This is a genomic window from Nostoc sp. (assembly GCF_036917555.1).
Classification (GTDB): domain Bacteria; phylum Cyanobacteriota; class Cyanobacteriia; order Cyanobacteriales; family Nostocaceae; genus Nostoc.
The window spans coordinates 57,672-115,342 of record NZ_JBALDD010000037.1 but is presented as its reverse complement, the minus strand read 5'-3'; the positions used below and the strand labels follow the sequence as shown (position 1 = coordinate 115,342).

Genomic DNA, 57,671 nt, shown 5'->3' with positions numbered 1-57,671 from the left:
ACCTAGATGGGTGATCACAAAACCGCCTAACGTTTGATAACTGCCGCGTTCCTCAGATTCCCACTCTTCCATCCCAAAAAGTTCCAAAAACTCCTCTACAGGCAACATCCCATCCAAAAGCCAGGAACCATCTTCGCGTTGTACAGCTTGTGGTTGATCCTGTCCATCCGTTGAAGGAACGTCACCCACGATTTCACTCATGATGTCGTTGAGAGTGACTAATCCTTGAATTACGCCGTATTCATCCACTACCAGCGCCATGTGAGTGATAGTTTGCTTGAACAATTCCAAAACTTTCAAGCCACGGGTGCTTTCTGGCACAAATACAGGCTGTCGCAATCCGATAGTCAAGTCTAGTGGTTCCCCTCGGAAACTCCTGGCTAATAAGTCAGTGACAGGGATAACACCCAGCACATTGTCAAGTCCCCCCTGACAAACTGGATACCGAGAATAGGCACTATCAACCATTTTTTGACGATTTTCTTCGGCAGAGTCGTCTAAGTCTAGCCAAACAATATCAGGACGGGGTGTCATTAAGTAACTGACAGGGCGATCGCCTAAACGAAAGACTCGCTCTACCATATCCTGTTCAGCTTCCTCAAAAGTTCCCGCCTCTGTGCCTTGCTCAATTAAGATTTTAATTTCTTCTTCGGTGACTTGCGGCTCGGTAGAAGCTGTAATTCCCAGTACTCGCAGGATCAAATCTGTAGAAGCACTTAAAAGATATACCATTGGCGAAGCGATCGCCGATAAGGCACGCATTGGAATAGCTACATTCGATGCAATTCTTTCTGGGTTGTTTAATGCCAGACGCTTTGGTACTAATTCGCCAACAATGAGTGACAAATACGTAATGATCAAAACCACTATTCCAAAAGATATCGGTTCACTATAAGGTGCTAACAAAGGTACAAGTCGCACATAGGCTGCCAGTCGGTTAGCAATTGTTGCTCCTCCAAAAGCACCAGTTAGGATACCGATTAGGGAAATACCCACCTGAACGGTTGACAGGAAATGATTTGGAGACTCCGCTAATTTCAATGCTGCCATCGCCTTGGCATCTCCTTGATTGGCAAGCTGCTGTAGCCTAACTTTCCGTGCCGAGACAATCGCCATCTCAGACATAGAAAACACGCCATTGGCAATAATTAGCACCAAAATGATTAAAATTTCAAAAGTGATGGAGGACATGTTTAAAATTGCCGCTTATCAGAGCGAACGTAGCTCAATCCCTAGTATCTAGTATTAAAGGTGCTTCGATAAATACTTTGACTATATACAAAGTAGTAGTTATAGTTCTTAAGTTTATTAGTAACTGTGCATTATTCTTCCACCGAAGGAATAAGAAAGCTGTTAACACTTTTAAAATAGTTGACATAAACTGCCTTAAGATTTGCTGACCCACAAAGACTCCCATCGCTAGTAGTACTTATGTCATTTTCTTCTATTGTGCGTGCCTTAGGCCGATCGCCACTCACCACTGAATTTATTTCTAAGCTGAATCGACAACAAGAATTGCGGTTAAATGGCATTCCCAGGCTGCCCAAGACTCTAGTGGCTTCGGCATTAGCGCAGTCTCAGGGCAAGGATTTGTTTGTGGTTTGCGCCACTCTGGAAGAAGCTGGACGCGTTTACGCACAACTGGAGGCAATGGGATGGCAAACAGTACATTTTTACCCCACCTCCGAGGCTTCTCCCTACGAACCTTTTGACCCGGAAACTGAAATGAGTTGGGGGCAAATGCAGGTATTGGCAGATTTGGGAATGGGGCATGGGGGAGCCACTGCGTTGGGCGGCTCTGCCGACTTGAAGCAAGTGGTGTCATTGGGCATGGGGCATGGGGAAGAAAACCAAATCCCAACTCCCTCGCAATTACCTAAGATGGCGATTGTGGCTACTCAAGGGGCGCTGCAACCTCATTTGCCTCCACCAGAAGCTTTTCAACAATTCTGTCTTACCCTGAAAAAAGGGATGGAATTAGACTTGAATACCTTCAGTGAGAAAATAACTATTTTGGGATACGAAAGAGTTCCTTTGGTGGAAATGGAAGGCCAATGGAGTCGGCGAGGCGATATTGTTGATGTGTTCCCGGTTTCTTCTGAGTTTCCAGTCAGGTTGGAATGGTTTGGCGATGAAATCGAGCAAATGCGGGAATTTGACCCAGCAACCCAACGTTCTGCCCTCGACAAAGTTGACCAGTTAATTCTTACCCCCACTAGCTTCACTCCCATCGTGATGGCTGCACTGAAGAATAATCCTGAGTTCCGAGTGCTGAGTGCTGAGTTAAATTCTGACTCAGAACTTAGCACTAATAACTCATCTCTGATGGAGGGCAGTCGTCGTTTTTTGGGGTTAGCGTTCGAGCAACCAGCATCTCTGCTAAACTACTTAGCAGGAAACACCCTGATTGCCATTGATGAGCCAGAACAGTGCCATGCTCATAGCGATCGCTGGGTAGAAAATGCTGAGGAACAGTGGGGAATGGGGCATGGGGAAGAGTCTAACCAATTGCTAATTGCCAATTCCCAATTACCGAAAATTCATCGGTCTTTTGATGAATGTTTGGTTGATGTTGCCAAGTTTAAAACATTATATTTATCAGAACTATCAGAGGAAAATAGTGGGATCAATCTTGCCAGCCGTCCTGTTCCAACCACACCACACCAGTTTGCTAAACTAGCTGAAACCATCCGCCAAGAACGCGATCGCAATTTCTCGATCTGGCTGCTTTCTGCTCAACCTTCGCGTTCCGTCTCACTGTTGCAAGAACATGACTGTCCGGCTCAGTTTATCCCCAATCCCCGCGACTACCAAGCGATTGATAAGCTGCAAATCAACCATATTCCCATTGCCCTAAAATATTCTGGTCTTGCGGAACTAGAAGGTTTTATCCTGCCTACTTACCGATTGGTAATTGTTACAGATCGGGAATTTTTTGGGCAGCATTCATTGGCGACTCCCGGATATATCCGCAAGCGCCACAAAGCTACTTCTAAACAAGTTGATCCCAATAAGCTGCGTCCAGGCGATTATGTGGTTCACAGAAATCATGGTGTTGGTAAATTTGTCAAGCTGGAAAGTTTGACGATTAATAACGAGACCCGTGATTATTTAGTGGTGCAGTATGCTGATGGGTTACTCAGAGTCGCAGCCGATCAAGTGGGTGCTTTATCGCGGTTCCGCGCCGCAGGTGATAAAGCACCGGAACTTAATAGGATGACTGGTAAAGCTTGGGAAAATACCAAGAATAAAGTCCGCAAAGCGATTAAAAAATTGGCGGTGGACTTGTTGAGACTTTATGCAGCGCGATCGCAACAACAAGGTTTTAGCTTCCCAGATGATATGCCTTGGCAGGAGGAATTAGAAGATTCTTTCCCGTACCAACCCACAACGGATCAGCTCAAAGCTGTACAAGATGTAAAACGCGACATGGAAAGCGATCGCCCAATGGATCGCTTAGTTTGTGGCGATGTCGGTTTCGGGAAAACGGAAGTGGCGATTCGTGCTATTTTCAAAGCAGTCATCGCCGGTAAACAAGTGGCACTCCTTGCGCCAACGACTATTTTAACACAGCAGCATTACCATACACTCAAAGAACGTTTTGCTCCCTACCCAGTAAATGTCGGCTTACTCAACCGCTTTCGTTCCGCTGAAGAACGCCGCGATATTCAAAAGCGATTGGCAACGGGTGAATTAGATGTAGTAATTGGTACGCAACAACTTTTAGGTAAAGGGGTGATATTCCGCGATTTAGGACTGTTGGTGGTGGATGAAGAACAGCGGTTTGGGGTGAATCAGAAAGAGAAAATTAAAAGCCTGAAAACTCAGGTGGACGTGCTTACCCTCTCAGCCACTCCCATTCCCCGGACTTTGTATATGTCCTTGTCAGGAATTCGGGAAATGAGTTTGATTACCACGCCACCCCCAACCAGACGACCAATTAAAACCCATCTATCACCGATTAATTCCGAAAGTATCCGCACAGCAATTCGTCAAGAATTAGACAGAGGCGGACAAGTTTTTTATGTAGTTCCACGAGTAGACGGAATTGAAGAGACAACAGCCAATTTACGAGAAGTGATACCAGGAGCTAGGTTTGCGATCGCTCACGGTCAAATGGATGAAAGCGAGTTAGAATCAACCATGCTCACTTTCAGTAATGGCGATGCAGATATCCTTGTTTGTACGACAATTATTGAATCTGGCTTAGATATTCCGCGAGTCAACACGATATTGATTGAAGATGCTCACCGCTTTGGATTGGCACAGCTTTACCAATTACGCGGTCGTGTAGGACGTGCAGGTATCCAAGCTCATGCTTGGTTATTTTATCCGAAGCAACGGGCATTATCTGATGCGGCACGGCAACGATTACGAGCAATTCAGGAATTTACTCAGCTAGGTTCTGGGTATCAACTAGCGATGCGCGACATGGAAATCAGAGGTGTGGGTAACTTGCTAGGTGCAGAACAATCCGGTCAAATGGATGCCATTGGTTTCGATTTATACATGGAAATGCTAGAGGAAGCAATTCGGGAAATCCGAGGACAAGAAATTCCGAAAGTGGAGGATACCCAAATTGACCTCAACCTGACGGCATTTATCCCAGCAGATTACATTACCGATTTGGATCAAAAGATGAGTGCTTATCGGGCGGTGGCCACAGCTAAATCTAAATCAGAATTAAAGCTAATTGCTGCCGAGTGGAGCGATCGCTATGGTACTTTACCAGTCCCTGCAAATCAACTTTTGCGAGTCATGGAACTCAAACAGCTAGCGAAAAAACTCGGATTTAGTCGGATTAAACCAGAAAACAAGCAGCACGTCGTTTTAGAAACGCCGATAGAAGAACCAGGTTGGAATTTGTTGGCGGCAAATTTACCAGAAAATCTCAAGACGCGCTTTGTCTATTCTCCTGGTAAAGTTACAGTGCGTGGGTTAGGAGTTTTTAAAGCAGATCAACAATTGCAGAATTTGATTGATGCTTTCGCGAGAATGCAGGGTGCAATTCCAGAGGCAGCTGTTGTTTGATGATTTGAATCAAACTAAAAGGCTAAAAGAATTATGGTAAACACATTTTAATCTAGAACCCCGGTTTCGGACTTATTTACCGGGGTTCTCCTGTCTCGAATTACCTTTAACATCAAACCTATTGATTTAAGAATGAAGTAACGTTTGCGATAAACGTTTATACGTTTGTTAGAAATGTTTAAACAAAACTTAGAAATGAAGTAACGTTTGCGATAAACACTTATACATTTATTACACACACTTAAAGAAAACTTATATATAGTGCAAAATTTGCGATAAACGTTTATACATTTGTGATAAATGCTTAAATAAAACTTATGTATGAGCCAATATTTGCAATAAAAGATTATAGATTTGTTATAAATGCTTGAACAAAACTTATGAATGATGCAATTAGGGCAGTTTAGAGAACCTGAAGCAACTAAAAGATCAGTACAAAGTAAATTGCTTGTTTTGGGAGTGACTATTTACAACAGCAATCACATGATCTCGTTGTTATCAACTTACGACGTGATATTACAGATTATCCGTGTTCAGCATCAAATTACTGCTCTGATTCATCTACTAACTTGCTTGGTTCACCTGGGTAGAAGTCATAGTCTACAATCTCTGGCAAACTGTAGGGACACTCTAGCGGAAAAGTAGGCTTGGGCAAATCTGTTTCTCCAACAGCTAATTCGACACCTTTAAGGTAGGCTTTGTGAAGTGCTTCTTCAAGGTAGGACTTTAGGCTAGGATTGTCTTCAAGCAGTTCAGCAATATCTAAGCGTTGAATACGAAGTGTTGCTAACCAGCTACGGCTACGGCGTCCTGACTGGTACTCCCATTTTAGTAAATGTCCAATCAACACACTCAGACAGTTTCGTAATTCCTGACGTTGCTGTTTACCCAAAGATTGAATCTCCTCAATCAGATTTTGCAGATCAATCTGACTCCACTGCTCATTGCGAAGTAAAGTTACTTGTTCCTGTGTCCAAGCGTAAAAATCAGTTTCGTAGAGGCTTGGTGAAGGCATTGGTATCTTTGGGTTTGTTTCAGGTATACGCATTAGGTTAGTTCAACCTCAACGTCTTTGCTTTTATTGTAGAACTGTCTCAAACTCTACTATTTCTATTATTTCAGCGATTGCTATGGTAATTTACCAGTGCCTGCAAATCAACTTTTGCGAGTCATGGAACTCAAACAGCTAGCGAAAAAACTTGGATTTAACCGAATTAAACCAGAAAATAAAGCAGCACGTCGTTTTAGAAACGCCGATGGAGGAACCCGCTTGGAATTTGTAGGCGGCGAATTTACCAGAGAATCTCAAAATGCGCTTTGTGTATTCTGCTGGTAAAGTTACAGTGCGCGGTTTAGGAGTTTTTATGATAAATATTGGTGTTTAGACTAAAACAGTGAGTTTTAGACTAAGACATGGTTAGAGAGTGATGGTAGGAGATGATGCCTACGGCGGTAAACTACGCGGCATGAATACGGCAATGAAAATTAAAGTCAAAAATCTTGGTGCTTTAAAGCAAGCCGAATTCACACTTGGCGACCTGACAATCATTTGTGGCTACAATAATATGGGCAAGACCTACGCTACTTATGCGTTGTTTGGCTTTTTGTCTACTTGGCGACGAATGTTTGCGATCCAAATCAACGCCAATAAGATCAAGCAGCTCCTTGCGGACGGCGTAATTCGTCTTGATATACAAGAATATATTAAACAGTCTGAGCAGATTGTTACTAAAGGTTGTCAAGCCTATACCCAGGAATTACCGAAGATTTTTGCAGCACGGGCAGAACGATTTAAAACAACAGACTTTCAGATAAGTCTGGATATCCAAAATATTAGTTTAGCTTTTGATTTTACTCGGGAAATTACCTCTGGCGAGACATCACTTTTCTCTATTACCAAAAGTGAAAAAAGCACAGAATTAGTTGTAACTCTGCTTGTTGAGAAAAAGAAGGTAAAAATCTCCACCGACATCCTTAAGCGCACCATTGCCAACGCACTAAAAGATATCATTTTTGAGCAGTTTCTTCCTAACCCTTTCATCGCTAGTGCAGAACGAACCGGTGCTGCCATTTTTCGCAAAGAGTTGAATTTCACCCGCAATCGCTTGCTCAAAGAAATGGTTCAGGCTGATAAAAACATCAATCCAAGAGAGCTTCTATCTAACGTATACCAGGGTTATGCGCTCCCAATAGAAAAAAATGTGGATTTTGCTCAGGAACTGGAGACAATATTTCAACAAAGCAGTTTCATTACTGAGAAGTATCCTCATGTGTTGGCTGATTTCGCCGACATAATTGGTGGTAAATACACAGTCACCCGTAATGATCAACTTTATTATGAGCCAAAGGGTAAACGGATCAAGCTTTCTATGGATGAAAGTTCTAGCGCCGTGCGTTCTCTACTAGATATCGGCTTTTATTTGAGACACGAAGCCCAGCTTGGTGATTTACTGATGGTGGATGAACCTGAGATGAACCTACACCCTGAAAACCAGCGCCGCATCGCACGGCTTTTCGCCCAACTGGTGAACCTTGGTATTAAGGTTTTCATCACCACCCAAAGTGATTACATTATCAAAGAACTGAATACGCTGATCATGCTCAACCACGATAAACCCCATCTGAAGCGAATTGCCCAAGTTGAAAATTATCGACAAGAGGAACTGATCTCTTCTGAAAAAATCAAAGTCTATATCGCAGAAAAAGCATCGATAATACTAGACGGCGAAACAAAAAAAACTAAATGCCAGACCCTGACACCAGCCAACATCAGCCCAGAACTGGGTATTGAAGCCCGCAGCTTTGATACAACCATCGAAACGATGAACCGGATTCAGGAAGCGATCATCTGGAGTGAGGAGTAATGTCTGATGGATTAACTGATATTGCTATTCTCAAAGAGATGATCAATAAAACCGCTACAGTTTCATTGGAAGATGATGGCCACGGCAAAAATAAGGTCATACTCAGAGAGCCTCCACCCGCCAATTACGATGTAACTATTTATGGGATGCCCGATGATGATGAGGTCATCATCATCAATGCAGATAAATTTAAGTCACCGGATACAGTTTTTCAAGGAAACCGTGGTGAATGCAAACGTGCGGATTTTGTCATCGTTGCTGATACTGGCAAGAAAAAGGTCATCCTCTGCATTGAGATGAAAGCAAAGGCTAGCACAAGCACAGAAAGGGAAATCATTCAGCAACTTAAGGGCGCTCAGTGTTTTGTCGCCTATTGCCAAAAAATTGGCAAAGAGTTTTGGGGACAAAAGAATTTCCTTGATCCTTATGTCTATCGCTTTGTCACCATCAGAAATATCAACATTCATAAAAAACCAACACGGCAGAAAATAACTGATGATCATGACAGTCCAGAGCGGATGCTAAAAATCAGTTCTCCACATTATCTTCAATTCAATGGTTTGATCTGAGGGAAATAAATAATGGCACTGCATAAAAACTTCCCCAACTTGCCCCACCTATCCTCGATCCAACAAATCGCTGGTTTTCGGCAGTGCGATCGCGCTTTACTCCCACCCCAAGCGATCGCACCCTAACAACCCCAACAAAGTGTAAGCAGAGATAATTTATAGTATGATTTTCGTATAACAGCTATGACTGAGCTACTTGAACAAGCGAGCGCCAAACTAAAAAACTTGCCTGCCAATGAACAAGATGCGATTGCGGCAATGATTTTGGAAGAACTAGAAGATGAACACTCTTGGGATGAAGCTTTCGCCCGTTCTCCTGACGTACTCGCTTTCCTTGCAACCGAGGCAATGGCTGAATACCGTGCAGGAAAAACCCAAGAGTTAGATTCAGATGTATTGTAAAGCCACTTATAAGTTGCTCTCTTAGTTGTAGCGAGACAGTGCGATCGCATACCCAATTTTGATCAAAATATGAGTGCTTACTGTGCGGGAACGGTGGCGAAATATGAACCAGAATTAACTTAGATTGGAGTTGATTGGTGCGATGCCTTTTTTATACAACAAGCGATCGCTTTTTTATCTCTCAAAATTTTGATACTATATATAGTATCATCTCTGAATGAGCAAATTAAGAAAATTAGTAGATCAGTTCCTAAAGCGACCTCCAGAAGTGCGGTTTCAGGAAGTTTACTATCTATTGGAAGCTTTTGGCTTTGAGGAGAAAAAGTCTAAGGGTAGCCATTAATAGCTTCCGAGACTCCCAAGGTAAAACCATCACTCTACCCAAAACAGGAGGACAAAAAGTTAAAGGAGTCTATGTACAGCAAATAGTTGAACTTTTAAATCTAGAAGAGTGGATTGATGAAGACACTGAACCAGAAGAACCAGCAGATTGAGAAGCCGTCCTTAGAATATTATTTAAATCTTCAGTATCCTGTAACACTTTACCCCGACCTAGAGGGTGGATATGTAGCCCAAATTAAAGATTTACCTGGATGTATTACCCAAGGCGAAACCTTTGAAGAGACAATGGCAAATCTCAATGAGGCGCGGGAATTGTGGATTGAGACAGCTTATGAAGCCGACGATAATATTCCTTTACCAAGTAGTAGTGATAGCTATAGCGGGAAACTACTACTACGGATGCCAAAATCTTTACATCGACGTTTAGCTGAGACTTCTGAACGGGAAGGCGTTAGTCTCAACCAGTATATTGTGTCTTTGCTGAGTGCGGTAACATAATTAACAGCAAAGTAATCTTAGCAAACTTCCATATTCTTTATAAATATTCAAAAAAGACTTCAGGCACTAATCGGAATTCCCCAGATTTCAAGCGAGAGATATCTATCCATAACGCTCTATGTTTATGATGTGGCGATTCGGAAAAAACTAAACTTTCCAGTTGATAAAATTTTGAATCAGCAAAGTCACATTGATAAAGCTGAATAATTTCATGACCTTGCCTACCATTAAATATAAACAGGTTCTCTATACAACCGAGATATTTAATATTCGTTAAGTCTGCTTGAATTTCCTCTTGAAACTCCCGTTCTAAGGCGGCGCGGCTGGTTTCGCCAAATTCGACACCACCGCCTAAAGCACGATAAAATGCTTCTTGTTTTACGGGGTCGTAGCCTTCAGAAAGAAATATGCGATCGCCATTCCGAAGTAGCCCCAAGGCTATTACCCGAATTTCGCCAGCTTTATTCATTTTTGTAACTAATTATCATAAATAGACTGAGGACGACTTTCGCTATCCTCAATAGGCCAATCTGGATTTTCACCACCGATGTACAATTCTTCAATGGTGACATATTCCTGACTTAGCTGTGTAAGAGCGTTGATTAAAATATCCAGAGCGATCGCATCACTGGTTCCTAAGTCAAACCAACAACGTCCCCACTGTCCCTCATATTCAAACTCACCGATGTTGTGCATCAGTGCTAGTAGACTTTTGTCATAGCCTTGTTCATCATAATTCATGTAGCTGATATCGAGTCCAGTGTCCTGCACTTGGAGATTCTCTGCATTAAATGCACCCAATTTACCTAAATAAAACCAGGAATTGAAAACTTCTTCTACATACTGCTTTTCACGCGCAGAAGGATTTGTGCTGAATTTCAGCCAAATCCACATATCAAAAGGATTAATTTCGCGGAACTGAATCTCCATTTTGGTCTAATATCTCAATTACTCTTCTGCAAATAAGCATATCAAAGTAGGGAGTGGGGAATGGGGGTTAAGGATTCTTCAAGCTAACAGCACTTTTGCGTTCACGCTCAATTTGTTTAACTAAATCGCTTGGGAGTTGGGATTTTTTAGTCAATGCTTTATCAAAATTAGCGATCGCTTCCTGGATTATCTGCTGGCTTTTTTCTTTTTGCCCCAGTTGTTTCAGGATTTGGGCTTTGAGATAATAAATTTCTGGATTATCGGATGTGGTTTTGATCGCCCGGTTGACATAATCTAGTGCCTGTGGATACCTTTTTAAATCTCGGTAAGCAAGAGCAATGCCGCGATCAATTAAATAGCCAGGAGCAGCATTTTGTTCTAAACGTCGAATTGCCTGATCTGGGCTAGCAAAAGGCAAATTAACCGCCAATAATAAATCCATATAACCCTTAATTAAGTTCAGTTCTGGATCGTTGGCAGAAATTGCTTCAGCTTTGTCTAAATATTCATAAACTTGTCGCAGCCGACTCAAGGCTTGGGGTACACCGTTGACTGTACCTTCACGGGTGATAACTACTGCACCTTCTAAAAAATGACCAACAGCAGTGTATAAATTACCACGCAATGGATCGCTAGGAATCAGTTTTTGTCCTGTTTCTAGAGTTTTCTGACTGTATGTGTCGAGTTTAGCCCAATCCTTATTTCCGTATGCTAAAGATGCTTTCATAGCATAAGCTAGAGGTTCATTTGGCTCTTTGGATAGTGCTTGTTGCAGATAACGATCTGCTGCTGGATAGTTGCCTTGTTGGAAAATTGCTTTAAAAGCTGCTTCTGTTTGATCGCCAATTTGATGAGGTTCGCGATTGCGAAACGGATCGCCAGCCAAGGAGGGATTTACCCACAAATTAAGTGTGATTGCCCAAGGGGCAACGCCAAAGGCGAACGCACCTGCAAAAGCAGTCTGAGCAAAGGTAGTGAGTTTAGCAGATACTACTAATCGAGGCGAAGAAAACCTTTTAGTCATTTTAACCCTCAGAATAATTGCGGTTGAAATAGTTGTATGTGTTACTTAGAATGCAAAAATAGTTAATTTTAACTTGCCTCTGCTTCAACCAAAATTTTCTTATATATTGGTAATCTTTCTATGTTTCTAGGCTTGCTCTAGCCATTATTTAAGGCTTAGTCTGCCACAATGGAGAAAAAGTGGATAATTCTTGCTGCTAAATTAAGGTGTTAATTCAGGTAATGCGCTATAAATTTTTTTCCAGAATTTTCCAGACAGCCTCAGTGTGACTAATCAGTAATTTGCTGACTTTTTGGTAATCTTAACAAATGCTTTATCTCCGAAATGTAAATTATCATCCTACAGCGTGCCCAACAGCGATTCTCAAATCGATCAATTTAGAATTAGCACCCCAGCAGCTAGGTCTGATTATTGGCCCGAGTGGTTCCGGTAAAAGTACCTTACTAGAAATTTTGTCGGGACTAGCCGAACCTACTACTGGCGCTCTTTTCTGGCGGGAACAAGAACTTTTAGCCGAACAGCTACAACAATTAGCCGGGTTAGTATTTCAGTTTCCAGAGCGGCACTTTTGCGGTGGTTCGATTTTAGAAGAATTGCGTTTAGGACATCCTGAGTTAGGGTCAGAACGAGTCAGACAGGCACTGAGTGAGGTGGGATTAGAGCATTTATCGCTTTCCGCTGCTCCCCATGCTTTGAGTGGTGGTCAACAACGACGTTTAGCTTTAGCAGTGCAATTAATTCGCCAGCCAAATTTACTGTTATTGGATGAACCCACAGCTGGTTTAGATTGGTCAATGCGTCGGCAACTGGTAAATTTATTAGCAAAACTGAAACAAGATTGGACATTGTTAATAGTGACACACGACGCTGGGGATCTGTTAGCGATCGCAGACCGTTGCTGGACACTCAACCACGGTGAACTAGAATCAGTAGACCCAAAGACACTAGAATCCAAAGTTAAAGAACCTCTACCAACAGTGTGAGAAAACAGCAGGGGGACAAGGGGAGAAAGAGAAGAACTATACCCCATGCCTTATGACAAATGCCTTATGACAAATGCCTTATGACAAACTTATTACCCAAGATGGCAGAAATCTGGCAGCAAACTCTCAATTGGCAACCAACTGATCAACAGCAAGCGCAATTCCAAAAGCTTTATGAGTTAATCCTAGAAGGTAATCGCCAACTAAATTTAACTCGGATCACTGATCCTGAAGAGTTTTGGGAAAAACATCTCTGGGATTCTCTGCGAGGAATTGCACCTCTGTTATCAGCAAATTTCTCTCCTGCTCCCCTGCACAAGCGCTCCCCTGCTTCCCCTGCTCTCATTGATATTGGTACAGGTGCAGGTTTTCCAGGTATTCCAGTAACAATTACTGTACCTAATTGTACAATTACTCTTCTCGATTCCACTCGCAAAAAAATTACTTTTCTCGACAATATATTAACTGAACTTGCCTTTAACAATGCCAAAACTCTTGTTGGTAGGGCTGAAGAAATCGGTCAGCACCCCCAGCATCGATTAGCTTACGATATTGCATTGATCCGTGCTGTAGGGGCAGCCTCTGTCTGTGCAGAATATACGCTACCACTGCTCAAACAGGGAGGTTTAGCTATAATTTATCGCGGTAATTGGACAGAGGATGAAACAACTACTTTGCAGAATGCTGTGAAGCAGTTGGGTGGCGTTATTGAATCAATCGAACAATTTACAACACCTTTGAGTAATAGCATCCGTCATTGCCTTTATTTACGTAAGGTAGCAAACACACCAGCTAATTTTCCCCGCGCTGTTGGTATACCTACTCAAAAGTCGCTATAATCCGTAATTCGTAATTCGTAATTCGTAATTAAGAACAGAGATTAGTCATTAAGCTAAAGGAATCTCAATGACAAATTCTGTGCCCTTACCCAGAACGGAGTTGCAGATCAAATTACCATTGTGCGTTTCTTCAACAATTTGACGAGCGATGCCTGCGGCAAGACGCTTTGCGTCTACGCTAATCCTAATCCCGTTCTCAACAAGTGGTCAAAGATATGTGCTTTAATATGCTCTGGCATTCCTGAACCGTTATTTTTGATCTGAATTAATACTGTATTTTAGTTGCTGAATACCTCAGTGCGAATTATAATTTGCTGAGATATTAGCTCAAATTCTGGGTATCTAACAATTTTAAATCAATAACATCTCCGTTAATTTCAGCTAACTGACGACCTGTATTTAGATAACTATCTAGATGCTGGTCGATGCGATCGCTAACTTCACGTTGCAATCGACTGGCTAAATCATTCACTGCTTGCTGTCCGTTGCAAAGAGATAAATAGCCTGTCAGTGCTACTGCGGCAAAAATTTGCAAAACGAAGGGAAGCACAAGTACTAAGCGTAGTGGTAAATAACCTTTGGCATGAGAATTTTTATTATTTGATAGCATCACCTCAGATTGGCTCTCCTCACATCCTGATGATTATCATTGGCTATGTATAGGATTCCCAAATAAACCTTGGTGATTAATCTTCTAATCCAATATTATTTCTGTTGCTTGATAGTAAAAATATGTTAAGTCAACCTAAGACCTGGCGAATAGAATTTGCAGCTACACAAACGTTCACGTAGCGTCTGTCTGCGACACGCTGCGCGAACGCAGAGAAGCCCACCTCCGTGGGCTAATGGAAAATCAAACTTTTTTAACCCGCGTAGGCGGGTTTTGTTTGTGTAGATGCGGTTTCTAACCGCCGATTTAACTTAAGTTGATACAGGTGAGCAATGCTGTGCCCCTACTGCGTGGTCTATCTACCTGAAAATAGCTGTAAATCACCGCACAATCTAGTTTTTTATACTCACTTATCCATAACTCTCTATCTGCTTTTAGGCAACACGACTTGCATCAAAAAACTGGCAGCAGAATCTTGTTTCTGTTGCCAGTTTATAAGTGCCTATAACTCTAAATTATCGTCTCATCTCAGGCAAATTTGCTTGCTGCTGCAAACCGCTTGTTAATCTCATCCCAATTAACCACGTTCCACCAAGCATCTAAGTAATCAGCGCGGCGATTCTGGTAATTGAGATAATATGCATGTTCCCATACGTCATTACCCAGGATAGGGTATTTACCTGCACTCAAGGGACTATCTTGGTTACCTGTAGTTGTCACTTCCAACTTGCCATCTTTGTTACGCACTAGCCAAACCCAACCACTACCAAAACGACCAGCACCAGCTTCGTTAAACTGTTTTTTGAAAGCTGCAAAAGAGCCAAAATTTTGATTAATCCCGGAGGCTATATTTCCTGTTGGTTCTCCCCCACCTTTCGGCTTCATAATTTCCCAGAACATTGAGTGGTTGACATGACCACCGCCATTATTACGTACTGTTTTGCGAATATCTTGTGGTACATTGTCAAGTTTTTGCAACAGTTCTTCAACAGTTTTGCCTTTGAGTTCTGGGTGTTTGGCTAACGCTGCATTCAGGTTTTTTACATAAGTTGCGTGGTGTTTATCATGGTGAAATTGCATCGTTTTGGCATCGATGTGTGGTTCCAGTGCTTCGTAGGCATAAGGTAAAGGTGGTAGTTGGATAGCCCCTGTTGTATTTGGCGTTGTATTTGCTATTGTATTTGGTGTTGTATTTGCTGTTATATTTGGTGTTGTCTCGGAAGTTGCAGTGTTTCCCTGAGGAGATTTCTCTGCCGATGCACAAGCATCTAATGCAAAAGCACCAGCACCTGATGTAAGTAAAAACAAGAAATGGCGTCGATTAATAGTCATATAAGTTTTTGCAACTAATCCATTAAGTCTCTATTGCAGTTTTTATTTTCTTAGATTCTGGCTACAAAAAATTGGAAATTAGCGATTATTTCTGGCAGTTTAAGAAACTCTTTATAAGATTCTGTCTCCAGTTTTGGGATCAAATACAAATAACTGATTTAAATCGAGTTGTAGAGAAAGGCGATCGCCTGGACGCAGACGCACATCACCGCCTACCTGAATATTCAACATCACCGCCGAACCAGGTAAACCAGCACGAATCAAAGTTTCTCTTCCCAAAGGTTCTACAACTTTAACTTCAACTGATAATAGTCCTGAGTTTTGAGTACTGTGAGCGGATAGCTGTTGTTCAGCCTGTTCTGAGTCAGTGTTTATTTTTATATGCTCTGGACGAATCCCCAAATCAAAACTGTATCCTTGACGCAACTGTAATTTTTCTTTCACAACTGCTGGAATTACTAATAATTGTCCACTCACATCAAAACCATTATTCTGATAGATTGCAGGCAAGATATTCATTGGCGGACTGCCTAAAAAACTTGCCACCATCTGATTAGCAGGATTTGCATAAATAGTTTGGGGATCGCCAATTTGTTGAATCCGCCCGCGATTTAGGACGACAATTTTATCAGCCAAAGTCATGGCTTCAACTTGATCGTGAGTGACGTAAATAGTTGTAATGCCTAATTCTTGATGTAACTGTTTCAATTCTGCCCTGGTATCATCGCGCAATTGGGCATCTAAATTAGATAAAGGTTCATCAAGTAAAAATACTTGTGGTTCACGAGCGATCGCTCTCCCTAATGCTACTCGTTGTTGCTGTCCCCCAGAGAGTTGTTTGGGTTTACGATCTAGCAGGTGATCCAGAGAAAGTGATCGCGCCACATTCATCACCCGTTCTTGAATGATTTTTCGGTCAACCTTCCGCATCTGCAAGCCAAAGCCGATGTTTTGCGCCACACTCATGTGAGGATAGAGAGCGTAGTTTTGGAACACCATCGCCACATCCCTTTGTCTGGCTGGGATATTATTCACTAAGCGATCGCCAATAAAAAGTTTGCCAGATGTAGCAGTTTCTAAACCAGCGATCGTTCGCAAAATTGTAGACTTACCACAACCCGATGGTCCAACTAAAACCCAAAACTCGCCATCAGGAATTTCAAAGGTAATGTCCTCAATAGCGGTAACGTTATTGAATCTACGTTTAATATCTTCTAGACGAACGTTTGCCATTAATTTGATTAAAGTTAATAGTTAGGAGTTAGGAGTTAGGAATTTTAAGTTTTGAGTTTTGAGTTTTAAATTAAAAACCTCTTCAACTCATAACTAATAACTTCTAACTCATAACTGTGTCCAAGCTGGGTGAGAGAGCAAAGAAGCAAAGACTCGTACCCCTCGAAGTTGATTAGAGAGGGGTAAGTGACCTCTTGGTGCACTCAGATTCCAGGTAAACTCGTTAGGGTATCGCGTCCAGGTATTACCTGCTTTCCAGCCAATTTTCGGCCAGAAATTCTCCCAGTTTTTACCCAAACTTAACCAGATTTCTCGCTGCACTGAAAAACCAAATTTACCTTCAGAGTGGGCTAACCAGAGGTTGTTAATGGTTTGCAAGTCAACAGCCGAGGTATTTTCTACCTCAGTAAAATACAACCATTTTCGTTGTACAGCCGTTGGCCCTGATAGTTCACACATTTTTTCGATGGTGACGCGATCGGCTGCTTGGAAGTCTTGAACAGCAAGTAGCTGTTGCAAAGAATTGTAGTTAATCGCGCACTCTGATTTTAGAGGTACAATTCCCTCAGGGAAAGAGGAGCGCAAAAATTCTTTGGCTTGAGGTGCATCGGACTTATAGAGGACTTGGTAAGCTTTGCCATCAACCCAAGTAGCTGGGTTCTCACGTCGTTTCAGTAAAAATTCCATCAACACGTCTAATCCCTCATTACCCAACTCAGCTAACTGTGGGATTATCTGTTGTTGGACTTTTTCAGACCCAGCGATTAACGGTTGTCGGAAGGAGTCGATGTCATTTGCAGGGCCTGATAAAATCATTGGGTCTGTCATGCCATTCTCGTTTTAGCGGTCAGTGAAAGAGCGGTAAGCTATTGGGCTTCTCCAAGGTGAAGCACTGATAGCGAAAAGTAGTTTACTATTTTTGATCGTACAAAATTGCGATCGCTTCACTGAATCCCACACTTAATCCCCAAATAATGTACAAGGGGAATAGGGGGAAAATCTGTGCCTTATGGCTTGGTGAACAAAAGACACAGCAAAATATACAAGCCTGCCACATAAGGTTTTTTGAATAGCAGCGTATTGATTAGGAGTGTGTGAACGATGTACGAAAAGATTACCCCCCCCGGAACCGGAGCAAAAATCACCTTCAAAAATGGTGAACCAATCGTACCAGACAATCCAATTATCCCTTTTATTCGGGGCGATGGTACAGGTATAGACATCTGGCCTGCTACCCAAAAAGTTCTTGATGCTGCTGTAGCCAAAGCATACAAGGGTCAGCGTCAAATTAGCTGGTTCAAGGTTTACGCTGGCGATGAAGCTTGTGATTTATACGGTACTTATCAGTATTTACCTCAAGACACTCTCACGGCAATTGAAGAATATGGTGTAGCTATTAAAGGGCCTTTGACTACTCCCGTTGGCGGAGGAATTCGTTCTTTAAATGTAGCACTACGACAAATTTTTGACTTGTATGCGTGCGTGCGTCCTTGCCGTTACTATGCAGGTACGCCCTCACCCCACAAAAATCCCGAAAAGCTGGATGTAATTGTTTATCGGGAAAATACGGAAGATATTTATTTAGGCATAGAGTGGCGACAAGGTAGCGAAATCGGCGATCGCTTAATTAAAATTCTCAATGAAGAACTGATCCCCGCCACCCCAGAACATGGGAAAAAACGCATTCCTCTTGATTCTGGTATTGGCATCAAACCGATCAGCAAAACTGGTTCCCAGCGCCTAGTTAGACGTGCGATCAAACACGCTTTGCTATTGCCCAAATACAAGCAACAGGTGACTTTGGTGCATAAGGGCAACATTATGAAGTACACCGAAGGCGCTTTCCGCGACTGGGGTTATGAATTAGCAACCAGCGAATTTCGGCAAGAAACTGTTACTGAACGGGAATCTTGGATTTTAAGTAACAAGGAAAAAAATCCGAATATTTCCTTGGAAGAAAATGCCCGCCAGATTGATCCTGGGTTTGATGCTCTTACAGAAGAGAAAAAAGCACAAATTGTCAAGGAAGTTGAAACCGTTCTTAACTCAATTTGGGCAACCCACGGCGAGGGCAAATGGAAAGATAAAATTTTGGTGAATGATCGGATTGCTGACAGTATTTTTCAACAAATCCAAACTAGACCGGATGAGTATTCGATTTTGGCGACGATGAACTTGAACGGCGATTACTTGTCTGATGCCGCCGCCGCTATTGTTGGTGGTTTGGGAATGGGACCAGGGGCAAATATTGGTGATTCTAGTGCCATATTTGAAGCTACCCACGGCACTGCACCCAAACACGCTGGCTTAGATCGGATTAATCCTGGTTCAGTGATTTTGTCTGGTGTGATGATGCTGGAATTTCTGGGTTGGCAAGAAGCCGCAGACCTTGTTAAGAAAGGTTTAAGCGATGCGATCGCAAGTAGTCAAGTCACCTACGATTTAGCCCGGTTGTTAGAACCGCCAGTTGAACCTTTAAAATGTTCTGAATTTGCCGAGGCAATTATTCAGCATTTTGGTTAAATGCACTGGTATCAACTTAAGTTTTAGCGAATAGAATTGGCACGCTAGCTTCAAAGCCTCTTAACCTGACGTGAATCGACAGCTAATAAATGCGAAAGATTAACGTCTAAGGGATTAAGAGGCTTTGTAGGACATTCTAGAGCGTGTAGAGCGTTGGCAAGTGGTCAGTAAGTTAATTTAATCAGCGTTGACGCGCTGCCCTGTGAAAGTGGCTCTGAACGACTTCACCGACGAATCATTATTTCTATTTAGCGGGTTGGCGTTTAAAGGGAAGGAACGAAATATGAGTGTCCCTTGCACTACCTGAGTTGTGGAATCGAACGTTATATGATAATCATCTCGAACAACGCTAGCGGATAATGTCCCAGTTGGAAAACCGAAGTTGACTGCCGTAATGGTTATTTCCCTGTTCCCGGTACACTTCCAACGTCCCTGTAGATTACCAAAGGGTTGCCCCACCACGCCAGGCGTACCCGAAATACCGGCTTGGCTGGAGTCAGAGGCGAAAAAGTTGCCATCTTGGGTCAACGTTAGCAGTTCGCGGGCTGAGGATGCACCAGATAATGTTATGAGATATGTGCCAACTGCAAAGCGGTCACAATCCTTTTTGGGGTAGTAGGCATTCGCCTGGCGCAGATTCATAGCAGCAAATGGAATGGTGAATGCTGACAGGGCACAGATAGTTACTATCGCCAAAGATTTACTCGTTTTCATTACATAATTCCTATTAAAGAAGTCGAGATCAATACTGTTCAATTGAGCGGAATAATTTCAAATTCAAGTATTTTAGCTGGATTTGGCACTACTTTTTTACAAAGTCCGCTCAATGTTATATGCATCTTCATATAGGATTGATGTTAAGTAGTCGGACAGAATTAATCACACAATGTCATTGCGAGTGTAACGAAGTGAAATGTTCGCGCAGCGTCTCGTAGAGAAGCAATCACAGGGGTTTGGGATTGGTTAACAACTTCGCAATGACTATAAATATTTTTGTCCAGCTACTTAAGCTACTTGCTTTATCTGAAATTTCACCAATTTACTTGGTGCGATCGCTCCATTCTCTGTAATGATGGCTGTAATCAACTCAGCCGGAGTCACATCAAAAGCTGGGTTGTAAAAATCTACACCTTTAGGTGTGAGAATGGTATCACCAACTTGATAGATTTCTGTTGAATCGCGTTTTTCAATGGGAATTTTGCTGCCATCTGCTAATTCAAAATCAACAGTAGAAAGGGGTGCAGCCACAAAGAAGGGTATATCATGTGCTTTAGCTGCGATCGCAACACCATAAGTACCAATTTTATTGGCAGTGTCGCCATTGGCAGCAATGCGATCGGCACCCACAACTACAGCATGAATCAAACCCTGTTTCATGCAATGGGCTGCCATATTATCAGTAATTAATGTAACTGGAATACCTTCTTGCACACATTCCCAAGTGGTGAGTTTTGCACCTTGTAAGCGGGGACGGGTTTCGTCAGCAAATAAACGTTCTAAACGTCCTTCCCTCCACGCAGAACGCACCACACCTAAAGCTGTGCCATAACCAGCAGTAGCTAATGCCCCAGCGTTACAGTGAGTAAGCAACGTTAGTTTTTTTGGGGTATTGGGTAAGACTGCTAAACCATTGTCGCCGATCGCTTGACAGGTTTGTAAATCTTCAGTATTAATTGCTTGGGCTGTTTGGAAAAGGGTTTGCTTGATGTGTTCTACTGTTCCCAGCGTTTCGTAGGCAGCTTTGATCATCCGGCTAATTGCCCAAAATAAATTTACCGCTGTCGGACGGGTAGAACGCAACAACTGGGCAACTTTATCTAAGTGTTGCAAAAATTCGGTGCGATCGCTAGTCTTAATTTCCCTGGCGCCAAGATACATTCCATACGCCGCAGCCACACCAATTGCTGGCGCACCTCGCACAATCATAGTTTTAATTGCCCGCGCCATATCTTCACTGCGGTGAATTTCCACAAATGTATATTCGTTGGGTAAGCGAGTTTGGTCAATTAGTGACACCGAGTCGTTGTGCCAAATAACTGGATAAACCTGGTTTGGAGAATTTGTCATCAAAATTATTACTAATTTAAATTTAAAGTAAGTTTGCGTTAAAAAAATCAAGCTATGTGGCAAGATTTAAAATCAGCGAACAGCTTATAAATAAGTGTTCTTAGAGTTTTTACAAAACTAAACATACATGAGTTTTATCGTGCTGGCTCCTTGTATTTACCCCTAATAATATAGCATTTTTTACTCGCATTCAGGAGACAAAACCCTTATTTAGTAAGAGCTTTAGTCTGTAGTAGGATATTTTACCAAAAGAGTAAACCCTGCAATTCTTTGCCATTATTTATTTCAAAAAATTGCTCTGAATTATTGAAATTCTTAAAACAGCTAAGATAGTTAAATCAATGGGAAACATATATGAAATTTTAGTAAATTTTGGTTAATTTTACTGATAAATATCCTGTAAGCTTAGATTAAATATACGTTGGGCGAGTAATATAACTAACTTCATAATCCTTGTGTTAAAAAATGCAGGACACTCAAGCGAAACCATCTCCTTACTAGCTTTACAGTTCAAGTATGAATCACGATCAGCGAGTTATTCACTTAACAGAGTTATCTGTTAGTGATTTTCCAGTTTCCAAAGACTACAAGTATAAATGCCGTGTGCAGGTGATTTCTAATGAGGGGCAACCTTTATTGCACAAGGATCTTTTTGCCAGGATGCAGCCCAGCTGGTTAGTAGATTTGAAAAACCAGGGAGACTGCACGATCGCCATTACTTTATGCTATCGGCAAGGCGATATCAGCCATCTTTGGCAGGATGCCGGAACGGTAAGTTTTGCTACTCAGGATTGTCTGAATGGACAGAGCAGCGCCGAGATAGAATTGCCCATCTCAACCTGGAATGTGGCACCCCAGCTGAAGTTGAAAACTCGCCTGACACAAAGTGCAAGTGAAACTAGTAGTAGCACACTGACGCTATTTGGTAATCAAAACAGTAATCGTCGCTTTCATGGCCAACAAGCTCAAGTAACAGAGATAAAGGTTGAGATTCCAGAAGCCGTACCTTTGACACCGCCAGAAGAAGTAATTGTCAAGGACGTGTGGAATAAACTGCGATCGTGGAAAGAATTGCAAATGGAAAAATTCTTGAAGCGTTTATTGCTAGAGGAGCCGGAATTAGAGTATGTTTTTGGGGAAGCGCTCGACAGCATCAACGATTACTTCTATGAGTTGCTCGACTTTTGTATCCATCAACTTCAGCCATACACCCAGAATGTAATCGCAGAAGCTTTAACAGGTGTGCCACCAGAAAAAGGAGATGGCTTAGACACAGTTGAGGATTATGGGGCGCTGTTTGCCGATATCGGGATGCGTCCCCATCACTGGTTGAAAGCGCGGCAAGTGTGGATGTGGATGCTGCCATCAATTCCTTATTTAGAAGAGTATGATCGCCAGGATTTGGCAAAAGGAACCAACTCCGCTCTCTACCGCTTCTTCGACACCCACATAATTATACCGATGGTGTCAGCCATCCGTCGCTACGAGTCAGCTTTGCCACCAGAAATGCTGCAAGAGATGGTGAATTCTTGGGAGGTGTTCAGCCAGAATAAGCAGCAGATGGGCATGGAGTTTTATCAGATTTTGTTTGAAAAATATCCTTTTGTGCTACCGATTTTTGGACGGGCAGATATGGATTATCTGTCTCTCCACTTGTTCCAAGCATTAGAATTTCTGATTCGTTGCTTGAAAAGTGGCAGCAGCGATCAGTTGCTCCAAGAACTGCGTGTCTTGGGTCAGTTTCACGGTAGTATCGGGGTGCCATCATGTGCTTATCCTGCCATTGCAGACAGTATGTTTACGCTGTTTGAAAAGTATTTGCCAAATTTCACTATTGAGGTGCGGCACGCATGGCAGACGTTGTTCAATCGCGTCACCAATGTGATGAAACAGCCGATGGTGAATGAGGAGCGATTGCTCAAAAAAGCAAAGCAGTTCCTAGACACAATAGCCAGTGAACAAGTATGGGAACCGGAGGATAAGTCCCGGCGTTGGTTAGAAATTCAGCAAGAAGTAAAAGCAACAGGCATTTACACCCACAGCTATGAAGAACTCGCTTATGGGGCGCAGTTGGCTTGGCGCAATGCCTCTAAGTGTATCGCTCGGATTCAGTGGAATAATATGGTAGTGCGCGATCGCCGCCACATCACTGACCCCGATGAAATGTTTCGGGAGCTAGAAGAACACCTGCGGTTTGCTACCAACGGCGGCAATATCCAAATCACCATGACTGTTTTCCGTCCCAAGCAGCCTAAAGAACGTTGGGGGCCGCGCATTTGGAATCCGCAGCTAATTCGGTATGCGGCATACGAACAGGAAAATGGCAGTGTAATCGGTGATCGCGCTAATCTCGAACTGACCAAAGCGATTATCAAACTGGGCTGGCAACCGCCCAAACCTTGTACACCCTATGATATCTTGCCCCTGGTCATTGAAGCCGCCGGGATGGAGCCAAAGTTCTACGAGTTTAATCACGATGAAGTGTTGTCAGTCGAGATTGAGCATCCCACAATTCCAGAATTCAAATCGCTGGGTCTGCGTTGGTATGGCGTCCCTGCCATCAGCAATTTTCGCATGGATATTGGTGGCATTACCTACTGCTGCCTCCCCTTCAATGGCTGGTATATGGGTACGGAAATTGCTAGGGATTTCTTGGAAGACTGGCGTTACGACAAAATGGAGGAAATCGCCAAAGTACTCAACCTGGATATTAGTTCAGAACAAACCTTGTGGCGCGATCGCGTCGCTTTGGAACTGAATGTCGCCATCCTATACTCCTTCCAGAAAGCCAAGGTGACAATGGTCGATCACCAGTCTGCCTCTCGTCAGTACCTCGCTCATGACCTCCGCGAAAAGAGAGCAGGGCGGGAGTGTCCGGCTGATTGGAGTTGGGTTGTGCCGCCAGCCGGAGGTAGTGCTTGTCCAGTTTGGCATCATTCAACCCGCGATTTTTATTTAGAACCAGCCTATCACCATGCTGCTGATCGCTGGGCAGTTGAAGACGGCATCGACTTAGCAAAATTCGTGAGCGTTGCTAACGAAGACGACCACAAACAAGACCGGATCTTAATTCTCTATGCCTCAGAGACAGGTACGGCTGAAGGCTTGGCACGGAAAGCGGCTCGTCAACTGCAACGCTACCGTCCTAAAGTCATGGCACTCGATGAATACAGCGTCGATACGTTGAGATCGGAAAAGCTGTTGCTCGTTGTGACATCCACCTTTGGCAATGGCGAAATGCCTGGAAACGGTAAGCGGTTCCTCAAGTGGTTGAAGCAACAACCTGTAGGTTCCCTCAATACCTTAAACTATTCTATTCTGGGGATTGGCAGCACGGTTTACGAACATTTTTGTGCTGCTGGGATTGCTGTAGATAAGACCTTAGCTAAGGTAGGAGCAAACTGCATCGTCCCGCTCCACAAAGGAGATGAAATTAAAGGACAGGCGGATACTTTCAAAGAATGGCTGGGACTAATCTCGCGTGTATTGGGTGAAGATGTTACCTCTGGCGATGCGACAACAAAAGCCGCTTCTCAACTAAATATCACCTTCTTAAATCAAGCAGAAGCAGCAAATTTAATCCCAGTGGAAGTGAGTAGCGATGCCTACGGCGGTAAACTACGCGGCATTGCAGTTCCCATTGTTGCGAATCAGGAATTGCTTCAAGAAGTGATTTCTGGCAGTCGTTCTACTCGCTTGATCGCTTTTGATCTCTCCAAAAGTAACCTGCATTATGAAACCGGCGATCACGTTGCAGTCTATCCCTGGAATCCACCTGAACTTGTTAACCGTCTATGCGATCGCCTTTCGCTAAACCCAGACACCTACTTCACAGCTTGTTATCGTACACCAGATGGCACTGAAGTAGAAGATAAACCTCCTATTTCTGGGGTGATGACCGTCGGTCAAGTTTTCTTTGAAGAACTCGATCTGACTTTGCGAGAACCCTTCAATGAGCTTTTAGTCTACTTGCAATCTGTAGCAGAAAATCCCCAAGAGAAACATCGCTTAGAAACATGGCTGGAAATTCTTCAGCAGGGGAACGACTACCCTGACAAGATTATGCTCAACAAAACCATCACGGACAACTTGATGAGCGTTGCCGATCTGTTCGATGAGTTTCCCTCAGCACAAATCACATTAGCAGCCTTACTAGAGTTACTGCCTAAACAAAAGCCCCGCCTCTACTCCATTTCTTCCTCTTCCCTGCTCCATCCCCAGCAAATTCAAATCACTGTTGGGGTGCTGCAAGTTAGCACCGATACAGGCAAAATTCGTCAGGGACTCTGCTCCAACTACTTAGCTGGACTCGAACCTGGAGCAATGGTTCGCATCGATGTTCGCACTTCCACTTTCCGTCCTCCCACCGATCCCGATGCAATCATGCTGATGGTAGGCCCTGGAACTGGTGTTTCCCCCCTAATTGCTTTTCTCCAACACCGACAAGCTCTGTTGCAACAAGGACAACCATTAAGTGATGCCTGTCTGTATTTTGGCTGCCGCAACCACAATGATTTCCTCTATCAGCAGCAATTGCAAACGTGGCTGAATCAAGGTGTGCTTTCTGGGTTAGAGGTAGCATTTTCGCGCCAAGGTGAGCAAAAGATGTATGTCCAAACCCTGATGCAGCAAAAGCCCCAGGACATCTGGAAACTGCTCAGTCATCCTCAGTGTCACTATTACGTGTGTGGTGATGCCAAGATGGCGGATGATGTGTTTGAAGTGTTGCTAGCGATCGCCAAAACTGAAGGTAATTTATCAAATTTTGAAGCTGTTCAGTTCTTTGAGCAAATGAAGCAACAAAAGCGTTTCTCCAACGATGTTTGGGGCGTAACACTGAACTACAAACAAGCGATCAAACAGGTACAAAAAGATAACTACTCCAAAGCCGAACGCTGGCTGAATCGGGTACAACATCCAGATAGTCAGGTATCCTTGCCGGAAGTGCAACCATTAAGTGTCTAAATCTAGGTATTTATAGTCATAGCAGAAATGTTGACAGTCCCACAGTTATGAAACTGAGACAATGCCTTAGTTTCATAGCCGTGGGATTTTTGCTTTACAAGGATTCCAATGAATTTACTCTCAGCAACTATCGTCAGTTTTTCTCAAATCAGTGATTAGAAATAGCGATCGCTTGTTGCAATTTCTCTTGCACCAAGATACATTCCACATCCGGCAGCCACACCAATTGCAGGCGCACCTCACACAATCATGGTTTTAATCGCCTGCGCCATATCTTCACTGCGGTGAATTTCTACGAATGTATATTCATTGGGTAAGCGGGTTTGGTCAATTAGTGACACCGAGTCGTTGTGCCAAATAACGGGATAAACCTGGTTTATGGAAGGTGTCATAAACAATTCTAAATTCAAAATAAAAAAATCCAATCATAGCAACTATTCTAGATATCAACTATTGAACTGGTACAACAGATTTGCCTGAAATCTGATAGTCTTAATCCTTAGGTAATAAGACTAGTAATTACATTTGGATACAGCAAGCTCATTGCAGAATTTAACAAGGCAGTGAGTACTCCAAACTTTGGATATATGAAGGCACTTTAAAGAATTGCTAAATTAAGTACTTACAAAAATTCATCTATCCAAAGCAGTGTCTAACACTTGGATTTTGATTAATTTTCAAAATTGAAAATTATTAACCTCTCAAGTATGAAATTATTTAGTTTATTCCAAAAGAAAAAAAAGGAACCAAGTATGAGTAAACAAGCAAGTTCTATACCTGCTGTTGACTTAGTGATAGTCATCGATACTAGTCCTTCGATGAAAGATGAAGCCCAGAGTTTGAGTGATGCTGCTGCGAGTGCGATCGCTAAAGCTAAATCTAGTTGTCCATCAGATTTAAAAGTAGTTTGGTTAAGGATAGAAGGTATTTGGAAAGGGACAAACTTTGACCAAACTATCAGAAATTATCTAACTCAAAAGGCTAAGGTGTCTGAATCCAAACTCCGAGGTAGAAAAAGAGGAGAATTAAAGTCAGCAGGAGCGCAAGAAGATGCAGCGCGTGCCATTGAAGATATCTCAGAATACTTTAATTGGCGTGAAGGTGCAGCACGAGCTATCTTTTATCTCGGCGATGAAGCACTTGAAGGTGGTGGAGATAAAACAGAGCAAAAGGATATTGCAGCGGCTAATTTAGCTATCCAAAAAGCCCAAACAGCAGGAGTTACTGTTCACACCTATTTTGGAACTTCTAAGAGCAAGTATCAAGCAGGTATCAAAACTGAATACGCCAGAATTGCAACCTCAACAGGTGGACAATCTTTTACAGATAAAGATACTATCAGTGGTTTTAATGCAGTTTTAGAAAAATTTATTTGTGGTAGTCGTACAGCTAAAACAATTAAGCTCAAACTAGGAGCAGTTTATATCCAAGATTGTGTCTCCAATGAATTAAGCAAACTTTATACTTTAGATTTAGTCACAGGTAAAGCTACTTTTATTGGCGAGATAGTTACAGAGGTTTCTGACATTGCTTTTGTCGGTTCCCAACTATATGGACTAGATCGAGAGGGCGATAAGACCAGACTAGTTAAAATTGACCTCAATTCAGGTGATGCTACTGTAATTGGTGATATTGGCTTTGCTACATCTGGTTTAGCATATAATCGCCAGCGTCATACCCTCTACGCCACAACTACTAAACAACTGATTGCTATTAATGTGGAAACAGGAAAAGGTACACCAGTAGTAACGGTAGCTGATAAAAACTACAACTGTGGCGAAGTTGCCTTTGATGCTGATGGTAAAGCTTATATTACCTTGATTGGTTACGACAAAAAGAAATTATTAGCAAGCTCCAACCTCGATACAGGTGAAGTCAAAACTATCGGCGATATTGGCTTTGCTGATATTGCCAGTATGGAGTTTGTTGGTGATGTTCTTTATGGCGTGACTGGCAACTTCTTTAAGTTAGGTAAAGACGGACAATTAATCCGTATTGATACTACCACGGGTATTGGAACTTTAGTTACCATAACCGATCCTATAGGTCGTTGGGCAGGTATCACTATTTATGAACCAGCTACAGCAGTAACAACAGAAATCCCTCCAGAAGCAAACTCCAAAGAAAAATCGGAAGAGACAAAATCTGAAGAAATTCAAGTTATCAAGGAAGATAGTATGAATATTTTAACCATCGATACCAAAAATAATTGTTACGTTATTGACCGCGATCAAATGAACAACCTGCAACAAAATGTTGCAACTTCCTTTACTTTCGAGAAAGGTACTTTTGATATCAAAATTACTGATGGTCGCTACAGCTATGCCCAGAGCAAAACAGAAGGAGAACCATTTGTTTTACTATGGATATATGGGGCTGATGGTAGTACATTTATCAATAAAAGCACAGGTTTTGAAGTAGGTGCAACCTGGACAACCTTAAATAGATATAATGATACTCTGAAGTTAGAAGTCAAAAAGAAAGCAGTTCTCAACGCCTTGTTTTTTGATGTCAATAATGCTGATAACAGTGGAGCAATTAATCTTTCTATTACCAGTAACAAACCATTTTTCAGCACTCCGACTTTAACAGTAGACAGCAAACACAATTGTTATCTGCTGGATGAAACAAATCTGTCTAGTTTAAAACAATCAGGTTCCAACTTTGTTGAATTAACACCTGGAAATTATAAGATGAAAATTCGTGAAGGTAATGCCACATATTGGTCTGAGAGTAAGAAGTTTGATTTAGAACCTTGGGCTTTAATTTTGGTTCAAGGTGGAAAATTTATTACAAAACTGACTGGTATAGAAGTTGAAGAAAGTTGGTTTTCATTAAATGGTCTGAAAGACGAAGTAATTTTAGAAGTCAAAGAAAAAACTACCTTATTAGGTTTATTTATTGATACCTACAAAGATGATAACGAAGGTCAAATTATTCTGGCAATAGAGCCAGTAAATGCAACTGAACTGACTGAGAAGTATAAAAAACAGGAGAATAATAAGGCAACTGTTACAACAGGGTCTGTTACAAATAGTACAACCGAAACTGCTACAACGGGATCTGTTACAAATAGTACAACTGAAACTGCTACAAAGGGGTCTGTTACAAATAGTGCAACCGAGACTGTTACAAATATTCAAGGCTCAGGCAGATCTAGGAGTTGTGAAGCAGTAGGTGCGAACAGCTCGGTAGAGTTTACCTTCCGCTTTAACGAAGGAAGACGAGTTTAAGAAGAAGTGGGAGGAGCAGTTACAGCAGATTAATGCATCTATCAACGTCATAGATGCAGCTGATGTCACCCTGGAGGCTAAGTATTGGGATCAGTTGGAAAATTGGCTGCTGAAGAACTACGAGAAGCACTTTAAGAATTTATCAGTCGGGTTACAGAGCAAGTCGATGAAGTTATCAATATAATAGGTGGCAGAGAGGCATTCATCAGATTAATTACTCAGAACACCGTCAATAATTCTGAGATTAGTCAGTACGTCAGCCAGGAAATCGACAGCACCTTCGAGCAAAAGATACAAAATCACATCCAAGGGATTACTCAAAACATCATCAATGATAATGATGTATTAAACCAGTACGTTGACCGACGCTTACAGCAAACTGTAAACAACAACACTGAAGTTAACAACAGTATTGTCAACCTTGTAACCAATAGCACTGAAATTAACAGCAAGATTGAGAATGTCCGCAACGAGTGGAATGAGACATTTATCAGTTTGATTACACAGCAAGTTGATGAACTGATAAACATAATAGGTGGCAGATAAACATTTGTCAGATTAATTACTCAAAACATCGTTAATAACAATACTGATATTAATCAGTATGTTAGCAAGCAAATCGATGACACCTATGAGCAAAAGCTACAAAATTACGTCAAGTTAATTACTCAGAATATTGTCAATGAGAATAACGTATTAAACCAGTACGTTGCTCGGCGCTTACAGCACAATGTAACCAACAACATTGTCATTAACCAAATTTTTGATAACGCTCAATTAACCCAGAAGATTGAGAATATCTTGAACGATAATTCTCAAATACATCAGAAGATTGAGAGTGTTGTTATTAATAGTACTGAAATTAACAACAGGATTCTGAACTTCGTTGTCAACGGCACTGAAATTAACAACAAGATTAATAACGTCTACAGAGATATTGACACCAAGATTGAGAACGTCCGCAACGAGTGGAATCAGACATTCATAACTCTGGTTACACAGTATGTCGATGAAGTGATCAACATAATAGGCGATAGAGAGTCATTCAACATCCAGGTAGCGAATGTGATCAACATCAAAGTGGACGAGCTTCTCAATCAAATTTTGAGAATCAGAAACGAACTGACGGTGATCATTAACAACGCAGACAGACATCTTTATGAGTGGACTCTGGGAGAACTTATGGCAATCAAAGGCTGCTTAACCGATCGCCAGGCTCTTGTTGAGCAGCTAGTTACTTTCAGCGCTGAACTCAGAACCAAGCTGGATAATACTACCTGTGTAGATATCAACACATTCAAGCCATTCAAACCTATCTCAATTAATCCTGCACAACCACGGCAGTTACCAGCAAACAAATAACTAGACTTGAGCCGCTAAAAGCTAAGTTGACTGAAATTCGATGAGGTAGAGGTTGCGTTATTGCATTGCTTTAACGCACTCTACTCCCATAAAACATCTAAAGGTGAAAAAAATGACACAACAAATTATTTACGGAACAGTTGGTGAAGACGGAACAAAACAAACTGGACAAGGGTTTGAAGTTAAATCACCGGATACAGGAACCTATGTCATTACTTTTTTACAACCTTTTGCTGAACCTCCCAGCGTGGTAGCTACTTTGAAAGATTGGGGTGCTGATAATCAAATTATTGTTAAAGATATAACTCCAAACAAGGCGGAAGTTGCTATCTGGGATTTAGGAATTAAGCAACAATCTGGTACAGGCTCTCCAGATATCGCAGTGACGAAAGAAAAATCAGCTTTTAATTTTATTGCCATTGGTGAAAGCAGTTAAGTGGGAAGATTTCCCTAAAATTGATGCAGCGATCGCGCGTTTATTTTTTTTATCAATCGCCGTCATTTCTCTTCAGTTGACGCTGCGATCGCTCTTTTAAAATATTTTTTTACTTAGGAAGAAGTGGTCTAACAAACCAACAACATCATTAACCTAATTACTCAAAGACTTTGAAATAGAACTATGAAACGTCTTGTTATTTGCTGTGATGGAACCTGGCAACAATTAATAAGTCCTTACCCAAGCAATGTGGTTAAGTTAGCTCAATCCGTGAAACCGATCGCCAGTGACGGGGTTACACAAATCATATTTTATGACGAGGGCATTGGAACCGAGAGTCAAAAGATTTTAGGAGGAGCTACCGGACTAGGAATCGATAGAAATATAGAAGATTGCTACCGATTTCTTAGTCTCAATTATGTTACTGGTGATGAAATCTATCTGTTTTGCTTCAGTCGCGGTGCTTACACAGTTAGAAGTCTAGCGGGAATGATCTATTGCTCTGGTCTTCTAGACCGCCCCCATGTTACTAAAGCACATGAAGCTTACGAGCTTTACCGTAACCGAGATATTAAACCCAGAGATAAGGAAGCAATCGAATACCGTAAAGACTACGGAGAGCGAGTCCCTATCACCTTAATCGGTTGTTTTGACACCGTTGGTGCCCTTGGGATTCCTGAAATGCCCGCATTCAGCAAGTTGAATGAGCAGCTGAATAAGCGCTATAGATTCCATGACACTACTTTAAATAGATGTGTTGAGAATGCATTGCACGCTATTGCGATCGACGAAATCCGTGAAGTATTTGATGTAACTCCCATGAAAAAGCATCCTGAGGCTGAAAAGCAGCGAGTGATTCAAAAGTGGTTTCCTGGTGAGCACGGCTGCGTTGGTGGTGGAACAGAAGAACATAGTGGGTTATCAGATGCTGCTTTAAAGTGGATGATTGATTCCGTCGGTGTCTTGGGATTGGGGCTTGACTTAGATCCAAGTGTGATTCCGACAGGCATTAACCCCAATTATGAATGTGACTTTAAGAACGATGTTGGATTCTTTAAATTGGCTGGAGTCAAGTTTCGTGAGGTTGGCGATGTCATTGAAGATATTCATGAAAGCACGATCAACCGTTTGAAAAGTCGCAAAGACTATCGACCCAAGAATCTACAAAAGATTATCGACAAACTGAATTAATCTTTTAATAATCTTGTTTCAAGGAGTGCCTGCTGCCTTAGCCCTACTACTGATGTTTTTGTCTTGCCAAAACCATCAGCAGTAATTAGCGTTCTTTTCAAACAGAAGCAAGCGATTAAGTTAACAAGCAATTCTAAAGGAGAAATTATGACCGCAAAAAGAGACACATCAAAAGATGGGTTTAGAAACAAACTTGAGACGGCTGTTTTAACCGGCTTTAAACCAGTTTGGAACTTTATTCAAAGCAACCCAGGTCTTGCTAGAAAAGTCAACAAAACTCTCACTAACAATGCCATATTAAAAATTCCGACTCGTCCATATCCGTTTAGTACAATGTCTCCCTATACATCCTGGGATTCGTTGATTGATCGAACATATTCAGGACTCCAACTACCACCTCTAGATTGGAAACCCTTAACTAATGAAAACTATATCGGCATTAATTTAACGCCTGCTGAAAAGTTTGAAAAAAATCTGCCGCCGATTCAAGATTTGGAGATTCTGTATCGCAAAACTGGGGAAACGAAATACTCCCCTAAATCCTCTCTAATTTTCCCCTATTTTGTTCAATGGTTTACAGATAGCTTTCTGAGAACCGACCGCCACGATCCACGCAGGAATAGTTCTAACCACCACATCGATATGTGCAATGTCTATGGGTTAAATCCCAAGATTACGCACCTGCTGCGATCGTATGAAGGCGGTAAGCTAAAAAGCCAAATTATTAATGGGGAAGAATATCCTCCCTTTTATTATGACGAAGATGGAAAACCCAAAGAAGAATTTAGAGGGTTGCCGCATCTTTACACCGACGAGTCTATCCCAAAAGCAGAAACGTTCCCTCCAGAAAAGAAACAGAAGTTGTTTGCGATGGGGTTGGAAGTAGAACGAGCAAACGTGCAAATCGGCTATGTCATGCTGAATGTTCTTTCTTTAAGGGAACATAATCGCGTGTGCGATCTCTTGACAAAAAATTATCCAACTTGGGACGATGAACGCCTTTTCCAAACGGCAAGAAATATTGTCATGGCTGAATTTCTCAAGATTGTTTTAGAAGATTACATCAACCATATAACTCCCTATCACTTTCAATTTTTCACCGATCCCCTCGCGTTCACTGATGAAAAGTGGTATCGCCATAATTGGATGTCAGTGGAATTTAGTTTAGTCTATCGTTGGCATAGTATGCTACCCGATACTTTAATGTATAACGGGCAAAAGCTTCCCATGCCTGCCTCCATGTGGAACAACGACATGATTATCAACAAGGGATTAGGAGCCATCTTTGAAGAAAGCTGTTCCCAACCCGCAGCGCAACTGAGTTTATTCAACACACCTGAATTTCTCATTCCCACTGAAATAGCTAGTATTCGTATGGGTCGTGAAGCAAAATTAAGAAGCTATAACGACTACCGTGACTTATGCAGCTATCCCCGCGTGACCGACTTCGATCAGATTAGTAGCAATGAAAAAGTCCAAAAAGAACTGCAACGATTGTACGGTCATGTAGATAACATTGAGCTGTACGTGGGACTCTATGCAGAAGATTTGCGTTCAAATTCAGCCTTACCACCTTTAGTCGGACGACTGATAGGAATTGATGCTTTTTCTCAAGCGTTTACCAATCCTCTACTAGCGGAAAATGTCTTCAATCCAGAAACTTTTTCACCAGTAGGTTGGGAGGAAATTCAGAATACAAAGACTCTCTCCCAAGTGGTGCATCGCAATATTCCTCAAGGTAAAAACTATAGAGTTTCTTTTTATCGCCAAGATTGGCAGCCAGTTTGATTACCTAATGGATTTGGGTGTGTTACGAATGATAAAACACACCCTACTTGTTAAAGACACATAAAGTATTTTCTAATTAATCCTACCTTTTAAAAAATGAAACTCTTTACCGAATATCCAGAAAAAGACGAAGCAAAATATTGCGATCGCATGAGTGAGCTAGTCAAAAAGAATATGGATAATCTTTACGGAGGTGATAAGAAAAAAACTCCAAAGAGAGATACCCACTCTAAAACCAACGCTGCTGTACAAGGAACTCTAGAAATCTTTGACTTTGATGAAGCAGCAATTAAGCAAGAATTGAGCAAACGCACCTCATTAAGTGAAGCTCAACTTCAAGCCATTTCCCTAAAACAAGGTTTATTTGCCAAACCGAAACAATATCCGGTTTGGCTACGATTTGCAAATGGTGCGTTTTCTGTAAAGAATGATTATGAAGGAGATACACGCTCGATGTCCGTAAAAGTGGTAGGGTAGAAGGAGAACGACTACCGCAAAGTCACGAGTTAAAAACCCAAGATATTATTACCCACAATACCGAATTCTTTTTTGTTAGAACCATCAAAGACTTCCACAGCTTTTTCTTGACGGTTTATCGAGCAGGGCTGTTTCCGCTTTTTAGGCTGTTGGTGGTTTTATGGCTAAAGTCGCATCTCTACGAAGCTACACTTCTAAAAAACAGTTTCAAACGCTTTCCCAAAAGTTTGCTTACAGAACGCTATTGGAGTGCTTCAGCGTATTCTTTGGGACTCAAATCTGATTTTGATCCATCTCAACCAGGGCAAATTCCTGTGGAATATCCGGTTGTGATTAAATATAGATTTACTCCAGTTTCTAGTCAACCACCTCATCAACAACTTCCTTTAGAGTCCAGACCAGAAAGTGAGCTTCAGCGTGCCAGAGCTTCAGGTTTAGAGGACAATTACTACCGAGAGGATATCATTCAAGCTTTAGCAAAACCTGATGCTGAATATTGTTGGGACTTTCAAATCCAATTTCAAACCAGCCCAGAAATGTCCATTGATGATACCACCATTGTTTGGAATGAAGAGGAATCACCCTTCTTTACAGTTGGTCGGCTGAGAGTTAAGCATCAGCAGGTTAATTCTGCCAAAGAAAATGACTTTGGGGAAAATCTCAGTTTTTCTCCTGGGAATGGTCTAGCAGTGCATCGTCCTGTCGGTGCAATCAATCGGTTACGCAGCATTGTTTATCCTATCGTTGCTAATGACCGTCATCAAAAACGAGGAGTCAAATACCAGGAACCAACTGTCTGACTTTCAGTAGACCAAAATGACAGGTTTGCAAATCTTCAGCATTGATTGCTTGGGCTGTTTGGAACAGGTTTTGCTTGATGTCTTCTACTAGTAGTCTGTCAAGGTAGTAATGAAAAGTTTGTAGTAAGCACAAAGCGTACTTAGAAAACAAAGATATAACCCAAAGCAAAGCTCAACTTAATATCTAGGATTTGGGAATTAAGCAACAATCAGGTGTAAGTTCTCCATAACTGGCAGTTACGAAAGAAAAGTCCGCTTTTAATTTTATTGCGATCGCTGGACGAATAACCATCAAAATAAGTCTTAATTAAAGCATTGTTTTCACCATCATTACTAATCAGCTTTTGCAGGGTAGTCCAATCACTAATATTTAGGTTTCTGACATCAACTTTGTCTTGTCCTTGGACAAAATCAATCGTGATAGAATTGTAGCTCCGTAGGCGATAGCATAACTTGAATATATTGATATTAGACTTGCCATTTTCATAAGCGATCGCCCACACTTGTGACTCAGGTGTGGGCGATTCATTCTATAAAGAATTAGCTAAACAACAGTAGATAATTGCCGTTTAAAGAAAGCTTGCAACACTCTTTCTGCTATTTGATGACTAGTTAAACCTAATTCTGTTTTAGATTCATTAGGTTCAGCATGATCTACTAACACATCTGGCACACCGAATCGCTTCACAGGAACGAGAATATCTGCATCTAGTAAAGCTTCTGCGATCGCAGAACCAAAGCCACCCATGATACAACCTTCTTCTAAGGTGACAACACGGCCGATTTTCTTCGCTAAAGGCAAAATCAACTCGGTATCCAAAGGCTTAACGAAACGTGCATTAATTACAGTTGCTTCAATGCCATGTTCACTGAGAATTTCCGCAGCTTGCATTCCTGGATAAACCATCGTGCCATAAGCAACGATTAACACGTCATCGCCTGTACGCAGAATCTCGCCTTTGCCGATTTCCAAAGGTTCCCAACCTTCCTCCATCAAGGGAACGCCGTAGCCATTGCCACGAGGGTAGCGCATTGCGATCGGCCCACTGGTATGATTAACGCCAGTTACTACCATGCTTTGCAGTTCTGCCTCGTCTTTGGGGGCCATGATTACCATGTTGGGAATGCAACGCAGATAGGCAATATCATACATACCTTGGTGGGTGGGGCCATCAGATCCGACGATTCCTGCCCGATCTAAGCAGAAGAATACTGGCAGGTTTTGGATGCAGACATCATGAATTATCTGGTCATAGGCGCGTTGCAAGAAGGTGGAATAAATAGCTGCAACGGGGCGCATCCCTTCGCTTGCAAGTCCTGCTGCTAGGGTAATTGCGTGTTGTTCCGCAATGCCGACATCAACATATTGATTGGGCAGTTTTGCTTGAAGTTTATCTAAACCTGTCCCCGTTGCCATAGCCGCAGTAATCCCGACGATTTTCGGGTTTTGTTCGGCAAGTTTTACCAAGGTGTGAGAAAAGACTTTGGCATAAGCCGGGGGTTTGGGTTTATTAGAAGGAATGGCTTTGCCAGTTGCGACGTTGAAGGGGCTTTGGGCGTGGTAGCCAACTTGATCTAGTTCGGCAATTTCATAACCTTTGCCTTTGACTGTTGCCACATGAACTAAAACTGGGCCTGGTATCTGATGTGCTTGTTGGAAGGTGGCAATTAGTTCTTCAAGATTATGTCCATCCACTGGCCCAATGTAGGTAAAGCCGAGTTCTTCAAAAACTGCACCTACCTTCGGAACAGCCAAACGCTTCATACCTTCTTTGATGCGTCCGAGTTCGGGTGAGAGGGATTCACCAACGAAAGGAATTTGCTTCAACTGTTCCTCAAGATTATCTTTAATAAATTGCACCGGTTGGCTGAGGCGCATTTTGTTGAGATAGCGGGGGATCGCACCGACGTTGCGAGATATGGACATATCGTTGTCGTTGAGAACAACCAATACGTTAGTTTTTGGTAGGTGTCCGGCGTGGTTGATGGCTTCTAAAGCCATGCCGCCAGTTAGTGCCCCATCCCCAATCACAGCAACGGCTTTAAATTTTTCTCCTTTCAAGTCTCGCGCTAAAGCCATGCCCAATGCTGCTGAAATACTTGTAGAAGCGTGTCCAGCCCCAAAGTGGTCAAACTTGTTTTCACCCCGTTTGAGATAACCAGCAATTCCATCTTTTTGTCTAAGGGTGTGGAAGCGATCGTAACGCCCTGTAAGCAGTTTGTGGGGATAAGCTTGGTGTCCTACATCCCAAATCACTTTATCTCGATCTAAGTCCAGTGTTTGGTAAAGTCCTAGTGTTAATTCGACAACACCCAACCCTGGCCCCAAGTGTCCACCATTAACTGCTACTGTTTGAAGATGCTTATCTCGAATCTGACGGGCAATCTGTTGCAGTTGGCGAACAGATAAACCGTGCAACTGATTAGGATGGGTGATTTCGCTCAGATGCATATTATAAGGTTTTCCTCTCTAACTTCGAGTCTCGGTATTTTGATTTTCCCACGGTCGGGTTGTCCACAGAATCAAACTCTTACATTGTTACTAAGTTGTAGTGGAAAGTATAACTTCTTAATTGATAATGGTGAAAAATCTGTTAACCATTAACAATTCGTCAAATAAGGTCGCAATCAGTTAAAGTTATAACACATTTTTTAATGAGTAATGCTACTTAAATATAGCCTGCAACGCGTATATAAAAATAAGTTTATTAAGAGTAATTTGCGGAAGTTTTTTAAGCAGACTACTCAATTTTGCTATCTTAAGTTAGTACAAAAGAAAGTCAAATATTTTACTTACAACTATATATCTAGCATAATTGCTAGTAAATATTTAACAATAGTTTCTACTCGTTTGCTGTGACAGCAGCTAATTTTATCAGTGATCGCAAGTTCCTATAGCTATGAAAACATGTATCTAAAGCTACTCGATTCTTTTATCTAAATATAATGTCCGGGTAATTAGTAGATTTTAAGTACAATCCCCTGTAGTGAAGCAAAACTAGCTGTGCTACCCTACCATAATGGTTTGAATACCTGTAAATTGCTGTAATAATATTCACGTAACCTGAGACTTTCCAAAATTATTCACAAACAACAATATTTCCGACTTCTTTAAGAAGTCGGAAATTTCAAGCTTTCGGTTTTCGCAAATCCAATCAGATTGCTATATCTATACCTCTATTTACCAAAAGCATCCTTAATGTTTTCAACAGTACGTTCAACAACATTCTTTGTGTTGTCTACTGCTTCTTTAGTCCGAGATGCATCTTCATTTGCTCTTCTCTGAATTGTAGCGGCATCTTTCTTGGCTTTACGCTCAATAAAACTACCATTGTCTGTTGATTGGTCAACTTTATTGGCATTGCTCTTGGCAGCGTCCTTAACTTTATCTGCCGTCTCATCAATGAAATTTTTGGTTCGTCCAGCATCTCTATTAGCTTTATCTTGAGCGCGATCTGCATCATCATATGCAATCAAGGTTCCAGCAGGAGCAGCCATTGCTGAGGTGTTCGAGAAAAATGCACCTTGCCAAACAAAGGCGATCGCTAACATACAAAGCAATGTTGTAGCCATCCAGCGTTTTACCGTGGAAAGTTGTTTTGCAACATAATTGGATTTCATACAATACAATCTCATGTGATTTAGTATACTATTTCTAATTCATTTAGCTTATTAGCCATATCAATCCCTAGATAGAAGTTCTCACATCAATAGTTATGAAATTAATTCACTATTTTGATAGATTGAATTTTGAGTAAAGATTATTTCTTGGGAATTAAAGGTCGAATTTACCAGTTTACAGTTTTTGAACATGGGCGATAGCACCGAGAGAAAAGTTAGCGATCGCCCTTCAGTTAATTAACTTGCGATCGCTTCCATCGGGCGGTTACGCCATTGCAACTGACTTTTTACGATTGGGACGCTTGCGTTCTGATTTTTTCTTCAGTCCAACAGCTTGAGCTTGATCGCTATCTGAGCCATATTGACCGCGAATCACTTCTTTCATCGCTAATACAGCATTGTGAAATTCCCATTCTGCTAATCGTGCAGCATCAGCAGCAGCACGATATAAAGTTAGTTTCTCGGTTTCGGCTTGTTGCTGCACTAACATAGTCTGATAAGCTTGCTGTAAGTTTGCTACAGAGGCATCAGTACGGGTTGTATTGTATGTGCTAATGATTTGCAAACCGTGCAATGAGTTTATATCTTGACTAATTGATTGAGAAGGCAAACGACGGGTTTTATCTTGAACAGGCATATATATACTGATATAGGGTATATATTTAATGTGCCCATTAGAACAAAAAAACTAACAGTAAATTGATATTTTTAGATAGAACAAGGTTAAAAAAAGCGTGAGTTAATTTTTGCACGTCGAAACAATCGTATTGTCAGCCGAAACAATCGCATTGTCAGTCAAAACAATCGCATTGTTAGGTAAAACAATCGCATTGTTAGCCGAAACAATCGCATTGTTAGGTAAAACAATCGCATTGTTAGCCGAAACAATCGCATTGTCAGTCAAAACAATCGCATTGTTAGCCGAAACAATCGCATTGTCAGTCAAAACAATCGCATTGTTAGCCGAAACAATCGCATTGTCAGTCAAAACAATCCCATTGCAGGGGGTTGCATTAGATAATGTAGCGATGTCTACGACGGGCTACGCCTACGCAATTACTAAACTGAAAGATGCTCTATTGTTGTATCACCCTGTGAACTTCCTCCACAGACAACACTAAGAAAGCATCACGCTGACATCAATTGCTGAATGCGCTGTGGCTCCTCTCCCAGCCAATCTGGATTTTGGGCAGTGCTGTCGAAGATTGATGAGGTTTTGAACGGCTCAAACTCGCCGCGTGATGCCGCTTCTGCCGTTTTTGCTAAGAGCGATCGCACCTGCTCGTCATTCATTGGCTGAAACGTCCGCACTGCTTCAAAAGCTTGCTCTAGAATTTCCATGCTGTCAATTCCGGTAATCACAACCGATGTTGGTAAATTCAAAGCATAGTGTAAACACTCAATTGGCGTTACAGTCTTTGACCGTAAAAGAATACCGTTTGCCAAGCTTTTCATCCCCAAAACGCCGATGTTTTGTTTTACAAGTTCTGGCACAACCAGCTTTGCAAAGCTCCGGTAGTGGGCATCCATTACATTCAGCGGCATCTGTACTGTATCAAATTTAAACCCGTGAGCAGCTGCAACTTCCAGTGTATGTAGATGAATATGGGGATCTTTATGCCCAGTGAAGCCAATGTATCGGAGTTTTCCAGCTTCTCGCGCCTCAATGAAGGCAGCATTTGCTCCTTCTGGGTCAAAAATTCGATGGGGATCTTCGTATCGAATCATTTCGTGATGTTGAACAAGATCGATGCAATCAACTTGTAGGCGTTTGAGTGATTCATCTAATTGTTTTGCAGCTTCTTTCTTAGAGCGACCATCGATTTTCGTCATCAGAAAAACTTTATCCCGGTAGCGATCGCGCAGTGCTTTTCCCATGCGAATCTCGCTGACTCCACCGTTGTAATCCCAACTGTTATCCATAAAGGTGATGCCACGATCGATGGCTGTTCTAACAATACGGATACCTAGTTGCTCATCAACGTGCTTCAAGGCAATGTGCCAACCACCCAATCCAATGGCGGAAACTTTCTCTCCTGTGCTGCCGATAACTCGGTATTGCATTTCTGAATTTGGCGTAGTTTCTGACATGTGTTCTCCAAGTCTTTCAGCTATTACTCAAGTACATATAGCCATTTGCCATTCAAACACAAGGCAAAGCTGACAATATCTTGCTGAAGATACACTTTCGATGCGATCAGGAAATTACTCTAGAAGCCAAAATACTGATGCTAATTTCAGATGTGTGAGATAGAGAATTGAGGGCACAGCAATGCTGTACCCTTACAACATATTTGGTTCAAATAAATGAAAACTGTTGTAAAACATTAACAATTATTTACCACTATAAAAAAAGGCAATTTCTTTTTCTTTTAGGGGTGCGAAATCAGCATCTACAAGTAATTGGTCGAGTTCTGCTTGAGGAATGTGTTTTGCGCCAATTCGCACAATGCGCGATCGCATCGTATTAGATACACCACTGCGCTGTCTATTGCCTTCTAGCGCCATAACTTTACCATAAAGTTCTAGCTTGGCAGGTGGAATGGGAGAACCATCAAAATCAATTCCCTGTGCGATCGCTTCATCAATCGCATCAGCCCCTGTAGTAGTTTGATTTCCTGGGTTAGTTTCGGTAGGCATGGTAATTTACTCTTCTTCGCTATGGGTAGATTTTACCAGCCTTGTTGACGCCAAACCTGCCTACTGGCTTTTTTGCTATGGGTTCACCGATAGGTAAAACCCACCAAGGTGGGTTAAAAAACCTTAATTTTCTCTTAGCCCACGTAGGCTTTGTTTGTGTAGGCGCGAATTCTATTCACCAAAACTAATCACGAGTTTGGCGTGTTACCAAGCCGCCAACAAACGCCCCTAAGATAGTACCTGTCCATAATCCTGTTGTGCTACCTTGCCATATAGCGCCTGGTGTCATCCAAGCGTTGCACATCTCCTTTAAACCCCAAGGTTGGTTTTGACACTTTTGGCTATGCAGCATCAGGGTAATTTGCCCACTGGTGTAAGCACCAAAAAAACCTGATGATAGCGCCAAAAAAGTGCAAATTAAAATTCTGTTTTTTATCATTAGTCATTAGGGCGAATGGCACTAAGTTAAGGTAGAATCCTTAGTTTTAATGTTGATCGCAACTTAAGCCGTTTCCTCTAAATATTTTTAAGCAAAAGTGACCGCCATAGCACCTTCTCCAACGGCTGAAGCCACGCGTTTTATAGAACCGTGCCGGACATCAGCAGCAGCAAAGGAACTGGGAACACTCGTTTCTAGGAAAAAAGAATTGCGTTCTAGAGTCCAGCACTGGGGTAGAGCTTAAAAAGGAGGGATCTCAAAAGCCGCCTTTTTCAGGAGGTTGGGGGATCTTTTATGCGTAAGTCCTATTATTGATACAATGCTAATTCCTCAATAGTTACTTGGGACAAGTCTGTCCGATTACTTCAGACTTGTTCCATCAATTGCTTGTCGATAATTCCAGGCAAAAGATAGAACAAGGGAATAAGGATATAAAGTACAATGCTCAAGTTGATATTGATAAAAGCCAAGCCTGCGGCAACAAGATAAGAAATTGGATAACTAAGAGTCCAAATAGTTGCTTTTTGAACTGTTTTTTGGTGGATGATTTTTTCACTCGTGATGTACCGACGGACAACATAAAACCAGAGCGTATTGTAAGCAAATCCAGTCAGTGCTAGTGTCAGTCCATAAAAAACAACCACGGGCAGCGAGGTTCCATATTCACCAATAAGCGCCGTAGGATAGGGGATAAAAGCAACGCACATTAATAAAAGTAAGTTGATTACTAAAATAGTGCGATCAACTCTTTTTATGAAATGAAAGAGTGCATGATGATTAATCCAAATTACACCAATAACAATAAAACTGGTGGCATAGCTCAAAACGTGAGGAAATACTTGGAGTAGTTTAGCAACAGTTTCAGAGGAGGTTGCTTGAGATAGGTCAGGTGCTTTAATTTCAATCACAAGCAAAGTTACCGCAATTGCAAATACACCATCACTAAATGCTTCAAAACGATTCAAACTCATTAAGGGAACTTGTTTTTTACTCTCCAATTGCGGCATTTTAGTTTCCTGAAGTAGTTTAAATCAGTTTACTCTACGCTTTTTGTTGGAGAGTATCTAAATTTTCACCAAATCGACTTGTTCCATAACTAAACTGAGAGCGATCGCCCATTTGCTGACCGGATGCCATAAGTTGTCTGCCATAAGCTAGTTGACTCGGCTCCCAAGCTGGCAAAGCTTTAATAACATTATGGTTGTATCTGACTAGCGCCTGAGCAAGAGAAATTGCATTAGCCGCCGCTTTTGCGGTACTTGCTGCCGTATGGGGGCGGGGAATAAAGGCAGCATCGCCAATTAGCGCCATCCGTTTGAAGGTCATTTGTGGCACTCCCAAGTCTAAAATTGCCTGGACAAAAGGCTCTTGAGTTGCAGCAACAAGTTTCTGGAATGGGGGCGCTAGTACAGTATTGGCATAAGAACGCATCTCTCGTTCAACTGCTGGTGCTATCATTCCGGGTGGAATAGAATAATCCCGATGTTTGCCTTCCTTGTCTGTCAAAATACGAGGTAGTTCGGTTATCTCATCGTAATTGACATACCAAACCCAGTTAAAGCGGCGTTCTCCAGGTACTAAAGATTCGCGATCGCCCGGAATCAGATATTGCAGTATATGAGAGTTGGGAAATTGATAGAACACAAATCGTTCTGTAAACAAAGTAGCCGCATCTGATTCCAGTTCATTTTCGTTCACAAGTCCCCGATAAGCGACATATCCCGCGTAAAGATAATGAATATCTGGTAGGAAGTGTTGTCGCACAGTCGAATTTGGGCCATCTGCACCAATCAATAAATCTGCTGTGTCATGAGTTCTGTCAGCAAAGATTGCTGTAACCTGTTCGCCGTTTTGCTGAATATCGGTTAAGTATTTGCTGTAATGATAATGCTCAGAGGGAAAATGCCGACGCATAGAACCGTAAAGCAAATTCCAAGAGGTCAACATTTGACGCATTGGCATCGGTTGGTCAACACTACCATCGGAGTTTAGGTAATAACGTTCGTGCGCTGTTACGCCCAGCGATTGAGTAGAGATACCTGCGCGTTCAAAGGCTTCAATAACATCGCTTTGTAGTACAACGCCACCACCGCGACTATCAAGATTGCGATCGGAGCGTTCGTAAATATCTACATCCCAACCAATAGAGCGCAGCATAATTCCTGCAAACAAACCACCGAGCGATCCACCAATAATAATTGCTCGATTACCTGTTGGTTTTATAGTCATTGAACCCCTTGTATTTTGTTATACGGCTTCTAATTCATTTAACGCAGTTTGTAAGGCTGTCAAAAAAACATCAATGCTTTGCGCTCCAACAATCGTTTCTTGACCAATTTTGATCGACGGTACTCCCTTTATATTCCGGCTTACTGCGTGCTCCTCTAGGGCTTTTACTTCCTCAACTCCTTCATTAGAATGTAGAAATGCTCTAACTTTGTCAGCATTTAACCCAACTTCCGCCGCAAGTTTAACTAGAGTTTCGACATCGGTAATATCTTGTCCTTGCATAAAGTAAGCGTTCAAAATCCGCTCTACCATTTCTGTCGCTTTGCCTTCAAGCTCGGCAAACCAACTCAAGCGATGAGCTTTTAGAGTATTTGGAGTAACCTGCATTAAGTCATAGCGAAATTCAATGCCGTCATCGGTAGCCGCCTGCATCGTTTGAGCATCTAGCGCTTGTGAATATTCCCAACTACCAAACTTGTTAGAACGGTAGGTTTTACGATCCATCCCTGCTTCTGGCATGGTGGGGTTTAACTCGAACGGATACCAAAGGCGTTTAATCTTAACCGGAGCTTTTAGTTGCTCAATTGCTCGATCGAGTCGTTTATCTACCACCAAACACCAGGGACAGATAAAGTCTGAAGTGATTTCAATTGTTAAGGTCACAGGTTTCTTTCCATTAATTTCTGACCTCTTAACGATAACTCCATTCATAAAGAATGATAATAGAGCTAGTATGCCAAACACCTTTGCGTTTTATGCAAAAGTATAGGGAAACCAATGGATCAATTTGCAGCGATGCGTGCTTTCGTCAAAGTGGTAGAAACTGACGGATTTTCTGAAGCTGCACGACAGATGCAGATGGCAGTATCTTCTGTGACTCGCCAAGTAAATGCTCTGGAAGAAATGCTCAATACCCAACTACTCAACCGCTCAACTCGCAGCGTTACCCTTACAGCGCAAGGTCGTAAATATTACGATAAGGCAGTTCGCATTTTGCAAGATGTGGAGGAAGCAAACCAGTGTGTGATGGAGCAGGATATTCCACGCGGACTATTGAAAGTCAGCGTACCAGTTGCCTTTGGAAGACTGCATATTGCACCTATTGTCAATGATTTTTTTGTTCAGTATCCAGAAGTAAAGCTAGATTTGAGATTGAGCGATGGATTGTCTAACTTAGTGGAAGAAGATTTAGATATTGTAATCCGCATTGGAAATCTCGATCGGTCTGGAGCAAATCTAATTTTGCGTAAGATTGCCTCGTATACACGCCTCGTTTGCGGTAGTTCAACGTATTTCAAACAGCATGGTAAACCCAAACATCCAGACGAGTTAGCAAATCATAACTGTCTATTGTTTACTTATTTCATGGGGTATGATATTTGGCGATTCAAACGAGATACCGAATTTTGTGAGGTTAAAGTAAGTGGTTCCTTAATATCAAGTAATTCTGAGGTACTCCGCCAAGTCTGTTTGGATGGGACGGGTCTGATTTTGATGCCAACTTGGTTAATTGGTGAAGACATCCGAAAAGGAAAGTTGCAAGCAGTGCTAACCGATTGTCAAATATATCCCCAAACCAGTATAGATATGGGCATTTATGCGCTTTATTTGCCAAATCGCAGAAATTCGCTGCGGGTCAAAGCATTTATCGATTTTTTAATCAAACGATTTGGTAATCCGCCTTACTGGGAAGAAACCACGCTTTGAACTGGGTTATGGGAACAATGATTCAATAGTAGATGTTTGTTACCCCTGCGTGAATCCAAGTTAGATGTGTTTAATAAACATTCGGGCATTGGGCACTTGTACTGAGCGACTTGTGCCGAGCGTTCGCGTAGCGTCTCGTAGAGAAGCCGAGGTAAGTCGAAGTATTGGGAAGAGGCGGAGGGGCAAAGGAAAAATGTTTACTGCAACTTCCCCTCTGCTCCCTGTTTCCTGCTCCCTGCTCCCACACTCCCATCAACCTGTATTTCTCATCCCGGCTGCAATACCATTAATAGTTAACAATGCTCCTCGCAGTAACTCGCCTTTGCTATAACGAGAATGAATTACTCCAGAAGTAGCAGTAGTATTTTGGGACTGCCGTAGACGCTTGAGTAGTGAAACTTGGATAAATCCCAAGGGGACAATTGTCCCATTGCGTAACTGCACAGATCGTTGCAATACAGGATCGCCATCTAATAGTCGATTGTGATCGGTGATTTTTAACACCAAATCCCTTGTCAGATAGAACTCGCTAGCAATTTGGTCAAATACCTTGGCAAAACGAAGTTGATCTTCTGGTTTTGAGAGTTCTTGGACGTAGTGGTGTGCCATTTGTATGTCTACTTTTGCCAAAGTCATCTCGGCTTTAGAAATCACCATCTTGAAAAAGGGCCATTTCACATAAAAGTAGCGCAGTAATTTCAAGTGTTCTTCTGGTTCTGCGTTCAAGAATTCTTGTAATGCCGTGCCAACGCCATACCAGGAAGGAAGTAAAAAGCGAGTTTGCGTCCAGCTAAATACCCAAGGAATAGCTCGCAGACTGCTTAAATCTTTCTTACCAGATGGACGGCGTGCGGGACGGGAACTAATTTGCAGTTGGCTAATTTCTTCAATGGGAGTTACTTCGTGGAAGAAATCAACAAAATCAGGCTGTTCGTAGATTAAAGCACGATAATGTTGACGCGATCGCGCTGCTAATTCTTCCATAATCTCATTCCAGGGTTCAATATCATCAAACCCTGTCCGCAACAGGCTGGCTTGAATCACAGCAGTGGTAATAGTTTCCATGTGATACAAAGCCAAGTCCAACAAGGAATATTTAGAAGCCAAAACTTCTCCTTGTTCGGTAATCTTGATTCGCCCATTGATACTATGACCTGGTTGAGCCAAAATCGCTTCGTAAGCGGGGCCGCCACCCCGTCCCACAGAACCGCCGCGGCCGTGGAAAATCCGCAAATTTAGATCGTAGTTTTCTGCTATTTGTTGCAGTGATTTTTGAGCTTTATGAATTTCCCAGTTGCTACTCAAAAAACCAGAGTCTTTGTTGCTGTCAGAATACCCCAACATTACTTCTTGCAAGTTGAGGGTGATGGAGGAGGTGGAGGCAGGGGAGCAGGGGAGTATGGGAGCAGGGGAGGGTGAATTTTCATCTGCACCTTCTGCTTTTGTCTGTTCGTAACCACCAGCTAATAAAGCGCGATATAACGGGAGTTCAAACAGTTTCCGCATAACGCTTCTAGAGCGTTGTAAGTCTTCTACTGTCTCAAATAGGGGGACAACTTGAATTGTTCCGACGGCAATGGCGGGGTCAAAAAGTCTGGCTTCTTTGGCTAAAAGCAATACTTCCAGCACGTCGCTTACATCGCGGCACATGCTGATAATGTAAGTTTGGCAGATGTTAAGACCAAATTCTTGTTGCAGCGATCGCACGACGCGAAAGGTTTCAATTACATCGTTGGTTTTTTCCGAAAATGGCAATTCTGCCGGAATTAGTGGCCGACGGGTTTGCAGTTCGCCTGTGAGCCAAGCAACTCTTTGCTCCTCGGATAGTTCATTGTAAGGTTGAGGTAATATTTGCAGGTATTCCAGGATCTCGTTAAGCGCATCGGCGTGACGGGATGATTCTTGACGGATATCTAACTGTGTCAAGTTAAAACCAAAAATTTCTACCTGACAGATCAGATTTTCTAATTCTCGACAACTTAAACCTGTTTCTGTCAAGTTGCGTTGAATCATTCGCAGTTCTGCTAAAAAATCGGCTCCCGAACGATACAGGGGGCTATCTTGATTTGTTGGGGTTTCCCGATTGTACAAAGATAGATTGCGATCGCGAGTATTTTCCAACCGTTTCAGCACGTAAGCCAGTTTTAGCCGATAGGGTTCTTGTCGATAACGCAGCGCCAGTTCGTCATATACCTCGCTTAACTGGGACTGATCCAATTCTAGAGATTCCAGTAAGTCTGGTAAAACATCACTCCAGTGCATCGACACACTCAACAATTCAATCAGGTTTTTCACGGACTGAATATATCTCCCAATCACCATTTTGCGCTGATAGCAAGCCGTTTTCCAGGTGATTTCGGGTGTGACTGATGGGTTCCCATCTCTGTCTGAGCCTACCCAGGAGCCAAAAGAGCAAAAGTTTTTACTCGGTGGTTCTAGCCAAGGAAAGGTATTGGATAGAGTGTGTTTGAAACGTTTATACAGTTGGGGAATGCCATCAAATAAAACTTCTTGGAAGTAGTGCAGGGCATAATCTACTTCATCTAGCACTGTGGGTTTGAACTGATGAAGTTCGTCTGTACGCCACCACAGGCGAATCTCTTCGAGCAATTGTTCGCGGACATCTACTGCTTCCCAAGGATATGCTCCTGGCGTAGTCCCAGAATGGTTTTCCAAGGTATCCAGTTTTTGCAAAAGTTGTACCACCTGTCGCTGCTTATCCCGGATGGTATGACGAACAATTTCCGTCGGATGCGCTGTAAAAACTAACCGTACATCCAGATGTGCAATTAGACGTTGAATTTGCTGGGGTGGTACATTCAGTTTGAATAAATAGGGAAACAAGGCAGCAAAAGTACCTTTTGGTTTGACTTGCGCCTTTTCGAGATAATTCTTTCTCAGGAAGGCTGCTGCTATTCCCTTGCTAACAGGTGCGTCATCTTCTCTTTGATTAGACGAATAGTTAACATTGGACGCTGTTTCCGGCTCTATAGCCTCTGTTTCTGCCTCATACCGACTCAATTGCTGCCGTTGTTCGTATTCCTGCTCGATGATGTTAATCAACTGAAAATACAGAGCAAAAGCACGAGCCGCGCGAATTGCTTCGTTGATATTTAGTTGTTCAATTAATTTGACGGCTGAGGATGCTTGGTCATTTGTTGCTTGTCCTTCTGGCGAACATAAATCACGCAGCTGCCGCAACAAATCTACCATATTTTGACCGCATTCTTGCCGGAGAACTGACTCCCACAATTCTTCCACTACCTGGAGACGATGACGCAAAAATAATTCCGACACCGGGTATATATCCGCAGTTTGAGACGAAGAGTATAAAAGGGAACCCATATTCTCTATTCTTGTAAAGCTAATTACTGTTTACGGTTCTAGGTTTTGCACTTAATGCTCACCGGGTTGTTCCTGAGCAAATAATTAATTGGTGTATATCTTCTCATCTTGATTGATTTCGTGTTCATCTGGGAAGTCTAGATTGGGTAGGCGATCGCCTCGAAATAATTCTTCACTGGCTTCTCCTATGGCTTCTAATGCTCTTACTGTAGTTTTTCCAGTAATCAGCAGCAGTAATATAGACGCTGTACCTATTTGTAAAAGGAACGATTGGGGAATGGGAAATAAATCCAGATTGGATGCGGGTTTAGGTGAAGATTGTTGGTTGGTAGGAGGCATTGCTAATTTTTGGTTATGGGAAGTATGAGTAAGAAGGAGTTAGGAGTTAGGAGTTAGGAGTTAGGAGTTAGGAGTTAAGATGACTCCAAGGATAAAGCAAGGGAGTTTAAATGAGATAAACTTATTGTTTGTTTCGCCCATCAAGGGCGTTAGGGCAGTGGGACGCAAGTCCGGCTTTAAAGGGCAAGTTGTTAACCAGTCATATAGAATTATTCTGACTCCTGGCTCCTAACTTTTAACTCCTAACTCCTGACTCCTAACTCCTAACTTCTGATTTTTGACTCCCTATTAGTAAAATAAACGCAAAACTCAACATTAGTCAGACTTGTAACCTATACAAGACTATCTTGTCTGATTTTGTGAGCTACGAAGGTAACAAAATTGTTAAAAAAGAACGTCAGAGTGTGATAGACCTATGGTTCTAGTTTACAAGTGCAGGCACTATCCCCCAACCGTCGCTGACTGTAAAGTTAACTGAGCATGAAAACAGTAGTACCAGATCGCCAGCAATCCTTAGTGCAATGGGTAAGCCAAGCAACAGGGATCAACACTTTCGGAGTGAAAGTCCGGTTGCGGGGAAATGACCTTCATATTCTTTGTGAAGGTACAGAATGTCCGCAGCGTTGGCGTACTTTGTCTGATTTGCTGCAAGCACTACAGCAAACAAACTTAGATATTCTCACCAGCAGCGAACAAACCTCAATATATCAAGTATTTGTCTATGGTCGCAGAAAAGGGGAACAGCGTCCCTCATGGTGCCATCGAGTTCACTTGAATCAAATAGATAAGCATCTCGATCAAGTGCAACAAGCGCTGCTAGCAGACTCAGAAAAATCCAAACAATCGGGTGGGGCGCTAATTGTCTCTAACGAAAGTTTGGCACGCCAAGGGAATCCAGAAGCGATCGCTCGATATCTTAGCGAAACTCTGAGTACGCTAGGTGTATCAGTACAGGCAAAGATTAAGCTATATAAGCCAAAGAATTCTCAGCCAGAAGAAAATCGCCTGTGGATATTTTGCCAGTCAAGCTATAGCCCTGATGCATCGTTGCTTGCCGAACCAATAGCACAAAAGTTGCGTTATCTCAAGCTTTCCGGCTACCAAGATGCAGTAATTGTTTCTCAGGTGAGCGGCGAAACTGTCCCTGATTGGCTGCTGCGGGTGGATTTGACGCCACCAGAGGTAATGCTTAAAGAGTGGGCGCGTTGGGGGGATGTCCAAGCGATCGCTCGATTATTAGCTGAGGTATTATCAAAGTTAAAAGTTGGTGTGCAAGTTTCTCTGAAAGAATCAACGTTACATATATTTTGTATCCCAGCTTTTGATCCCTTAGGAACTGCCCCGATCCCAGACAAGGTAGTGTGCTTAGAGGCGATTTTACCGCAGCTAGAAGCGATCGCTCCTCAAGCCATTCTCGCCGCCACCGTATACGGACAAAAAGCAGGCGACAAGGAACCCACTTGGATTGATTGGCTGGCTTTACCCGCAGCCAACCATCCCGCCTTTGCCATATCACCACTTGATTTGGCAAATACTGGCGATGAACCAGCAATTATATTTTTACTAGAGCGTTTACTCAATCCTGATTTGGATTGGCGACTATTGACAGGTGGAATTCGCGTACTTCTACTGAACAAAAATGGTTTATTACACATTATGTGTGATGCACCTGTTTGTCCACAGCGGCAACAAGTCGCAAGTAAAATTACGCAGTTTATCTGCCAGTTAAAAATTTCCGGTATAATAGGAGTACGTATCTACGGTCGCCGTGCTGGGAATAAAGAACCTTTTTGGCATTATGGCGTCGATCTTGAACATCGCCAACGTTTAGTACCAGAAGCAACCCCAGAATTTGCTGCTACTTCTATATACATTAACGATTTAGTAACGTCTGAGACTAGTGAGCCAATTTTGCGCCCAGACTTAACCACAGAAGAAGTTCAAAGTTTTGTAACAGAAGTAGCGCGAGATTGGATAGCAACGGCGAGTTCAACTGCCAGAAAATTCCTGTTGAAAAGCCAGCTATTTACCGAAAGCGACGAGTCAGCGGAACGTAACCATGATGTTCAAGGACTTAAAACTGCTCTGGTTTGGGGAACACTGGGATTATTGCTCACCCTCCAAACTGATTGGGTATTGGGTCAAATTATTGCACGTAATACGCCCAGTTCGCCAAAAATTGCTAGTCCCACCCTCCCATCTTCCGAGCAAAAGGCATCTTTGACATCTGGGAAAAATCAGAGTCAGAAAACGACATTTTTTAGCAGCACTTCCAAGACAAAATCTCCTCCAAATCAGAGTTCTGTATTTAACGCTTCGGAATTTACGCAGAGTGATGATACCCCAAAAAATAATTTGGCAGCAGCACCACTGAAGGAAAAAGCAACTGCAACAGCTATTCTTTTAGCAGCGCGATCGCAGATGCCAAGTTTTAATGTCAGGCAGTTAGACGAGCAACTAGCACTGTATAAACAGCGTTTAGCTAGAACTGGTAGTCCCCCAGATGTCTTGATTATTGGCTCCTCCCGCGCCCTCAGAGGAGTAGATCCCGCAGCACTTTCTAAAGCTTTAGCAACTCAAGGCTATCCAAATCTTGACGTATTTAACTTTGGGATCAACGGTGCTACCGCACAAGTTGTAGACTTTGTGATTCGTCACGTTTTGGAACCATCAGAACTACCCAAAATAATTATCTGGGCAGATGGTGCGCGTGCTTTCAACGGTGGGCGCGACGATATTACTTTTAAATCGCTCGCTGCATCAGCTGGTTATAAACAAGCATTCCAAAAAACACCAACAACGGCAAGTAGCAATGATTTGCCAGAAAATACGGTAAATTCGGGAGAAGAAGAAAAAACAAACGAAGAAAAACAGGAGATTAGTACTTATCAAGCTGTCAATCAATCGTTAAATCAGGCTTTAGCATCTGTTTCTGCTAGCTATCAAAACCGCGACCAAATTAAAAGTTTACTACAAAAACAATTGCTCTTATTTGGTAATAATCAGACAGTTGCATCACAAAAACAGTTGACAGACGGTACTTCAGATGAAAGTATTTCCCAGCAAGCGGTTGACTTTGATGGTTTTCTACCCTTGTCTATTCGCTTTAATCCTGCGAGATACTATCAAAAACATTCTAGAGTTACCGGAAATTATGACAACGACTATAAATCTTTCCAAGTAGAAGGACAGCAAGATACTGCTTTTCAAGAAGTGCTTCAGTTTACCCAGTCTCAGAAAATTTCTTTAGTATTTCTCAACATGCCTCTGACGGGAGATTATTTAGATCCAGTACGTAAACAATATGAGCAACAATTTCAGCAATATATGTTGCGTTTGGCTACTAATCCCAACTTTATTTATCGTGATTTGAGCCAACAGTGGACAAAAGTAAATGATTACTTTTCTGATCCTAGCCACCTCAACCGCTTTGGTGCATACGAAGTCTCGAAAAAGCTAGCTAACGATCCGATGATTCCTTGGCCAGTGAAGTAGGGAGTGGGAGTAAGGAATCGGATAAGGAAGAAGGGAAAGAATAATTATTGATTAATGACCAATGCCCCATTCCCAATGACAAATGACTAATGACTAAAAAATGAACTTTATATCAATTTTCTATGGGCTGTTCCTGTTGAGTGTGTTAGGAATTTACTGGTCTTTAGCACAACATAAATTGCGATTATGGACGCTGCTAATTGCTAGTTTGGTTTTCTATGCATCTTTGCACATTCAATACATACCATTACTATTAGCATTGACGTTTATAAATTTCCGTATAGGGCTGGAACTTGGTAACAACACATCACCAGGAAAACATTCTCTTGACTTGCAAATTTCTAATGAAGAGTGGCAATTTGCTCAAGTTGATTGGAATCGCCGCCGTCTAAAGGTTTTGTGGGTAGGTATAGTTCTAAATGTTTTACTGTTATTAGCTTTTAAGTATTTTACCCCTTTATTCAAGTTTGTTTTTCATGTCCAAACAAACTCACCAGATAGCTCTTTTAAATTAATTGCACCCTTGGGAATTTCATTTTTCACCTTTGAATGTATTGCTTATTTAATAGATGTCTATCGCGGTGCCCCGGCTACTGATAATTTTCTCAAATTTGCTACATACAAATTATTCTTCGCCAAACTGATTTCAGGGCCGATTACGCGCTATCACAACTTAGCGAATCAATTTAATACACTACAATTAGCCAGTACTAATAGAGTAGCTGAAGCGTTGTGGTTGATTGCTAGGGGTGCAGTTAAAAAAGGTATTTTTGCAGACCACTTGGGAATTTTCGTCGATTTATGTTTCGGTAATTTGCAACGGGCGGGTAGTACCGATCTGTGGTTAGCTACATTCGCTTATGGCTTGCAGTTATATCTAGATTTCAACGGTTACGTAGACATTGCCCGTGGTAGTGCTATGCTTTTTGGCTTGGTTCTACCTGAAAATTTCGACTTTCCTTATTTCAGCACCAATATTTCCGAATTTTGGCGGCGCTGGCATATCACTCTAGGAGATTGGCTACGTAACTATGTCTACTTTCCCTTGGGTGGTTCCCGTCGGGGTTTAGTCCGTACCTGCTGGAATTTATTTATTGTGATGCTAATTGCTGGTATCTGGCACGGTGCTGCTTTAGGTTATGTCGTTTGGGGTATACTCCACGGATTAGCTTTGGTGGTTCATCGACTTACAGATTCTATAAGCGATCGCTTTGAAAATCTAGAACAATTCTGGCAAAATCCTCTGGGTATCTTTGTCGCTTGGTTCTTAACTCAACTGATGGTTTTTACCTCTTGGATTTGGTTCCGTCTACCTAATCTCCAAGACTCTTCTTTGGTAATTCGGCATCTTTGGGGTTATCCGGCTGACGCCCAGTTTGCTGAAAAGGTCTATGTAGAAGCCTTAAATATGAGCCAATCCCAACTCGCTTGGGTACTTCTAGGTTTAGCTGCCCTTATGGCTGTAGTCTATGCATTCAATCGAATGCTGAAGTTAGAGTTTAACTGGCCCCTTAAGCTTGTCTTCGTCCCCCTATGTTTTTACGCTGTTTGGTTATTAGCTCCAGAAGGCAGTTTGCCCTACATCTACTTTGACTTTTAACTGAACCATCAGACAACATAGAACTTATTATCTCGTTGCAAATCGACAAAACTTAAAATGTTTCTCATTGGCTAATTGTAAAGAAGTGTAAAGGAAAGTAACTAGGCGATCGCGTCATTGAAAGTGATAGCTAGTTTAGTGTTGAAATGGCTTAAAAAGCCTCAATCCATTACTTTGATGACTATATGTTAATAGTAGGAAAACTTTACAGTTCGATGAGCTTGTTCAAGAATTAGATTACAGAATATTAAGTCACAGTTCGCGTCCAAGTAAATTCATGTAGACTATATTTCAACAGGCGAAAATAAAACCGTTTGTTCCATATTTAACAACCCATAGCACTTATAAAACAATGACCACAACCTTACAACGGCGCTCTGGCGCTAGCGTATGGGATCGCTTCTGCGAGTGGATCACCAGCACCGATAACCGTATATACATCGGTTGGTTTGGTGTACTAATGATCCCAACCCTACTAGCTGCTACAACCTGCTTCGTAATTGCTTTCATCGCTGCTCCTCCAGTGGACATCGATGGTATCCGCGAACCAGTTGCAGGTTCTTTGATCTACGGAAACAACATCATTTCTGGTGCAGTTGTTCCTTCTTCAAACGCCATCGGCTTGCACTTCTACCCAATCTGGGAAGCAGCTTCTCTTGATGAGTGGTTGTACAATGGCGGCCCTTACCAGTTGGTAGTTTTCCACTTCTTGATCGGTTGCGCTGCCTACCTTGGTCGTCAGTGGGAACTTTCTTACCGCTTAGGTATGCGTCCTTGGATCTGCGTAGCTTACAGCGCACCTTTGGCTTCTGCTTGTGCAGTATTCTTGATCTACCCCATCGGTCAAGGTTCTTTCTCTGATGGTATGCCTTTGGGTATCTCTGGAACCTTCAACTTCATGATTGTGTTCCAAGCAGAACATAACATCTTGATGCACCCCTTCCACATGTTAGGTGTGGCTGGTGTATTCGGTGGTTCATTGTTCTCTGCAATGCACGGTTCCTTGGTAACTTCTTCCTTAGTTCGTGAAACAACCGAAGTTGAATCTCTGAACTATGGTTACAAGTTCGGACAAGAAGAAGAAACCTATAACATCGTTGCAGCCCACGGCTACTTCGGTCGTTTAATTTTCCAATACGCATCATTTCAAAACAGCCGTCAATTGCACTTCTTGCTCGCAGCTTGGCCTGTCATTGGTATCTGGTTTACCGCTTTAGGTATCAGCACGATGGCATTCAACCTGAATGGTTTCAACTTCAACCAGTCAATCATTGACTCCCAAGGTCGCGTCATCAGCACCTGGGCAGACGTAATCAACCGCGCTAACTTGGGTATGGAAGTAATGCACGAGCGTAACGCTCACAACTTCCCACTCGATTTGGCTGCTGGTGAAGTTGCTCCTGTAGCAATGACTGCTCCTGCTATCAACGGTTAATACTTCAGTATTAGCTAAATAAAAAGCGCCCTCCAGAAATGGGGGGCGCTTTTTTGTTGTAATTATTTTAAAACGGAGCGTTTAATAAATCCTGTAGTAGATTTCGCCACATTACAAAACCAGTAATGAACAAAATCAACGGTGTAAGTCCGACAAATACATAGAGTATGCGGGATGTAAGTCCCAAAAAAGTGCCGTAATGCAGAGGAGTAAAGGAGTTGAGGACGCGATCGCCCAACGACGACTTCAGCGCATTATTGAAGCGCAAAACCTTACCACTGTATTGGTCGAGATACACGTTACTATTGCCGTACTCATCCTTTTCCTGGGGCAGCTTAAAGCGAAACCTTAAAGCAACTTTCCGGTTTTGCAGGGAAATCAATGCTTCAAAGCGATGCATCAGGTAATATTGCCTGAGCAGTTTTAAGTTGCTTTGACAGTTTTAACGAAGTCAGTCTGGGAATCGGTTTAGAAACAGATCGGTCGCCTGCTCTGAACTAAACGTCGGTTCCCTCCCCAATATATCGGGGAGGGTTAGGGTGGGGTAAAACCTTGGTTAATCAGCTATTTCAGACTTGTGTGTACACTGTAGGGTGCGCGGTAGCGCGGGTGAGGTAGTTTTATTTAAACGGTTCTTAGAAAAACCAACCGTAAGAATGCAAACCTTTACCTAAAAGATTTACACCGAGATAGCAAACCCAAACCACAAGCAAGCCAGTGGCGGCTAAAATTGCGGGACGACGCCCTTGCCAACCGCGAGTAATTCTGGCGTGAAGGTAGGCAGCGAACACTAACCAGGTGATTAACGCCCAAGTTTCTTTCGGGTCCCAACTCCAGTAGGAACCCCAGGCTTCGTTAGCCCAAACGCCACCGGCAATAATGCCAATTGTCAGCAGAGGAAATCCTAGTCCGATGATGCGATAGCTGATGTTGTCGAGGGTTTCGGCAAGGCTAAGACGCTGGGGTGAAAGAGGTTCAGCAGATGCTACGGCTTGAGATTCAGGGGTAGTTACTAAATTCAAAACAGCAGTGTTACCGTTACCGTTGCCGTTGCTACTAGGTTCAAAACGGGCAAAGCCGTTATTTTCGACAGCAGGGGTTGGTGGTTGAGAAGTTAGTTCAGTGGCTTTGTGTAAGCGGTAGCCGTTGCTGCGATAGCCACCAGTACCAACAGAACTGCCTTGTAGTTGAATATTTTGACCGCGAGTGACAATTAAGAAAGCGATCGCTAATAACGAACCCACCATCAAAGCAGAATAACTCAACATCATGACGCTGACATGCATCATCAGCCAATTTGACTTCAAGGCAGGTACTAAGGG

General features: G+C 42.3%; 48 protein-coding genes and 3 pseudogenes (2 of these 51 cut by a window edge). 22 read left to right on the top strand and 29 right to left on the bottom strand.

Annotation, left to right across the window (positions count from 1 at the left end; all coding sequences use genetic code 11):
- Positions 1-1,191: the 5' portion of a hemolysin family protein gene (locus tag V7K60_RS15900; RefSeq protein WP_334926820.1), read on the bottom strand. It extends 138 nt beyond the left edge of the window; only the first 1,191 of its 1,329 coding nucleotides appear in the window; it begins with the start codon at positions 1,189-1,191; its stop codon lies off the left edge, out of view.
- A gap of 240 nt (positions 1,192-1,431) precedes the next feature.
- Between V7K60_RS15900 and mfd the strand changes: the two genes are divergently transcribed.
- Positions 1,432-5,031 (top strand): transcription-repair coupling factor, encoded by a 3,600-nt coding sequence (mfd, locus tag V7K60_RS15895; protein WP_334926819.1) that lies wholly within the window; start codon positions 1,432-1,434, stop codon positions 5,029-5,031.
- Positions 5,032-5,575: 544 nt separating this feature from the next.
- Here mfd and V7K60_RS15890 read toward each other — a convergent pair.
- Positions 5,576-6,046, bottom strand: coding sequence for a DUF29 domain-containing protein (locus tag V7K60_RS15890; RefSeq protein WP_334926818.1), 471 nt, complete (start codon positions 6,044-6,046; stop codon positions 5,576-5,578).
- A gap of 102 nt (positions 6,047-6,148) precedes the next feature.
- Between V7K60_RS15890 and V7K60_RS15885 the strand changes: the two are divergent.
- The 6 genes and pseudogenes from V7K60_RS15885 to V7K60_RS15860 all read left to right on the top strand — a co-directional run.
- Positions 6,149-6,416: pseudogene (locus V7K60_RS15885) on the top strand (TRCF domain-containing protein); the annotation flags it as partial.
- Between the two features lie 42 nt (positions 6,417-6,458).
- Entirely contained in the window at positions 6,459-7,895 is a 1,437-nt protein-coding gene (locus V7K60_RS15880; protein WP_334926864.1) for an AAA family ATPase, read from the top strand.
- The gene (locus tag V7K60_RS15875) at positions 7,895-8,464 is read left to right on the top strand and encodes a hypothetical protein (protein ID WP_334926817.1); all 570 of its coding nucleotides are present in this window, start codon (positions 7,895-7,897) and stop codon (positions 8,462-8,464) included. The genes V7K60_RS15880 and V7K60_RS15875 overlap by 1 nt, the downstream gene beginning before the upstream one ends.
- Before the next feature lie 183 nt (positions 8,465-8,647).
- A complete protein-coding gene (locus V7K60_RS15870; protein ID WP_334926816.1) occupies positions 8,648-8,866 on the top strand; it encodes a hypothetical protein in 219 nt (72 codons plus the stop codon).
- A 311-nt stretch (positions 8,867-9,177) separates the two neighbouring features.
- Positions 9,178-9,360 carry a type II toxin-antitoxin system HicA family toxin gene (locus V7K60_RS15865; protein WP_334926815.1) on the top strand — a complete coding sequence of 61 codons (183 nt, stop codon included), beginning with the start codon at positions 9,178-9,180 and terminating at the stop codon, positions 9,358-9,360.
- Positions 9,326-9,706: a type II toxin-antitoxin system HicB family antitoxin gene (locus V7K60_RS15860; protein ID WP_334926814.1), complete on the top strand. Its 381-nt coding sequence runs from the start codon at positions 9,326-9,328 to the stop codon at positions 9,704-9,706. Before V7K60_RS15865 ends, V7K60_RS15860 begins: the two co-directional genes overlap by 35 nt.
- 37 nt (positions 9,707-9,743) lie before the next feature.
- Here the strand turns inward: V7K60_RS15860 and V7K60_RS15855 are convergent, their stop codons facing one another.
- The 3 genes from V7K60_RS15855 to V7K60_RS15845 form a co-directional block, all read right to left on the bottom strand.
- Positions 9,744-10,175, bottom strand: a complete 432-nt coding sequence (locus tag V7K60_RS15855; RefSeq protein ID WP_334926813.1) for an NUDIX hydrolase — start codon at positions 10,173-10,175, stop codon at positions 9,744-9,746.
- Between the two features lie 8 nt (positions 10,176-10,183).
- A complete protein-coding gene (locus V7K60_RS15850; RefSeq protein ID WP_069070833.1) occupies positions 10,184-10,636 on the bottom strand; it encodes a DUF3531 family protein in 453 nt (150 codons plus the stop codon).
- 67 nt (positions 10,637-10,703) lie between these two features.
- On the bottom strand, positions 10,704-11,660 hold the full coding sequence (locus V7K60_RS15845; RefSeq protein ID WP_334926812.1) for a Sll0314/Alr1548 family TPR repeat-containing protein: 957 nt from the start codon (positions 11,658-11,660) through the stop codon (positions 10,704-10,706).
- A 308-nt stretch (positions 11,661-11,968) separates the two neighbouring features.
- Between V7K60_RS15845 and V7K60_RS15840 the strand changes: the two genes are divergently transcribed.
- Positions 11,969-12,643 carry an ABC transporter ATP-binding protein gene (locus tag V7K60_RS15840; protein WP_104908342.1) on the top strand — a complete coding sequence of 225 codons (675 nt, stop codon included), beginning with the start codon at positions 11,969-11,971 and terminating at the stop codon, positions 12,641-12,643.
- A gap of 80 nt (positions 12,644-12,723) precedes the next feature.
- Complete coding sequence (gene rsmG / locus V7K60_RS15835) at positions 12,724-13,482, top strand: 16S rRNA (guanine(527)-N(7))-methyltransferase RsmG (RefSeq protein WP_334926811.1); 759 nt, start codon at positions 12,724-12,726, stop codon at positions 13,480-13,482.
- A 322-nt stretch (positions 13,483-13,804) separates the two neighbouring features.
- Here the strand turns inward: rsmG and V7K60_RS15830 are convergent, their stop codons facing one another.
- From V7K60_RS15830 to V7K60_RS15815, 4 genes are all read right to left on the bottom strand, one after another.
- Positions 13,805-14,092, bottom strand: coding sequence for a hypothetical protein (locus V7K60_RS15830; RefSeq protein ID WP_334926810.1), 288 nt, complete (start codon positions 14,090-14,092; stop codon positions 13,805-13,807).
- Positions 14,093-14,620: 528 nt separating this feature from the next.
- Complete coding sequence (locus tag V7K60_RS15825; RefSeq protein ID WP_334926809.1) at positions 14,621-15,424, bottom strand: superoxide dismutase; 804 nt, start codon at positions 15,422-15,424, stop codon at positions 14,621-14,623.
- A gap of 111 nt (positions 15,425-15,535) precedes the next feature.
- A complete protein-coding gene (locus V7K60_RS15820; protein ID WP_334926808.1) occupies positions 15,536-16,657 on the bottom strand; it encodes an ABC transporter ATP-binding protein in 1,122 nt (373 codons plus the stop codon).
- A gap of 108 nt (positions 16,658-16,765) precedes the next feature.
- Positions 16,766-17,485 carry a GUN4 domain-containing protein gene (locus V7K60_RS15815; RefSeq protein WP_334926807.1) on the bottom strand — a complete coding sequence of 240 codons (720 nt, stop codon included), beginning with the start codon at positions 17,483-17,485 and terminating at the stop codon, positions 16,766-16,768.
- A gap of 273 nt (positions 17,486-17,758) precedes the next feature.
- Between V7K60_RS15815 and V7K60_RS15810 the strand changes: the two genes are divergently transcribed.
- Complete coding sequence (locus V7K60_RS15810; protein ID WP_334926806.1) at positions 17,759-19,180, top strand: NADP-dependent isocitrate dehydrogenase; 1,422 nt, start codon at positions 17,759-17,761, stop codon at positions 19,178-19,180.
- A 177-nt stretch (positions 19,181-19,357) separates the two neighbouring features.
- On the opposite strand, the gene V7K60_RS15805 is transcribed toward V7K60_RS15810, so the two are convergent.
- Together V7K60_RS15805 and mtnA are read right to left on the bottom strand one after the other, a co-directional pair.
- Positions 19,358-19,894 carry a hypothetical protein gene (locus V7K60_RS15805; RefSeq protein WP_334926805.1) on the bottom strand — a complete coding sequence of 179 codons (537 nt, stop codon included), beginning with the start codon at positions 19,892-19,894 and terminating at the stop codon, positions 19,358-19,360.
- A gap of 291 nt (positions 19,895-20,185) precedes the next feature.
- A complete protein-coding gene (gene mtnA, locus V7K60_RS15800; protein ID WP_334926804.1) occupies positions 20,186-21,247 on the bottom strand; it encodes an S-methyl-5-thioribose-1-phosphate isomerase in 1,062 nt (353 codons plus the stop codon).
- A gap of 516 nt (positions 21,248-21,763) precedes the next feature.
- On the opposite strand from mtnA, the gene V7K60_RS15795 reads away from it, so the two are divergent.
- Positions 21,764-26,212 (top strand): nitric oxide synthase oxygenase, encoded by a 4,449-nt coding sequence (locus tag V7K60_RS15795; RefSeq protein ID WP_334926803.1) that lies wholly within the window; start codon positions 21,764-21,766, stop codon positions 26,210-26,212.
- Positions 26,213-26,376: 164 nt separating this feature from the next.
- On the opposite strand, the pseudogene V7K60_RS15790 reads toward V7K60_RS15795, so the two are convergent.
- Positions 26,377-26,604: pseudogene (locus V7K60_RS15790) on the bottom strand (S-methyl-5-thioribose-1-phosphate isomerase); the annotation flags it as partial.
- 360 nt (positions 26,605-26,964) lie between these two features.
- On the opposite strand from V7K60_RS15790, the gene V7K60_RS15785 reads away from it, so the two are divergent.
- The 7 genes from V7K60_RS15785 (at position 26,965) to V7K60_RS15755 (ending at position 35,499) form a co-directional block, all read left to right on the top strand.
- Positions 26,965-29,445 (top strand): YncE family protein, encoded by a 2,481-nt coding sequence (locus tag V7K60_RS15785; protein ID WP_334926802.1) that lies wholly within the window; start codon positions 26,965-26,967, stop codon positions 29,443-29,445.
- 801 nt (positions 29,446-30,246) lie between these two features.
- On the top strand, positions 30,247-30,807 hold the full coding sequence (locus V7K60_RS15780) for a hypothetical protein (RefSeq protein ID WP_334926801.1): 561 nt from the start codon (positions 30,247-30,249) through the stop codon (positions 30,805-30,807).
- 112 nt (positions 30,808-30,919) lie between these two features.
- On the top strand, positions 30,920-31,243 hold the full coding sequence (locus V7K60_RS15775) for a hypothetical protein (RefSeq protein ID WP_334926800.1): 324 nt from the start codon (positions 30,920-30,922) through the stop codon (positions 31,241-31,243).
- Positions 31,244-31,426: 183 nt separating this feature from the next.
- Entirely contained in the window at positions 31,427-32,434 is a 1,008-nt protein-coding gene (locus V7K60_RS15770) for a DUF2235 domain-containing protein (RefSeq protein WP_334926799.1), read from the top strand.
- A 147-nt stretch (positions 32,435-32,581) separates the two neighbouring features.
- A complete protein-coding gene (locus V7K60_RS15765; RefSeq protein ID WP_334926798.1) occupies positions 32,582-34,222 on the top strand; it encodes a peroxidase family protein in 1,641 nt (546 codons plus the stop codon).
- Positions 34,223-34,318: 96 nt separating this feature from the next.
- Positions 34,319-34,699 carry a hypothetical protein gene (locus V7K60_RS15760; protein WP_334926797.1) on the top strand — a complete coding sequence of 127 codons (381 nt, stop codon included), beginning with the start codon at positions 34,319-34,321 and terminating at the stop codon, positions 34,697-34,699.
- A gap of 107 nt (positions 34,700-34,806) precedes the next feature.
- Entirely contained in the window at positions 34,807-35,499 is a 693-nt protein-coding gene (locus V7K60_RS15755; protein ID WP_334926796.1) for a hypothetical protein, read from the top strand.
- On the opposite strand, the gene V7K60_RS15750 is transcribed toward V7K60_RS15755, so the two are convergent.
- The 13 genes and pseudogenes from V7K60_RS15750 to V7K60_RS15690 form a co-directional block, all read right to left on the bottom strand.
- Positions 35,474-35,650 carry a hypothetical protein gene (locus V7K60_RS15750; protein WP_334926795.1) on the bottom strand — a complete coding sequence of 59 codons (177 nt, stop codon included), beginning with the start codon at positions 35,648-35,650 and terminating at the stop codon, positions 35,474-35,476. The genes V7K60_RS15755 and V7K60_RS15750 overlap by 26 nt on opposite strands.
- A gap of 58 nt (positions 35,651-35,708) precedes the next feature.
- Entirely contained in the window at positions 35,709-36,002 is a 294-nt protein-coding gene (locus V7K60_RS15745; protein ID WP_334926794.1) for a hypothetical protein, read from the bottom strand.
- A 41-nt stretch (positions 36,003-36,043) separates the two neighbouring features.
- Positions 36,044-37,951, bottom strand: coding sequence for a 1-deoxy-D-xylulose-5-phosphate synthase (gene dxs, locus V7K60_RS15740; protein ID WP_334926793.1), 1,908 nt, complete (start codon positions 37,949-37,951; stop codon positions 36,044-36,046).
- 725 nt (positions 37,952-38,676) lie between these two features.
- A complete protein-coding gene (locus V7K60_RS15735) occupies positions 38,677-39,120 on the bottom strand; it encodes a hypothetical protein (RefSeq protein WP_334926792.1) in 444 nt (147 codons plus the stop codon).
- 265 nt (positions 39,121-39,385) lie between these two features.
- Positions 39,386-39,757 (bottom strand): hypothetical protein, encoded by a 372-nt coding sequence (locus V7K60_RS15730; protein ID WP_334926791.1) that lies wholly within the window; start codon positions 39,755-39,757, stop codon positions 39,386-39,388.
- A gap of 102 nt (positions 39,758-39,859) precedes the next feature.
- Positions 39,860-40,108, bottom strand: coding sequence for a hypothetical protein (locus V7K60_RS15725; RefSeq protein ID WP_334926790.1), 249 nt, complete (start codon positions 40,106-40,108; stop codon positions 39,860-39,862).
- 140 nt (positions 40,109-40,248) lie between these two features.
- Positions 40,249-41,211: an aldo/keto reductase gene (locus tag V7K60_RS15720; RefSeq protein WP_334926789.1), complete on the bottom strand. Its 963-nt coding sequence runs from the start codon at positions 41,209-41,211 to the stop codon at positions 40,249-40,251.
- 243 nt (positions 41,212-41,454) lie between these two features.
- Positions 41,455-41,760, bottom strand: coding sequence for a small RNA NsiR4-regulated ssr1528 family protein (locus V7K60_RS15715; RefSeq protein ID WP_094332552.1), 306 nt, complete (start codon positions 41,758-41,760; stop codon positions 41,455-41,457).
- 184 nt (positions 41,761-41,944) lie between these two features.
- Complete coding sequence (locus tag V7K60_RS15710) at positions 41,945-42,199, bottom strand: hypothetical protein (RefSeq protein WP_334926788.1); 255 nt, start codon at positions 42,197-42,199, stop codon at positions 41,945-41,947.
- 87 nt (positions 42,200-42,286) lie between these two features.
- Positions 42,287-42,424 (bottom strand): annotated as a pseudogene (locus V7K60_RS35290) (pyridine nucleotide-disulfide oxidoreductase); the annotation flags it as partial.
- 140 nt (positions 42,425-42,564) lie between these two features.
- Positions 42,565-43,170 (bottom strand): TMEM175 family protein, encoded by a 606-nt coding sequence (locus V7K60_RS15700; protein WP_334926863.1) that lies wholly within the window; start codon positions 43,168-43,170, stop codon positions 42,565-42,567.
- A 70-nt stretch (positions 43,171-43,240) separates the two neighbouring features.
- Positions 43,241-44,428 (bottom strand): FAD binding domain-containing protein, encoded by a 1,188-nt coding sequence (locus V7K60_RS15695; RefSeq protein WP_334926786.1) that lies wholly within the window; start codon positions 44,426-44,428, stop codon positions 43,241-43,243.
- A gap of 18 nt (positions 44,429-44,446) precedes the next feature.
- A complete protein-coding gene (locus V7K60_RS15690) occupies positions 44,447-45,091 on the bottom strand; it encodes a DsbA family oxidoreductase (protein ID WP_334926785.1) in 645 nt (214 codons plus the stop codon).
- A gap of 114 nt (positions 45,092-45,205) precedes the next feature.
- Here V7K60_RS15690 and V7K60_RS15685 point away from each other — a divergent pair, with 114 nt between their 5' ends.
- Positions 45,206-46,135, top strand: coding sequence for a LysR family transcriptional regulator (locus V7K60_RS15685; protein ID WP_334926784.1), 930 nt, complete (start codon positions 45,206-45,208; stop codon positions 46,133-46,135).
- 252 nt (positions 46,136-46,387) lie between these two features.
- On the opposite strand, the gene V7K60_RS15680 is transcribed toward V7K60_RS15685, so the two are convergent.
- Positions 46,388-49,480, bottom strand: a complete 3,093-nt coding sequence (locus V7K60_RS15680) for a phosphoenolpyruvate carboxylase (protein ID WP_334926783.1) — start codon at positions 49,478-49,480, stop codon at positions 46,388-46,390.
- An 84-nt stretch (positions 49,481-49,564) separates the two neighbouring features.
- Positions 49,565-49,819: a hypothetical protein gene (locus V7K60_RS15675; protein ID WP_334926782.1), complete on the bottom strand. Its 255-nt coding sequence runs from the start codon at positions 49,817-49,819 to the stop codon at positions 49,565-49,567.
- A gap of 480 nt (positions 49,820-50,299) precedes the next feature.
- On the opposite strand from V7K60_RS15675, the gene V7K60_RS15670 reads away from it, so the two are divergent.
- The 3 genes from V7K60_RS15670 (at position 50,300) to psbA (ending at position 56,349) form a co-directional block, all read left to right on the top strand.
- Positions 50,300-53,314 carry a DUF1574 family protein gene (locus V7K60_RS15670; RefSeq protein WP_334926781.1) on the top strand — a complete coding sequence of 1,005 codons (3,015 nt, stop codon included), beginning with the start codon at positions 50,300-50,302 and terminating at the stop codon, positions 53,312-53,314.
- A 100-nt stretch (positions 53,315-53,414) separates the two neighbouring features.
- On the top strand, positions 53,415-54,914 hold the full coding sequence (locus V7K60_RS15665; protein ID WP_334926780.1) for an MBOAT family O-acyltransferase: 1,500 nt from the start codon (positions 53,415-53,417) through the stop codon (positions 54,912-54,914).
- A gap of 352 nt (positions 54,915-55,266) precedes the next feature.
- Positions 55,267-56,349: a photosystem II q(b) protein gene (gene psbA, locus V7K60_RS15660; RefSeq protein ID WP_334926779.1), complete on the top strand. Its 1,083-nt coding sequence runs from the start codon at positions 55,267-55,269 to the stop codon at positions 56,347-56,349.
- Between the two features lie 67 nt (positions 56,350-56,416).
- On the opposite strand, the gene V7K60_RS15655 is transcribed toward psbA, so the two are convergent.
- Together V7K60_RS15655 and ccsB are read right to left on the bottom strand one after the other, a co-directional pair.
- Entirely contained in the window at positions 56,417-56,749 is a 333-nt protein-coding gene (locus V7K60_RS15655; RefSeq protein WP_334926778.1) for a PepSY-associated TM helix domain-containing protein, read from the bottom strand.
- Between the two features lie 235 nt (positions 56,750-56,984).
- Positions 56,985-57,671 carry the 3' portion of a c-type cytochrome biogenesis protein CcsB gene (gene ccsB, locus V7K60_RS15650; protein WP_334926777.1) on the bottom strand. It continues 375 nt past the right edge of the window, so only the last 687 of its 1,062 coding nucleotides appear in the window; the start codon falls outside the window, past its right edge; it ends in the stop codon at positions 56,985-56,987.

Bases quoted from the DNA above. Each gene is read 5' to 3' on its own strand.
- mfd (WP_334926819.1), top strand. From the start codon at position 1,432: ATGTCATTTTCTTCTATTGTGCGTGCCTTAGGCCGATCGCCACTCACC.
- V7K60_RS15890 (WP_334926818.1), bottom strand. From the start codon at position 6,046: ATGCCTTCACCAAGCCTCTACGAAACTGATTTTTACGCTTGGACACAG.
- V7K60_RS15880 (WP_334926864.1), top strand. From the start codon at position 6,459: ATGGTAGGAGATGATGCCTACGGCGGTAAACTACGCGGCATGAATACG.
- V7K60_RS15875 (WP_334926817.1), top strand. From the start codon at position 7,895: ATGTCTGATGGATTAACTGATATTGCTATTCTCAAAGAGATGATCAAT.
- V7K60_RS15870 (WP_334926816.1), top strand. From the start codon at position 8,648: ATGACTGAGCTACTTGAACAAGCGAGCGCCAAACTAAAAAACTTGCCT.
- V7K60_RS15860 (WP_334926814.1), top strand. From the start codon at position 9,326: ATGAAGACACTGAACCAGAAGAACCAGCAGATTGAGAAGCCGTCCTTA.
- V7K60_RS15855 (WP_334926813.1), bottom strand. From the start codon at position 10,175: ATGAATAAAGCTGGCGAAATTCGGGTAATAGCCTTGGGGCTACTTCGG.
- V7K60_RS15850 (WP_069070833.1), bottom strand. From the start codon at position 10,636: ATGGAGATTCAGTTCCGCGAAATTAATCCTTTTGATATGTGGATTTGG.
- V7K60_RS15845 (WP_334926812.1), bottom strand. From the start codon at position 11,660: ATGACTAAAAGGTTTTCTTCGCCTCGATTAGTAGTATCTGCTAAACTC.
- V7K60_RS15840 (WP_104908342.1), top strand. From the start codon at position 11,969: ATGCTTTATCTCCGAAATGTAAATTATCATCCTACAGCGTGCCCAACA.
- rsmG (WP_334926811.1), top strand. From the start codon at position 12,724: ATGACAAACTTATTACCCAAGATGGCAGAAATCTGGCAGCAAACTCTC.
- V7K60_RS15830 (WP_334926810.1), bottom strand. From the start codon at position 14,092: ATGCTATCAAATAATAAAAATTCTCATGCCAAAGGTTATTTACCACTA.
- V7K60_RS15825 (WP_334926809.1), bottom strand. From the start codon at position 15,424: ATGACTATTAATCGACGCCATTTCTTGTTTTTACTTACATCAGGTGCT.
- V7K60_RS15820 (WP_334926808.1), bottom strand. From the start codon at position 16,657: ATGGCAAACGTTCGTCTAGAAGATATTAAACGTAGATTCAATAACGTT.
- V7K60_RS15815 (WP_334926807.1), bottom strand. From the start codon at position 17,485: ATGACAGACCCAATGATTTTATCAGGCCCTGCAAATGACATCGACTCC.
- V7K60_RS15810 (WP_334926806.1), top strand. From the start codon at position 17,759: ATGTACGAAAAGATTACCCCCCCCGGAACCGGAGCAAAAATCACCTTC.
- V7K60_RS15805 (WP_334926805.1), bottom strand. From the start codon at position 19,894: ATGAAAACGAGTAAATCTTTGGCGATAGTAACTATCTGTGCCCTGTCA.
- mtnA (WP_334926804.1), bottom strand. From the start codon at position 21,247: ATGACAAATTCTCCAAACCAGGTTTATCCAGTTATTTGGCACAACGAC.
- V7K60_RS15795 (WP_334926803.1), top strand. From the start codon at position 21,764: ATGAATCACGATCAGCGAGTTATTCACTTAACAGAGTTATCTGTTAGT.
- V7K60_RS15785 (WP_334926802.1), top strand. From the start codon at position 26,965: ATGAGTAAACAAGCAAGTTCTATACCTGCTGTTGACTTAGTGATAGTC.
- V7K60_RS15775 (WP_334926800.1), top strand. From the start codon at position 30,920: ATGACACAACAAATTATTTACGGAACAGTTGGTGAAGACGGAACAAAA.
- V7K60_RS15770 (WP_334926799.1), top strand. From the start codon at position 31,427: ATGAAACGTCTTGTTATTTGCTGTGATGGAACCTGGCAACAATTAATA.
- V7K60_RS15765 (WP_334926798.1), top strand. From the start codon at position 32,582: ATGACCGCAAAAAGAGACACATCAAAAGATGGGTTTAGAAACAAACTT.
- V7K60_RS15760 (WP_334926797.1), top strand. From the start codon at position 34,319: ATGAAACTCTTTACCGAATATCCAGAAAAAGACGAAGCAAAATATTGC.
- dxs (WP_334926793.1), bottom strand. From the start codon at position 37,951: ATGCATCTGAGCGAAATCACCCATCCTAATCAGTTGCACGGTTTATCT.
- V7K60_RS15735 (WP_334926792.1), bottom strand. From the start codon at position 39,120: ATGAAATCCAATTATGTTGCAAAACAACTTTCCACGGTAAAACGCTGG.
- V7K60_RS15730 (WP_334926791.1), bottom strand. From the start codon at position 39,757: ATGCCTGTTCAAGATAAAACCCGTCGTTTGCCTTCTCAATCAATTAGT.
- V7K60_RS15720 (WP_334926789.1), bottom strand. From the start codon at position 41,211: ATGTCAGAAACTACGCCAAATTCAGAAATGCAATACCGAGTTATCGGC.
- V7K60_RS15715 (WP_094332552.1), bottom strand. From the start codon at position 41,760: ATGCCTACCGAAACTAACCCAGGAAATCAAACTACTACAGGGGCTGAT.
- V7K60_RS15710 (WP_334926788.1), bottom strand. From the start codon at position 42,199: ATGATAAAAAACAGAATTTTAATTTGCACTTTTTTGGCGCTATCATCA.
- V7K60_RS15700 (WP_334926863.1), bottom strand. From the start codon at position 43,170: ATGAGTTTGAATCGTTTTGAAGCATTTAGTGATGGTGTATTTGCAATT.
- V7K60_RS15695 (WP_334926786.1), bottom strand. From the start codon at position 44,428: ATGACTATAAAACCAACAGGTAATCGAGCAATTATTATTGGTGGATCG.
- V7K60_RS15685 (WP_334926784.1), top strand. From the start codon at position 45,206: ATGGATCAATTTGCAGCGATGCGTGCTTTCGTCAAAGTGGTAGAAACT.
- V7K60_RS15680 (WP_334926783.1), bottom strand. From the start codon at position 49,480: ATGGGTTCCCTTTTATACTCTTCGTCTCAAACTGCGGATATATACCCG.
- V7K60_RS15675 (WP_334926782.1), bottom strand. From the start codon at position 49,819: ATGCCTCCTACCAACCAACAATCTTCACCTAAACCCGCATCCAATCTG.
- V7K60_RS15670 (WP_334926781.1), top strand. From the start codon at position 50,300: ATGAAAACAGTAGTACCAGATCGCCAGCAATCCTTAGTGCAATGGGTA.
- V7K60_RS15665 (WP_334926780.1), top strand. From the start codon at position 53,415: ATGAACTTTATATCAATTTTCTATGGGCTGTTCCTGTTGAGTGTGTTA.
- psbA (WP_334926779.1), top strand. From the start codon at position 55,267: ATGACCACAACCTTACAACGGCGCTCTGGCGCTAGCGTATGGGATCGC.
- V7K60_RS15655 (WP_334926778.1), bottom strand. From the start codon at position 56,749: ATGCATCGCTTTGAAGCATTGATTTCCCTGCAAAACCGGAAAGTTGCT.